The sequence below is a fragment of the Streptomyces sp. NPDC101191 genome, from assembly GCF_044767915.1.
Lineage (GTDB): Bacteria > Actinomycetota > Actinomycetes > Streptomycetales > Streptomycetaceae > Streptomyces.
In genome coordinates, this window is sequence record NZ_JBIWOU010000012.1 from 56,985 (window position 1) to 110,511 (window position 53,527).

Consider the following 53,527-nt stretch of genomic DNA (forward strand, 5'->3'; position numbering starts at 1 on the left):
GGCGGGCGGCCGACGGCGGCGATGTCGCCGGTGGTCGGGGCCGAGCCGCCGACCGGACCCTCGACGGCGTCGCGGCCCCAGAGCCACAGGCCGAGGATCAGGACCGCCCAGGCCGTCCCGGTCAGCGCCCGGCCGGACGTCACCCGGGTCAGTCCGTGCCCGTACCGCGGCGGCGGGCGCTGCGGAAGGCGACGGCCACCGCGGCGACCGCGGCCAGGCCGAGTCCCAGGAGGGTGTACGGGGTGCCGAGGCCCGCCGCGTCGGTCGTCTGCGCCACGCCGGGCGCCGCCGGGGCGGCGAAGGCGGCCGCGCCGCCGCCGCCCGCGTGGACGGGGGCGATCGGGGACGGGTGGTGGGTGGGCCGGTGGGTCGGCTCCTCATGGCGCCTGACCTGGACGCTGCCCGCGTCGTGATGGTCGTGCCCGTCACAGGTCACGGTGACCTTGTACGTGCCGTCCTCGAGACCGTGCTTGACCCTCGCGCCGCCGGACAGCGCGTTCTTCCCGCCCCGTCCGGTGAGCTCGGCGTCCGCGACGAACGCCTGCGACCTGGCGGCGCCGGTGGTGCCCTTGCAGCCGGTGACACGGATGTCGACGTCGGCGCCGGGCGCGGTGGTGGACGGGTCGACGGTGGCCCGCACTCCGTCATGGGCGAGGGCGGTGCCCGCCGTGGGCGCGAGCACCAGCACCAAGGCCGCTCCCGCGGCACGGAGAGCGATGGAACCTGAACGCATGGTGACCTCCTGGTACTGGCAGGTTCACCCGATTCGGTCCCGTTCGCATCCCCAGAGGGCCGACCGGGGCCCTCACCTGCGCCGATTAGACGCGGTCGACGAGGTCCGCGATCGACTTCACGATCTTCGACGGGCGGAACGGGAAGCGGTCGATCTCCGCCTGCGTGGTCAGACCGGTGAGCACCAGGAAGGTCTGCATGCCCGCCTCCAGACCGGCCAGGATGTCGGTGTCCATCCGGTCGCCGATCATGGCGCTGGACTCGGAGTGGGCGCCGATCGCGTTCAGGCCGGTGCGCATCATCAGCGGGTTCGGCTTGCCGGCGAAGTACGGCTCCTTGCCGGTCGCCTTGGTGATCAGCGCGGCGACCGACCCGGTGGCGGGCAGCGGACCCTCCAGCGAGGGGCCGGTCTCGTCCGGGTTGGTGCAGATGAAGCGGGCGCCGGCGTTGATGAGCCGGACCGCCTTGGTCATGGCCTCGAAGGAGTAGGTGCGGGTCTCGCCGAGGACCACGTAGTCGGGGTCGTGGTCGGTGAGGACGTAGCCGATGTCGTGCAGCGCGGTGGTGAGGCCGGCCTCGCCGATGACGTACGCGGTGCCGCCGGGGCGCTGGTCGTCGAGGAACTTGGCGGTGGCGAGCGCCGAGGTCCAGATGTTCTCGACGGGGACCTGGAGGCCCATGCGGGCCAGCCGGGCGTGCAGGTCGCGCGCGGTGTAGATCGAGTTGTTGGTGAGGACCAGGAACGGCTTCCCGGTGTCCCGCAGCTTCGTGATGAAGGCGTCGGCCCCGGGGATCGGCACGCCCTCGTGGATGAGGACGCCGTCCATGTCGGTGAGCCAGGATTCGATCGGCTTGCGCTCTGCCATGGGTGCGGGACTCCTGCCGTGCAAGTGCCGTGCGTGTACGACTGCCGTACACGACGTGCGGTGTGCTGGGGGCGACGCGACAGCGCTGTGGCGACGCCCCCAGCCTAGTCAGGAAGTACTGACCCTGACCCCGTCGATCACCCAGTACCAGTTGTTGGATCCGGTGTAACGGAAGCGGAAGCTGACGTTCGAGGCCCCGGCCGGCACGGGGACCGTGACGGACTGGGGCTGCGAGACGACGTCCGCCGTGTAGCTCCTGACCACGGTCGGCGTGCCGCCGTTGAACGAGGCGAGGATCTGGGCGCTCTGGGCGCCCTCCTGGCGGTAGAGGGTCGTGAAGTCCAGGGTGACCCGGGCCGCGCCGGTGACCGCGTACGCCGGGCTGACGAGCGTGGAGTCGTACGTCCCCGAGAAGCTCTTGTCGGCCCACTCGTCGGAGTCGGCGACGGCGAAGACGCCGCGGGCGCGCACGTTGAGCTCGCGCCACTGGTCGCGCTGGGAGCGGGACCAGAACTCGTCGGTGGCGAAGGCCCAGCCGCGCCACTCGGTCATACCGCCGGTGCCCATGGCGTTGTTGACGACGGACCAGCCGCTGGGCGCGGTGTGGGTGAAGCCGAGGACGCCGGCGGGGATGCCGGTCTCGTCGACGCGGCCGCCCAGGGAGGGGTGGAGGGTGTCGAAGGGGTCGGTGGAGCGGTCCTGGATCGGCTCGCCGTCGAGGCCCCAGGCGGGGTCGGGGGTGATGCCGAGCTGGCGGAAGACGGTGGCGGCGACGTCGACGAGCCGGGTGTCGACGGGTCGGGCACCGGCGGCGATGCCGGGGCCCTGGGCGAGCACGAAGGTGCGGCGCTCCTCGATGCTGGAGCCGCCGTGGCCGCCGGCGTCGGTGTGGCCGTGGTCGGTGGCGACGATGACGGTCCAGCGCTCGGTGGCGTAGGACGGGCGGGCCTGGATCGCCGCGAGGAGGCGGCCGAGGTAGGCGTCCTGGACGTCGATGGCGTCGGTGTACCTGGGGCTGGCGGCGCCGTAGGTGTGGCCGATCTCGTCGGTCTCGCCGAAGTAGACGAAGAGGACGTCGGGGTTCTGGTCGCGCAGGACCTCCTCGGTGATCCGGGTGATCGTGAGGTCGTTGACGGCGTAATCGTTGTCGTAGACGAGCTTGGCGTCGGCTCCGGGGGTGACCGTGCCGTAGGTGTCGAGCTCGGGCCAGTCGACGGCGGCGAAGAGGGAGAGCTCCGGGCGCACCTGGTGGAGGCGGGCGAGGAAGCCGGGGTAGGTGCCGTAGTCGCGGCCGGCGAAGGTGTTGTCCTTGACGCCGTGCTTGTCGGGCCAGACGCCGGTGGAGATGGTCGACCAGCCGGGGCCGGACGAGGTGGCGGCCATGGGGTTGGCGTAGAGCAGGGAGCGGCCGTAGGTGCCGTTCGCCATGAGCGACTTGAGGGTGGGCGCCTTGGCGGCGTCGATGCGGTCGTGGCGCAGGCCGTCCATGCCGACGACGAGCACCTTGTCCTTGCTGGTGCCCTGGGGGAGCGTCGGGGCCGCGGTGGCCGCCCGGGCGGTGGGAGCGGCGGCGAGTCCGGTGGCGGCGACGGCCGCGGTGGCACCGGCGGCGGCGAGCACGGTGCGGCGGGATATGCCGGTGAGCGACATCTCGGGGGTCCTCCGTAACGGGGGGATCGGGGGCCGGGGCACGCCAACGCCCCTGATTCCTCAGGGGCGTTGAGCTTTGGTCCGCACCCGTTATCCTTCCGCTACATTTCCGGGCGGCGAAAGGGTCGTGCGGTGAACTTTCAGCTGCCGGTCGCGGACTTCCACGCGTCCACGTAGGCCGTCAGGTTCGTGTCGATGTCCGACCAGTCCGGCTCGAAGACCTCGACGCCGGTCATCAGCTTGCCGAGCTCGACGGCGTTGGCGTCGGTGGGCTTGACGTCCTTGCGGACGGAGAAGCCGCCGCCGACCGAGCTGACCTCGCGCTGCGCCTGCTCGCCGAGCATGAAGTCGAGCAGCTTCTTGCCGTTCTCCCCGTGCGGGGCGTTGTTCACCAGGCCGGCGGCGTAGGGCAGGGCGAAGGTGGTGGGCCTGGCGCCCGCCTTCGCGGGGAACCAGATGGCGAGGTTCGGCATGGACCGGGCCTGCGCGAAGTTCATCTGGACGTCGCCGTTGGCGACGAGGATCTCCCCCTTGTCGACCTTGGGGGCCAGCTTGGAGGTGGAGGAGGACGGGCCGACGTTGTTGGCCTGGAGCTTCTTCAGGTACTCCATCGCCGGCTCCTTGCCGCCGAAGTCGTGCATGGCCTTGATGAGGACGGCGGTGCCGTCGCCCGCGACGCCGGGGGTGGAGTACTGCAGCTTGTCCTTGAACGTGCCGTCGAGCAGCTGCTCCCACGTGGTGGGCGCGGTCGGCAGCTCCTTCTTGTTGTGGACGAAGCCGAAGTAGTTGTTGACGACGGAGATCCACTTGCCGTTGTCGGCCTTGTCGGCACCGCTGACCATGGCGGCGTCCTTCGGCGTGTACGCCTGGAGCAGCCCCTTGGAGTCGGCCTGCTGGATGAACGGCGGCAGGGTGACGAGCAGGTCGGCCTGGGTGTTGCTCTTCTCGCGGGCGGCGCGCTGCACCATCTCTCCGGAGCCGCCCTCGACGTACTCGACCCTGATGCCGGTCTGCTTCTCGAAGTCCTCGAAGACCTTGTCGTACCAGCCGTCGCCCGCCTCGCCCTTGAGGCCGTCGGCGCTGTAGACGGTGACGACCTTCTCCTCGGAGGCGGCCGTGGAGCCGCCGCAGGCGGTGAGGGTGGCGGCGAGGGCGAGGCTGCCGGTGACGGCGGCGATCGGCTTGAGGTGACGGGGCTTGATGCGCATGACGTCGTTCTCTCCTGACGGTACGGGGGTGCTAGCGGTACGAGGCTTTGGTGCGGACACGGGAGACGGCGAGCAGGACGAGCAGTGTCGCCGCCATGAGGACCACGGCCAGGGCCGAGCCCGTGAAGAGCGAACCGCGGTCGGTGGCCGTGAAGACGAGCACGGGCAGCGGCAGCCAGTCCGGCGGGTAGAGCATCATCGTGGCGCTCAGCTCGCCCATGGACAGGGCGAAGCAGAGCCCCGCCGCCGCGTTCAGCGACGGCAGCAGGAGCGGCAGCCGCACCCGGAGCAGGACGTACGAGGGGCGGGCGCCGAGGCTCGCCGCCGCCTGCTCGTACATCGGGTCGAGACGCAGGACGGCGGCCGAGACCGACTGGTAGGCGAACGCCGTGACAAGGATGGTGTGCGCGAGGATCACGATCCAGCGCGTGCCGTTCAGGAGCAGCGGGGGCTGCGAGTAGGCGACCAGGACGGCGAGTCCGACGACCACCGACGGCACCGCCACCGGCAGCACGAACAGTCCGTCGATGACCTTGCGTGCGATGCTCCGCGCGCGCATCGCCGCGGCGGCGAGCGCGGCCCAGGTCCCGACGGTCAGCGCGAGCACGCTCGCGGTGAGCGCGGTGAGCAGGCTCGTCGTCAGCGCCCGCAGCGACTCGCCGCGCACGGCGGCGGCGTAGTGGGCGGTGGTCGGCCCGGAGGGGAAGGCGCCGGACCAGTGGGTGGAGAACGAGGCGGTGAGGATGACGAGGAGCGGCAGGGCGAAGAGCGGGACGAAGAGAACCGCGAACAGGGCCCAGGCGCAGCGGCGTCCGGCCCGGCTATGCACCAGCACGACGGCTCCCTTCCCGGGCCGCCCCGGCGCCGCCGGACCGGGCCACGAGCGTCCGGTAGAGGCCGTAGAGCCCCACGGAGATCAGCACGTTGACGACGGCGACGACGCAGGCCGCCGCGTAGTCGGACTCGAGGACGGCCTTGCCGTAGACGAGCATCGGCAGGGTCGTGACGCCCTTGGCACCGGTGAAGAGCACGATCCCGAACTCGTTCAGGCACATGACCAGGACGAGACCGCCGCCGGCGGCGAGCGCGGGCAGCGCCTCGGGCAGGATCACCCGGCGCACGATCCGCAGCGGCCGGGCGCCCAGCGAGGAGGCCACCTCCAGCTGTGCGGTGTCCAGCTGGGAGAAGGCGGCGAGCAGGGGCCGCATCACGAACGGGGTGAAGTACGTGATCTCGGCGAGCAGGACGCCCCAGGGGGTGGTGAGGAACCGGAAGGGTCCGCTGTCCGCGCCGGTGACGTCCGTCCACAGCCCGTTGGCCATGCCGACCGTCCCGTACAGGAACAGCAGGGCGAGCGTGATCAGGAAGGACGGGAAGGACAGGAACACGTCGATGGACTTCGACACCGCCCGGCCGCCGGGGAACGGCACGAACGCGACGACGAGCGCGAGCACGAAGCCGAGGACGAGACATCCGGCGGTGGCCGCGGCGGCCAGCCACACGGTGGTGACGAGCGCGTCGCGGAACGAGGCGGAAGCGAAGACCTGCGCGTACGCGCCGGGGGCGAGGGACTCCCGGACGACGAGGGCGAGGGGGTAGAGGAAGACGACGGCGAGGGCGAGGACGGGGGGCGCGGCCCAGAGCCGGCCGCGGAGGCCCCGCTCCCTCGCCGCCGCCGCGGGCGGGCGGGAGGGCGTGCTCCCGGGTGCCCCGCCGCCGGAGGGAGCCGCGGCGGGGCCGGGAACGGCTCTCCGTCCGGGCCGGGCCGTGACCAGGCCGCGGCTAGCCATCGTTCACCCCCGCGGCCAGCAGCACCGCGTCCTCCCGGGCGAAGTGCAGGGTGACCCGGTCCCCCAGGGCCGGCGTCTCGCGCAGCTCGCGGACGTCCGCCTTCACGCGGTGCCCGGAGCCGACGTCGACGTACAGCCGGTGCGTGGCGCCGCGCCACTGGACCTCGGCGATCCGGCCGGTGAGGGCGTTGGGGCCGGGGCCGAGGCCCACGAGGTGGGGGCGTAAGCACAGGGTGGCGCCGGCACCGGGTACCGCACCGTCGGCGACCGGCACGTCGAGGGCGACGCCGTCGAGGCTGACCCCGCCGGCGCCGACCGTCACCGGCAGCAGGTTGGCGTTGCCGACGAAGGAGGCGGTGAACTCGGTGCGCGGCCGCCGGTACAGCTCCTGCGGGGTGCCACAGTCCTGGAGGCGGGCCCGGTCCATGACCGCGATCCGGTCGGCGAGGGTGAGCGCCTCGACCTGGTCGTGGGTGACGTACAGCAGGGAGACGTCCGGCAACTCGCGGTGCAGGCGGGCGAGTTCGGCGAGCATCTCGGACCGCAGCCGGGCGTCGAGCGCGGACAGCGGCTCGTCCAGCAGGAGGACGTTCGGGCGGATGGCGAGCGCGCGGGCGATGGCGACGCGCTGCTGCTGACCGCCGGAGAGCTCACGGGGGTAGCGCTTGGCGTAGGCCGCCATCCCGGTCATCTCCAGGGCCTCGGCGACGCGCCCGGGGATCTCGGCCTTCGGCACCTTCTGCGCCTTGAGCCCGAAGGCCACGTTGCCCTCGACCGGCATGTGCGGAAAGAGGGCGTACTGCTGGACGACCATGCCGATCCCCCGCTTGTACGGGGGGAGTTCGGTGACATCGCGGTCGCCGATGAACACCCGGCCGGCGGCCGGGCGGACGAATCCGGCGACGGCCCGCAGAGCGGTGGTCTTGCCGGAGCCCGAGGGCCCGAGCAGGGCCATGACCTCCCCGGGCTCGACGGTCAGGTCGAGGGAATCGAGGACGGTGGTGCCGTCGTAGGCGACGGAGACGCCGTCGAAGCGGATGCCCCCGAGCGCGCCGCTCATCCCTCGCGCTCCTCGCACTCCCGCACGAGGGCGGGGAGTTCGGCGACCGAGGACAGCACGTGGGTGGCGCCGTGCTCCGTGAGCGCGGGCGCGGCGTGGGCACCGGTCAGGACGCCGGCCACGATCCCGGCGCCGGAACGGAGGCCGCTGAGCATGTCGTACGAGGTGTCACCGGCGACCACGGTCCGGCGGACGTCGTCGACGGCGCCGGTGCGCAGGAAGGCGGCGAGCACCATGTCGGGGTACGGGCGGCCGCGGCCGCCCGCGTCGGCCGGGCAGAGGGTGAGCTCGACGAGCTCGCGCCAGCCGAGGGCGTCGAGGATGGCGTCCTGGGTGATCCGGGCGAAGCCGGTGGTGAGGACGACCGTCCGGCCCTGGGCCGTCAGCTCGGCGATGGCCTCGGCGGCGCCGGGGACGGCGGCGATCCTGCCGTCGGCGACCAGCTCGCCGTAGGCCGCCTCGAAGGCCTGGTTGGCCTGCCGGGCACGGGCCTCGTCGCCGCCGAAGAGGTGCCGGAAGACGGAGATCTTGGACTCGCCCATGGTGGCGCGGACGTAGTCGATCATCGTCGACGGGTCCTCGCCGAGGCGCTCGGCGGCCGCGGTGAAGGCCTGCTCGACGAGACCGCCGTCGGCGACGGTGGTGCCGGCCATGTCCAGGACGATCAGGTTGTTCCGCTGCTTGCTCATGCCGTCACCAGCCCAGTTCGTTCGCGGTGGTCTCGGCCACGGCGGGCGAACAGGTCATGCCGCGTCCGCCGGGTCCGGTCACCAGCCACACGCCGTCCCGCACCTGCTGGCGGTGGACGACGCGGGTGGTGTCGGTGCACTGCGCGTACACGCCGGCCCAGCGGCGGCGGACGCGCGGCAGCGGGCGGCCGAGGAAGGACTCGACCACGCGCGTGAGGTGCTCGTAGGGGTCTTCGACGGTGTCGAAGGGGAAGGGGTGCTCGTACTCGTGGGTGTCGCCGATGGTCAGCCCGCCGTCCAGGCGCTGCACCATGAGGAGCTGCATCTTGTGGGCGGCGGCGGTCGGGTCCTGCGCCTGCCCGGCGTCGAGGGCGTCGAGGGCGGGCGACCGGTAGGCCGGGTAGTAGCGGAAGGAGTCGGCGTCGGCGACGGAGGTGGTGAGGGCTTCGCCGAGCGGGTCGGTCTGCATCATCTGGAGCCGGACCCGGCGGACCGGGACCTCGCCGGCGACCTCACGGACCAGCCCGGAGAGCCAGGCGCCGGTGCACAGGACGACCGCGTCGCCGGTGTGGATGTCACCGTGGTCGTCCCGGACGGCGTTCTCCCCCACGACCTCGCGCACCTCCCGCTGCGGCAGGAAGGTGTAGCGACCTGAGGCCAGAAGGGCCTCGCGCAGGGCGAGTTGGGCGGTACGGGGCTCGACGGCGGCGTCGCGCTCGCACCACAGAGCGGCGTCGAACGCGCCGCGCAGGGCCGGGTTGACCGCCCGGGCCTCGGTGGGCGTGAGCAGCTTGTAGCCGCGGGCGGCCGCGTCGGGACGGGCCAGGGCCGCCTCGGCGACGCCGAGTTCGAGCGGGCCGCGCACCGGGGTGAGCGACCCGATGGCCCGGAAGCCGAGCTTCGGGACGCGGGCGCCGATGCCCTCCCAGAGTTCGCGGGCGCGCAGGGCGGTGTCGAGCTCCTCCCCGCCCGCGCGTCCGCTGACCCATATCTGACCGAAGTTGCGGAGCGATGCCCCGCGCGCCTCGGCCTCGCGCTCGATGTGGACGACCTCATGGCCGCGTTCGACTGCCTGCCAGGCGTGCATGGTTCCCACCACGCCGGCTCCTACGACGATCACCTTCATGCCGTTCACGGTCGGGGCGACGGGTGACCCGGGCCGGTCGGAACGGCGACGGGAGGGTGAACGGACCGACAAGGTTGGACTAGACCCGTTATTTGTTTGTGATGTTCAGTGCAGGGGTGAGGGTGGGGCGGGGAGGGAGGGCGGGCGGGCGCTGAGGGTGAGTTGGTGGTCAGGGCGGGTGGGCGGTGGCCGGGGGGCGCGGGGAGCAAGGCCGGGGACCGGAGGGGCGCGGGGAGCAAGGCCGGGGACCGGAGGGCACGGGGAGCAGGGTGCGGGAGGTCAGTCCTGTGGTCCCAGGTGCGCGGTGAAGCTGAACCGGTCGCCGCGGTAGAGGGTGCGGACGCGCTCCAGGGGCCGGCCCGCTGTGTCCCGCGAGACACGGTGGATCAGCAGCATGGGCAGTGCGGGCGGGGTGCCGATGAGCAGCGCCTCGCGCGGGGTCGCGAGCACGGTCTCGATCCGCTCGTCGGCGTCGCCGAAGGAGATGCCGAGCCGGTCGTGGAGGTACGCGTAGAAGGACGAGTCCGGGTCGAAGTCGGCGTCCAGGCGCGGGGCGCGCGCCTCGGAGACGTACGTGCTCTCCAGGCCGACGCGCTCGTCGTCGGCGAGCAGCACGCGCTCCATGTGCCAGACGGGCGCGCCGCGTTCGACGCCGACCTCGGGCGCGAGGGCCTCCGGGCATGGGAAGCGGTCGAGCGAGATGAGCGCACGGCCGGGCCGGAGGCCCTGGCGCCGCACGCCCTCGGTGTAGCTGGCGAGCGAGAGCGGCTGCTCCAGCTTGGGCCCGGCGACAACGGTCCCCCGGCCCTGGCGCCGCAGCCGGCCCTCCAGGAGCAGCTCGCGCAGCGCCTGCCGGACGGTCTCCCGCGAGACCTCGTAACGGACGGCCAGATCCCGCTCGGTGGGCAGCAGACCGCCCTCGCCCAGCTCGTCGACGAGCGTGGCGACCTTCGCCTTCACGGCGTAGTACTTCGGGATGCGCCCGTGCTCGGGGATCCCGGAGCGGATCGGGGCGCCGGGCCCGTCGGGACCGCTCTGTCGGGGACTGCTGTGTCTCTCCACGTTCTGCACGCGTCGATCGTCGCAGAGCCGGGTGAACGGGAAGGTGTACGGAGCGTGGCCCGCGGGTTGTCCGGCGGACCAGGGGCGGACGGAACGTAGCTGCGCGCTGCTCCGCTGCGGGACGGGGCGGGGAGTGCGTTGGGCGGCGGCTCGCTTCGGTGCCGTGATCCGCGGGGGCGGGGTGGGGTGGGACGGGGTGGGACGGGGTGGGGTGGGACGGGGTGGGGTGGGACGGGGTGGGGTTGGGTGCAGGGCCGGGGACGGGTGTCGTGGTGCGCCGGCCTAGGCGGGCCGGCGGCGGCGACGGGCCCGGAAGCGGAGGACGAGGACGACGCCGGTCGTGAGCAGCGCCGCGGCGGTGGCGGCGTAACGGAGGGCGGAGTCCTGCCCCGTACGCGCGAGTTCGGGGAAGACGGGGGTGGGCGCCGTGCCGGGGACGGTGGGGCGGGCCGGGACGGAGAGGCGCGGACTCGGGCCCACGGGGTCGGGGGAGGGGTCCGGGTCGGCGTCCGGGTCGGCGGGGACGATCGTCAGGCGGTAGTCGCCGGACTCGCCGATCCAGTCTCCGTCGTCGCCCCTGCGCTGGACCACGGCGGCGTTGACGACGACCTCGTCGGGCGTGGCGTCGGCTCGGAAGGCGAGCCGCACCGGAACGGTGAGCGTCCCGCCGGCGGGAACGGCGAAGCCGGGGAAGTCGGGGACGGGAGGCGACGTGACGTCGGGGACGGTGGTGAGACCGGGGGTGGGGGTGGGGTCGAGGCGATCCTTGATTCCGGTGGTGCTGGTGGGACTGGGAGGGCTGGCAGGGCGGGCAGGGCTGGAGGGAACGGCCGGCCTGACAGGTCTCGTGGGGCTCACCGGGCTCGCCGGGCTCACGGGACTCAGGGATCCACTGGCGAACACGCCCACGCTCTCGGCCTGGTCCGTGCCCTCGAAGACGACCGGCCGCCAGACCCGCGCGGCGGCGTCGTAGAACTCGGCCCGGATCTGCGCGGGGCTCAGCACCCGCTCGCGGTCGGTGAAGACGAGAACCGGATGGATGTCCCGGCACGGCTCGGTGGTGGTGTTGACGAGGTCGAGCTGCCAGGTTCGGAAGCCCCCGCCGGCCGGGTACTCGACGGGGCCGCCGTGGATCCGGGTCGCAAGGGGGAAGGCGGGCGCGCCGACGGCACCGCAGGCGGGTGCGGGAGCCTGGGCAGGCGCTGCCGCCTGGGCCGCCGGGGCTGCGTCGGGAACCACGGGCACGGTGGTCGTCGCGGCCGTGACGAGGGCGGCGAGGGCGAGGGCGTTGCGCGGTCGCATAGGGGCGGGTGCCTTTGCTGCTCGCGGGCGTACGGGGCGCCCGCGACGTTGCCAGGCGAGGCGGGGCGGGCCCGGGAGCGACGCGGCCGGGCGGCCGAACGCGCCGCACGTTCCGCCCGATCAGCCTATTTTCCGAAGATCGGAGCGAGGATCAGCTGGGCCGCGCCCTCGGTGACGGCGTAGGGCGCCACGGCGACCCCGACGTCCGCCGACAGTCCGAGGCCGGCCAGGACCTCGCGGGCCCCGCGCGCGTACGCCTCCGGGTCGGCGAGCACGGCCCGGCCGCCCAGCAGCACACGGTCGATGTCGAGCAGGCGCACCAGGTTCGCCGCGCCGGTGCCGAGGATCCGGGCGGCCTCCGCGCGGTCGCCGTGCGCGAGGGCCGTCAGGCACAGCACCTCCAGGCAGCCGCGGCCGCCGCAGTCGCAGGGCGGCCCGTCCAGCTGCACGGTCTGGTGCCCGAGTTCTCCGGCCCCCGTCCTGCCGCCGCGCAGCACCGCGCCGCCTAGGACGAGGCCGGCGCCCAGGCCCGTACCGAGGTGGACGTAGGCGAAGGAGTCCGGCGCGTCGGGGCGCAGGGCGAGGCCGAGGGCTGCGGCGTTGGTGTCCTTGTCGAGCACGACCGGCAGCCCGAGCCGCCGCGCCAGCTCCTCGCGCAGCGGGAACCCGTCCCACTCGGGGAAGCCCGTGACCCGGCCGGGCGTCCCGGTCCGGTGGTCCAGCGGCCCGGGCATGGCCACACCGACACCGAGCACGGCGCCGGGGACGGAGGCGGAGGCGGGGTCGGCAGCTGGGGCGGAGGCGGGGCCGACGGCTGGGGCGGAAACAGAGACGGAGGCGGGGGCAGCCTCAGAGGTCGCCGCGGAAGCAGCGATGGAGGCGGGGGCAGCTACGGAGGCGGGGGAAGCGGCAGCGATAGAGGCGGGGGCAGCTACGGAGGCGGGGGAAGCGGCAGCGATAGAGGCGGGGGCAGCGTCGGAGGCGGAAGCAGGCGCGGAAGTGGAGGCACGGGGCGAGGCCGGGGCGGGGTACGCGCCGGTCGGCGCCCCCCGGCCCGTCGTCAGGGTCGTCATGGCCGTCAGGGCCGTCAGGGCCGCCACCTCCTCCGCCACCACCGCGAGGACCGCGTCCGCGCCCGCGCCCAGGTCCAGCGGGACGCGGTGGGCGGCCACCCGGGTGCCGGCGAGGTCGAGGAGGACGGCGGTGAGTTCGTCGCGGTCGAGGTGGAGGCCGATCGCGTGCGCGGCCGCCGGGACGAGCCGGAGGACGGTCGCCGGCTTGCCGCCCGTGGAGGCGCGCCGGCCCGCCTCGGCGGCCAGGCCCTCGGCCCGCAGCCGCGCGGTGATCTTGCTGACCGCCTGCGGGGTGAGGCCGGTGCGCTCAGCCAGTTCGAGGCGGCTGATCCCGCCCTCCCCCGCCGTGCGCAGCAGGTCGAGCACCAGTGCCGCGTTGTGGCTGCGCAGCGCCGGCAGGTTGGCCCCGCTCGCGACTCCTCCGTTGTCCCTGTTCACCCACCTATTGTGCCCGTCGCTTGCGCTTTGGCAACAGCGTTGCCAAAGTGGTGAGCATGAGCTCCTCCACCTCCCCGCTCCGCGTCGGGCTCGTCGGCTACGGCCTCGCCGGCTCCGTCTTCCACGCCCCGCTGATCGCCGCCTCCCCCGACCTCGTCCTCGACACGGTCTCCACCGGCAACCCCGAGCGCGCCGCGCAGGCCCGCGCCGAGCACCCCGGGGTACGCGTGGCCGCCTCCCCTGAGGAACTGCTCGCGCGGGCCGACGAGCTCGACCTGGTCGTGATCGCCTCGCCCAACAAGACCCACGTCCCGGTCGCCACCGCCGCCCTGCGGGCCGGCCTCCCCGTCGTCGTCGACAAGCCGCTGGCTGGCACCGCCGCCGAGGCCCGGGCGCTCGCCGCCCTCGCCGCCGAGCGCGGCCTGCTGCTCTCCGTCTTCCAGAACCGCCGCTGGGACAACGACTTCCGCACCCTCCGCGCCCTCGTCGCCGAAGGCGCCCTCGGCGAGGTCCAGCGCTTCGAGTCCCGCTTCGAGCGCTGGCGCCCGCAGCTCAAGGGCGGCTGGCGCGAGTCCGGCGCGCCCGAGGAGATCGGCGGCCTCCTCTACGACCTCGGGAGCCACGTCGTCGACCAGGCCCTGGTCCTCTTCGGCCCGGCCGTCCGCGTGTACGCCGAGTCCGACGTGCGCCGCCCGGGCGCCGAGGCCGACGACGACACCTTCGTCGCGATCACCCACGCCGGCGGCGTGCGCTCCCACCTCTGGATGAGCGCCACCACCGCCCAGCTCGGCCCCCGCTTCCGGGTCCTGGGACAGCGCGCGGGGTACGTGAAGTACGGCCTCGACCCCCAGGAGGCCGCGCTCCGCGAGGGCCTGCGACCGGAGTCCGGCACCGTCTGGGGCGTCGAGCCCGAGGAGCTGTGGGGCCGGCTCGGCGCCGGCGAGTCCCCGCTCACCGGCGGCGGAACCCCCGTGGAGACCCTTCCGGGCGCCTACCCCGCCTACTACGCGGCCGTCGCCGCCGCCCTCCGGGGCACCGGCGAGAACCCGGTGACCGCGCTCGAGGCGGCCGCGGCGCTCGACGTCCTGGAGGCGGCGAAGAAGTCCGCCCGCGAGGGCGTGGTGGTGACGCTGTGAGCACCACGAATTCCGCGAGCGCGGCCCCTTCCGCCGGGTCCGCGCCTTCCGCCGGGTCCGCGCCTTCCGCCGGGTCCGCGTCCTCCGCCGGGCCCGCGCCTTCCGCCGGGCCCGCGTCCTTCGCCGCCGGTTCCGTCGAGGAGCTGACGGCCCAGGAGGCGCGCCTGGTGCTGCCTCGCTTCACCTACGAGGACGCCTGGACGCTCGGCACGATCCTCGTCGGACTCGCGCGCGAGCGGCGGGCCCCCGTCGCGATCGACGTCCGGCGCGGCGCCCAGCAGCTGTTCCACTGCGCCCTGCCCGGGTCGAGCGCGGACAACGACGCCTGGATCGACCGGAAGCGGCGGGTGGTGGAGCGGTACGGCGTGAGCTCCTTCCTGGTCGGCGCCCGCTGCCGGGCCAAGGCCACGACCTTCGAGGCCTCCTCGCGCCTCGACCCTGACGTCTTCGCCGCGCACGGCGGCGCGTTCCCGATCGCGGTCGAGGGCGCCGGGGTCATCGGCTCGGTCACCGTCTCGGGCCTCCCCCAGGCCGAGGACCACGCGCTGGTCGTCCTCGGCCTGGAGCGCCTGCTCGACTCGTACGCGCCGGGCTCGCCCGCGTAGGGGCCGGGGCCGAGGCGCGCAGTGGTCGGGGCGAGGCGCGCAGGGCTCCGGCTGTACGCGTCTCGGTCCCGCCCGTACGCACCTCGGCCCCGCCCGTACGCACCTCGGCCCCGCCCGTACGCACCTCGGCCCCGCCCGTACGCACCTCGGTACGACCCCTACGCGCAGGAGCCCGGCCCGTACGCGAGGAGCCCGGCTCCTACGCGAGGAGCCCGGCTCGTACGCGAACGGGCCCCGGACGCGCTGTCGGCACATCAGCGGCCCGTCCGGCGTCAGCGGCCCCTACGGCGCGCGACCGCCACGAGAACGGCGCCGGCGGCGGTGAGGGCGAGGGCCAGGGCGCCCATCACGGCCTTGGTAGTTGCGGATCCGGATCCAGTGTCGGGGAGTTCGCCGCCGCCGGTGGTGTCACCGCCGGTGGTCTCGCCGGTGGTCTCGCCGGTGATGGCGCCGCCCCCGGCGTCGCGGCCACCGGAGTCTCCGCCACCGGCCGTCGCGCCACCGACCGTCGCACCACCTTCGGTCGCGCTTCCGTCGGTGAGCCCACCGTCCGCGCTCCCCCCGCCGCCCGCACCGCCCTCGGTACCGCCCTCGGTGGCGCCGTTGGTGGCGCCTCCGTCGGAGTGGCCGCCGGTCGTCGTCGCCGACTTCCCGTCGCTCCCCCTGTCCATCGGGCTCGGCGTCGGGGTGCGTCTGGGTGCGGGCGCCGGGCCGGACCCGTCCTCGTCGCATTCGGGCAGGTCTCCGTCGAACGGGTAGCTGTGGATCTCCTGCCCGCCGCCCCCGCCCACCGCCGATCCGTGGGTGAGCGAACCGCTCGTGTAGAAACGCCCGTTCATGCCGGGCATCGCCACCTCGGCCGTGCTCTCCGGGTCGGCGACGAGCACGCTGCCCTCGAACTGTGCGCCGCCTTCGAAGAGCACGTCCGTCGCGTCCGGGAAGTTCCACAGCAGGCGCTCGCGCAGCCCGCCCCGGAAGCCGTTGACGTACGTGTCGACGGTCCGCTTCGCGCCGACGACGTTGACGAGGACGGTCGCGTCGGCCGGAACGCCGACGAACCTCAGGCCCTGCGCGCCGCCGTTCGCCGACTCCAGGTCGAAGTCGACCGTGAACACCTGGAGCGCCGACTTCCCGTCGCCGGTGAACACGGTCTCGTAGCCGCGGTTCACGGCCGTGCCGGTCGCCTCGCGCGGCCTGCCCTGCGGATAGGCGTAGCAGCGGCCGGCGGCGGTCAGCTTCTCCCGCAGGCCCTTGAACGGCTCGGCCGCCCTGGTGTCGGCCACGCCCGCCGGGCTCACGCTGCCACCGAGCGTGCCTCCGTACCGAACGGCCCCGTGGACGGCCCCCTCCTCGGCGAGCAGGCGCCGGCCGTCGGCGACGGTGACGTTCCCGCCGACGGTGAGGAAGTCGGAGCCGCTGTCGGGCGGGACGCGCGAACCGACGCCCGCGACGCCGACGTGGTAGACCTGCGCGGCGCCCACGGGCTTGCTCATGTCGACGTTCCCGAGGACCACGACCTTGCCCTCGGCCTCGGAGGCCGCCTCGCGCACGAGGAGGTCGCCGCCGACGAAGACGTTGACGTTGTTGTCGCGTCCGGCGGCGGAGCTGGTGTGGACGTCGGGGTACGGGGACGGGCAACTGCCCGGCAGGCAGGGACCGAGACCGCCGGGGAGCGGGGCGGCGAAGGCGGAGGTGGCGAGGGCGCCGACGAGGACGGCGGCACCGGCGGCACCGCCGGCCACCACCCCGACGCCCGTCCGATGGTGATGATTCCTTACATGTGCGCGCATATGCGGCAATATGCAGAACGCCAGTCCTCAAGGCGACGCCCCACGCGCGAGGGCACGTGGGGCGTCGCCCGAACGACTCACGTCAGGGCCTGGTCGCGTGTCGAAGCCCGTGGATCACGTACGTGATCGGCTCACGCAGCGGACCGGCTCACGGACGCGACCGGCTCACCGACCCGAGCGCCCGGTTCGCCGACCCGCGCGCCCGGCTCACGCGCTCTTGAGCTCCTGGCGCTGGCGGCCCAGGCCTTCGACCTCCAGCTCGACGACGTCGCCCGGGCGCAGGTACGGCTTGGGCTCCGGCTGCCCCATGGCAACGCCCGCGGGCGTGCCGGTGTTGATGACGTCGCCGGGGTAGAGCGTCATGAACCGGCTGACGTACCGGACGACCTCCGCGACCTTGAAGATCTGGTCGGAGGTGTGGCCGTCCTGCTTCAGCTCGCCGTTGACCCACAGCTTCAGGCCGAGGTCCTGCGGGTCCGGCACCTCGTCGGCGGTGACGAGCCACGGGCCCAGCGGGTTGAAGGTCTCGCAGTTCTTGCCCTTGTCCCAGGTGCCGCCGCGCTCGATCTGGAACTCGCGCTCGGAGACGTCGTGGGCGAGGGCGTAGCCGGCGACGTGGGCGAGGGCCTGCTCGTCGGTCTCCAGGTAACGGGCGGTGCGGCCGATGACGATGGCGAGCTCGACCTCCCAGTCGGTCTTCACGGAGCCGCGGGGGACGAGCACGGTGTCGTCAGGGCCGATGACGGTGTCGGCGGCCTTGAGGAAGACGACGGGCTCCTCCGGGATCGCCGCTCCGACCTCGGCGGCGTGGCCGTGGTAGTTCAGCCCGATGCACACGACCTTGCCGATCCGGCCGACGGGCGGGCCGATCCGCAGCCCGGCCGGGTCGAGCGCGGGCAGCACGCCCGCGCCGAGCGCGGCGCGTACGCGGTCGAGCGCGGCACCGTCGGCGAGCAGGGCGCCGTCGATGTCGTCGACCACGGCGGACAGGTCGCGCAGGGTTCCGTCCTCGTCGAGGAGGGCAGGCCGCTCGGCCCCCGCCGGGCCGACACGCAGCAGCTTCATGGTCTTCTCCTAGTGGTCGAGGTGGCCCGGGAGCGGGCCGTGACGAGCCCCGGCCGATGGAGTGCGGCCATCGGAGGATTGGTCGATCCTCCAAGAGAACGGGTCACTCTGCAAGACCCCGTTCACACCCTGGACCCTTACGCCCGGGTAACAAGCCGGGCGCCGCACCACCCGGCGGCCGGGGGGCGCCGTAGCGCCGTAGCCCCGTAGCGCCGGATCCCCAGACCGCTCTAGACGCTCGGCGCAAGGGCTCCGGCGGCGGGCATGTCCCGGTAGAGGAAGGCGCGCTCGACGGCGCTCCAGGTGGTGCTGGTGACGATGTAGAGCGCGGCGGCCAGCGGCACGACGGCGACCGAGATCAGGGTCGCGAAGGAGAGCAGCGGGAGGTAGCGGGCCATGCCCGCGGCGAGCGCGGCGCCCGGCTGACCCGGGTCGGCGGCCGGGGTCAGGGCCTGCTGCCGCTTCGCGCGGACGAAGTTGTACGTGGCGACGGCGGCGACGATCGCGAAGAGCGCGAGGTAGACCAGGCCGGCGGGGCCGAGGACGCCGCCGTGGGAGAGGGCGTCGGCGTAGTGGTCACCGAGGGGCGCGGCGAAGAGGCTGTGCCCGGCCATCCGCCCGCTGGAGAAGAGGTGGAACATCAGGAAGAACGCGGGCGCCTGGAGCAGGCTGGGCAGGCAGCCGGCGAACGGCGAGACCTTCTCCTCCGCGTGCAGCTCCATGACCGCCTTCTGCAGCCGCTCCGGGTTCTTGGCGTGCTTCTTGCGCAGCTCGGCGAGCTGGGGAGCGAGCCGCGTGCGGGCCTTCTGACCACGGGCGGCGGCGCGGGAGAGGGGGTGGACCGCGAGCCGTACGCCCATCGTGAAGAGGACGATCGCGGCGGCGGTGGAGGCGGTGGCGAAGAGCGGGTGGAGCAGGTCGGCGAGCTGCTCGACCAGGGACGCGAAGACGGACATGGGAGCCCTCCGTGGGGTCTCGTCGTGCCGGAAAAATGGGGATGTCGGCAGGACGGAACCGCGCAGGGGCGAGCGGATACGTGCTCGTACGGCGGGCTTCGCGCGCGCTGTCGCGGCGAGTCGGCGAGATACCCCACGACGAGCAGGTGCGCGCCGGTACGGCGAGCTGGTGCGTGCCCCTACGCGGCCGTCAGGAGGAGACGGCCGGGCGCTCGCGGCCTGCGGCGACCCGGGGCGTCGGGGTCGCGTTGCGGCAGGAAGGCGGTACGTCGGGCGCGGTCGCGCAGGGCGGTGCGCACGCGGGTGGGCGGCACGGGCGGGGCCGTACGGGCGCCGATGAGGGCGCAGAAGACGCCGGCCGCGGCGACGGCGAAGGCGGCGGAGAGACCGGCGCCGCTCGAACCGTCGGAGAGCAGCAGATCGGCGAGGGCGAGGAGGACGAGCAGCGGCGCGAGGACGCGCAGCACCAGGTCCTTGACCATCTCATCCTCCTTTCACGGATCTCATCCGTTATACACGACGGCATTCGGGCGGAAGGAGTTCCGTATCCGGCCGGAACAGTTCCGCGTTCGGTCGAAACAGGTCCGCGTCCGGTCCCGCGTCCGGTCGGAGCAGGTCCGCGTTTCGGTCGGAAGCAGTTCCGCGTTCGTCGTTCACTTGGTCAAGAGAGGTCCAGGGGCACGAGGAGTCGGCGCGGGGCGAGCAGGGCGCGGCTGACCGGGTCGGCGGGGGCCGGGTCGAGCCCGGCGCCGGGCCGCATCTCGATGTCGGCGGGGTGCACGGCGATCCGGCAGGCCGGGCACTCGCCGTACGGGCCGACCTCGGTGCCGCAGTCGACGTGGTGGAAGTGGCGCATCGGTACGGCCCCGGGCAGGGCCTCGCGCCCCCACAGCCCGAGCGAGCGCAGGACGGGCCACAGGCCGATGCCGCGCTCGGTGAGCACGTACTCGTCGCGCGGCGGTGATTCCTGGTAGCGCCGCTTGTCGAGGACCCCGATGCCGACGAGGGCCTGGAGGCGGGCCGCGAGCACGGCGCGGGGGGCGCCGAGGTGGGCGAGGAAGTCGCTGTAGCGGCGCACGCCGTAGAAGGCGTCGCGCACGACGAGAAGGGTCCAGCGCTCGCCGACGACCTCGAGCGCGCGGGCGATGGAGCACTGCTGGGTGGCGTAGTCCTTGCCGAGGGCCATGGGACGAGTATAGCGAACAAGGTTCAATGAATGAACCTAGGGTGCTACGGTGGGGATCGAAGCAGAAGGTTCATTCACCGAACCCACCCAGAGGACGTGTCATGTCCGAACCCACTCCCCGAGGACCTGCCGTGTCCGAAGCCACCCGCCAAGGACCGGCCACGTCCGCGGCCGAACCCACCCGAAGAGGACCTGCCGTGTCCGAACCCACCGCCACAACTCTTGGCACCACTGGCGCTGGCACCGGCGCAGGCCCCGGCACCGACACCGGCACCGGCACCGGCACCGGCACCGGCACCAGCACCAGGGTTGCCGCCACCACCGTCCCCACGAGCGCAGGCACAGCCGCCACCAGGGCCGACGCCGAGTCCCCGCCCCCCGGCCTCTCCGGCGGGAGCCGCCGCCCTCGCCCCGGCGCCACGCTCGCCGTCACCAGCGCCGCCACCGCGCTCACGCTGATGAACTACACGGCCCCGATGCTCACCCTGCCCGCGACGGCCGCCGCCTTCGGGACGGCGCCGTCCGCGCAGGCCTGGCTGCTGAACGGCACCCCGCTGGGCCTCGCCGTCGTCCTCCTGGTGGCCGGCAGCCTCGCCGACCAGCACGGGCGACGGCGGGTCTTCCTCCTCGGCGCCCTGGGTCTCGGACTCACCACCGCCCTCGGCGGCCTCGCGACCACCACCCTCACGTTCACGCTCGCCCGGGTCGCGCAGGGCGCCGCGAGCGCCGCCGTGCTCGCCGCGAGCCTCGGGCTGCTGGCCCACGCGTACCCGACCGGTGCCGCGCGGATCCGGGCGACCGGGGTGTGGGGCGCGTTCGTCACGGCGGGCATCGCACTCGGCCCACTGCTCGCGGGCACGCTCAGCGGATCGGCCGGCTGGCGGTGGACGTACGAGGTCCTCGGGGCGGCCACCCTGCTCGTGGCCGCGCTCGGCACCCGTCCCCTCGCCGAGTCCCGCGCGCCGCGCGAGGGCCGCCCGGACATCGCCGGCGCGCTCGCGCTCGGCCTGGCCCTGGCCGCTCTGCTCACGGCGCTGACCTTGGGCAGGGACGGCTGGCTGCGTCCTCCGGTGGGCCTGCTGCTGCTCGCCGCGGTGGTGCTGGCGGCGGCGTTCGTACGGATCGAGCGGCGCAGCCGTACGCCGATGATCGACCTGGCGCTGTTCCGGCGCCCGGCCTTCCGGGCGGCCACGGCGGGGGCGCTCTTCACGGGCCTGGCCGTGATCGGCTTCTTCAGCGTGCTGCCGGCGCTGCTGCAGCGGGGCGCCGGGATGGCCCCGCTGAGCACGGCGTGGCTGTTCCTGCTGTGGTCGGGCACGGCGTTCGTGGTGGCGCTGCAGACCCGCCGCCTGGCGGGCCGGCTCGCGGCCCCGTACCAACTGGCGGTCGGCTTCGCGCTGTCGACGGCGGGAGTGCTGGCCCTGTTCGGCGCCCTGGGCGGCGGCGGGCACGGACCCCAGTGGCCCCGCCTCCTGCCGGGCCTGCTGGTGGCGGGCGCGGGCAGCGGCCTGCTGAACGCGGCGCTGCCGCGCCTGGCCGTGGACTCCGTACCACCGGAGCGGGTGGCGATGGGCTCGGGCGCGAACAACACCGCCCGCTACATCGGCTCCTCGGCGGGCGTGGCGCTCGCCCTGGCCGTCGCGACGGCTGGTCCGGACGCGGCGGTGGTGGCGTCGGCGGCCCTGGGCGCTGTGGGAGCGGCGGTCACGCTCGCGGCGGCACGGCGACGGTGACGACGGCCGCGGCTCCCTCGAATGCGAACTAGCCCGAGACGAGCTTGGCCCAGACGACGAGCCGGTAGCGCGAGGTGAACTCGGGCGTACAGGTGGTGAGGGTGAGATAGGCGCCGGGCCGGTCGTACCCGTAGGACGGGTGGACGAGGGAGCGGGGGACGGGCTGGACGACCCCGGTGTCGCGGGCGGAGGTCTGCGGCAGGACGCGGTCGACGCGATAGGTGAAGGTCCCGTCGCGGGTCCGGACGGTGAGGGTGTCACCGGGCTGCAGCCGGTTGATGTAGCGGAAGGGCTCGCCGTGGGTGTTGCGGTGCCCGGCGAGGGCGAAGTTCCCGGTGCGGCCGGGCGCGGCGGTCCCGGGGTAGTGCCCGACGTAGCCGCGGTCGAGGACGGTGCGCTTGCCGACACCGGCGGCGACGGGCACGGTGAGCCCGATCCGGGGGATACGGAGAACGGCATAGGCGGAGCCGGCCCCAGGCAGGGCTGCACGTGAGGTTCCGTCCCGGTCCCCTCCCCCGCCGCCCTGACCGCCACCGCCCTGCCCCGTACTGGAGGACGCCCCGACAGGCACCTCGCCGGCACCGGGCACACCGGGCGTCTCAGGCATCTCGTTCGTCTCGTTCGTCTCGGAAGGTGACACGACGGGAGGTGAGGCGTCCCACTCCCGCTCGAGTGCGCGTACCGAGCGGCCGGCCTCGGCGCGGGCCTGTTCGTTGGTCCACCACAGCTGGTGGGCGACGAGGAGCACGAGGAGAACGCCGCAGGTGACAAGCCCTTCGGCACAGGAGAACAGCGCGCGCCCGACGGGCCCGCGCCCCCTGCGGGCCGGGCCGCGCGCCTGCACGACAACCGGAATTCGTCCTCGCACGGCGGGCACGATAAGTGCTGAGGCGCCAACTCTCCAGGGCCGTACAGCAGTACGGTGGTCGACATGCGCCCCGACACGCCTGCCGACGACACCACCGAAGCCGAGCGCCTGCTCCGCACCGCGGGGCAGTACCCGGAGGACCGGGAACCGCTGCTGCTGCGCGCGGCGGCCCACCTGGAACTGGCAGGCGAGCGCGAGCGAGCCACCCTCTTGTACGACGACCTGCTCGCGTCCTCCCCGGCCGACCCGCTCCTGATCAGGTCCCTCAAGGCGGCCAACCTGTGGGAGTACGGCCACGAGGCCGAGGCGCGGGCGATCATCGACGGTGTCCGCACGGCCCGCCCGGAGCAGCCGGCACCGTGGCAGATCATCGCGGAGACGCTGGAGGCGCACGACGAGCTGGAGAACGCGGAGGCGACGCTGACGGAAGCGGCGCGTCTGCTCGCCCCCGCGGAGGCGGAGGACATCTCGTACGCCCTCCAGTCCCTCCTGACCGCCCGGCACCGGGTCCGCCGCCTGCTGGCCCTCCCCCACGACGCGCCCGACACCCTGGCGGACGGCCTGCACACGGCGGACGTACCGCTGGACGAGCTGCACGACCCGAAGCGCCTGTGGGCCCTGGGCTCGTCGGACCCGGCGGAGCTCCAGGCCGAGATCGTCCGCCTGCGCTCGGAACTCGGCTCCTACCGCACCGCCCTGTCCCGCCCCTTCCCGGTGGCGGTCCTGCACTGGCCGGAGCGGGAACTGGACGAGCTCCTGGCGGCGTACCCGGAACTGGAGGCCGAGTACCCGACGTACCGGGCCCACCTCACGGACATCGAGGCCTCGCTCCGCGAGCTCGCCCAGTCCGGCACCCCGAACCTGGGCATCGTCCCGGCCACGGTCCCCTCCTACGAAGCCTTCGCCGCCTCGGAATCCTCCACCCCGGCCAACCCGGACCTCCTCCCCCAGTACGCCACCACCCTGGCCGCCCGCGGCCGAGCGACGACCTGGCCGCCGCTCCGGGGGGCGGCTTGCTGGTGCGGGTCGGGACGGGCTTACGGGGAGTGCCACGGGGGCGAAGAAGCCTGAGTCAGCGCTAAGAGGTCATGCCCCACTCCTGCGCCCTGGCGGAGCCGCCCCACCCGGAACCGTCGCGCCAGACCGAGGCGATTCCTTGGTCTTCCAAGTACGGCGCGTAGGCGCCGATCTCCTCCGAAAAGAGCCCTATCAGGAAGGGATCAGGTCGCTTCAGGTAGAGGAAGTGGCGGTATTCGTAGAGCTGTCCGATCGCCTCGCGAACCGCCTGAGTGGGGTTCCCATTGCGGACGACCTTCGCCTCAACCAGCCACTCCTCGCTCGACTCCTCAGAGGCGCCCTGAGGGCGTAGCACAAGGTCCTTGGGGTGCTGAAGGTCTGTGATGGGGACGTAGCCACGCTCGCATATATGGAGACCAAAGTCCCCGATCAGAGTTTCGTGGCTCCGCCGCTTGACCTGCTGCCGAGCGCGGATCTGCGCCACGTAATCACTACTGTCCTTCGGCCGGAAGTTGGCGAGCGGATTGGCGACCGGCTGGGGGGCGTGATGGCCCGGTTCGTAGGACATCTCCAACGCCTCAGGGGCATCGCTCCCCCACCACACGCGGTCAGCCTCTTCAGCAAGCCGCAGAGACTCGATCCCAAGCAGCAGGTCTTCCATGAGCGTGACATCAGTGGGCAGAGCGGCCGTGTCGTACGTCTTGGCAATGACACTGGCCGCCTCGTACGCCCGGGGTCGCGCCGCCCCGTCCCGCAGCCGCGGCTCGTCAACCCAACCGTGGCGTTCCTGCCGTCGCACGGCTCGGCGAAGTCGAGCCGCGTGGCGTCGGAGGTGGTCTTCGCGTGCCTGTCCTCTGCCGAGTCGGTCTTCCAGCCAGGTGATCCCCTGCTGCAAGGTCAACGACACGTCCGCCAGATCCTGACTGAAGATGTAGGCCAGGTACAGCCCCTTCTTGGGATCACGCTGGCCGCTCTCCTCGAAGACACCGATCCAGGGGGTCGCGGCTGGCGTTGTCTGCCCTCCGTGACCCTTCGCCTTGAAACCAGGCGGAAGGGCGAGGTCAGTACGCCCTGCCACCTTCCGCAGGACCTGCTGCCCCTTCACATCGCGCCCCGAACCGGCAGTACGGTCGTAAGTGCTGGCGACCTCGCTGAGCAAGTCTCGAATCCCCATGAGGGGAATCTAGATCAGAGGGTCCCGCGATACACCGGAGTTCGTTTCACCTCGTCAGGTACGGGCTCATCACAGGCCAGCCTCGAATCGAGTCTGCGCCATATCCAGCACGTCATCGACGTCATAGCCATGGGCCCCCATCCAATGCAAGAGGTCCACCATCACGTCGATCGCGGCATCCTTGGCCACTGCGGCACTCAGCCGACTCGCGTTGACCGCGCGTGGGGAAGCCACGGCGCCATAGAGCGAGATCATGGCCTCGGCACGCGTGACGCGCACCCCGCCCCCATGACCGTTCGGACTGATGAGGTCAGTCGTGATCTCGCACCACGTCACCTTTCGGTCCGACCCGAGCAGTACACCCCAGCGGTCAGCCACCGCGTCCACAAGCACCAGCCCTCGACCCGCCTCGGTGTCCGGACTCGTGGCAAGTAACGTCGGCAGCGCCCGGCAATCCGGGTCACTGACTTCGATCCGAAGATGCGTTCCGTTCATAGACAGCCGTAGTGACGTCGGCGTCCCCGGACCCACGTGCCGAATCACGTTCGCGACGAGTTCACTCACGCAGAGTTGAGCCGCCCCTGTCTGCCGTTGCAGGCCCCAAGCCTTGAGGTGTAGCCGCACGATGCGCCGAAGCGCGGCCACTTCCCGCGCCTCAGCAAGGAACGGGAGTTCCCAGGGCTTCCTCTGCATGCACCCGTCATCATTCATTCCTTCTCCCCTTCAGTGGCGGAACGTGATGGGTGACTAGCATTGCGTTGCACATCCCAGCATGCAATGTGCACGGCGGGATTCCCACCTTCGAGTGATTGGCCGGCGGTCCCTCTGGTGCGCAAACTGAACATCCGCTAGAAGAGAGGGGATTGAGATGGCCGGTTCACCCACCGCTCGCCGCCGACGCCTGTCGATCGAACTAAAGAAGCTCCGCGAGTCGAGAAGGATGACGTGCGCACAGGTCGGCGCGGCCCTCGACTGGAGCGGTTCCAAGGTGAACCGCATGGAAACGGGCACGGGAAGAGTCCAGCCGTCTGACGTCGAAGCGCTCTGCCGCTTCTACGAGGTGGATGACGAGCTACGCGAGTTCCTCAAATCGCTGGCGCGGCAGGCGAAGACGAAGGGCTGGTGGCAGGCCCACGGTAACGGCGTTCCCACATGGTTTTCGATCTACATCGGCCTGGAACAGGACGCTTCCACGTTCCGCCAGTACCAGAACGAGTTCGTGCCCGGTCTCATGCAGACCCCCGCGTATGCCGCCGAACTGCATCGGGCGACCAATCAGATGGCCGATGAGGACATCAACCGCGCGGTGAGCGTCCGGATGGAACGCCAGGCGCGCCTCCAATCACCCGGCGCGCCAGACACTTGGTTCGTGGTGCACGAGAGCGCTCTACGGTCCGTCATCGGCGACCAGACCGTCATGCGTGAGCAGCTTGAGAAGGTACTGGAGACGTCCGAACTGCCCAGCGTCACCCTGCAAGTCCTGACTTTCGACGCTGGCCCGTACCCCGCCACAGGCACCTTCAGCATGCTGGGCTTCCCCGATCCCGAGGATCCAGACATCGTGTACCGGGACGGCATCACAGATGCCGTCTACCTGGAAGGAGCTGACGAGGTACGTGCGTACACCAGGGCCTTCGACAATCTGCGCGCGGCTGCGGCAAGCCCCCACCGCTCGACCCACATCATCACCACGCTACTGAAGGACTACACGATATGAGCAGCTCCACACCGGCAACGCACGACCGCGGCGAGTGGTTCAAGTCCACCTACAGCAACGGCTCTGGGGGTGAGTGCGTCGAGTGCTACCGCACCAAGGACAGGACCTTGATACGGGATTCAAAGCAACTGGGTGGGCCCGTGCTGGCCGTACGTGGGGACGCCTGGAGCGCCTTCATCGAAGCAGTCTCCTCGCCTCGGGAGACAGAGGCGGCTGCGCCATAAGGCCCTCAGATGGCACAAAACCCATAGTACGATCAACGATCGTTGAAACTGAGCACTCATCAGCTTCTCGGGAGACGCGACCGTGTCCACTGCCGCCTCAAGCCGCACCTGGCTCTTCGCGCCACGCCTCGGAGCCGCGCGTTCGTCGCGTGCCTCCCTCCGCGACTGACACCGCCCGGAACTCGAAGACCACGAAAGCAGGTTGGGCATGCCCTCGGTCAACCACACCGTTACCTACGGCGTCCGGATACCGGTGGAGAATCTGTTTGTTGACCACGATGTGCAGCGCGAACCCGACAAGGCGCGCGCGAAGAAGATGGCTGACGCCTTCGACGAGAACAAGCTCGGCTCCATCATTGTCTCCGACCGAGGTAATGGCACCTTCCACATCATCGACGGGCAGCACCGGTGGCTCGCCGCGAGGGAAGCTCAGCACCTGTATCTGCATGCGGACGTGCACACCGGTTTGGCACGAGCTCAGGAAGCCGACATGTTCCTGGCTAAGAACCGGGACAGCAAGAAGCCCAGCGCTTTCGATGAGCACAAGAATGGGGTCGCCGCTGGGCACAGCCCCTATGTCGAGGTCGAAGCCGTTCTGAAGAAGCACCACCTGACTGCTGGCAGCAGCTCCGCCAACCAGTTCGGCGCGATCACCAAGGCGCACGCACTGGTCAAGCAGTTCGGAGCGGACGCTCTCGACCGTGCCCTGACCGTGGCCGAGAACGCCTGGGGACGCTCTCGGTTCACCTGGGAAGGGGTCATCATCCACGGCCTTGGACTCATCATCGGACGTCACCCTGAGCTGATCGATGACAAGCGGATGGCCCAGCGGCTCGCCTCCACGAGCACCGCGGAAGGCATGAAGGGCAGGATCACTACAGCGGCCACCGGGGGCGGCACCCGACATGACGGCACGGGCGGGCGAGCGAAGGCCGCCTACTGGGTCATGGTCGGCATTTGGGACACGGGCCTCCCGAAGAACTCCGCGAAGCGGATTCGCAAGGCTGACGAATCCTGGTAGACGCGGCAGCCGGAACAGCTCGTGGCAAATGAGCCCCTCGGCCCCGAGTAGCTGACCATTAGGCTCGATGCCGTAGCTCCCACGTGCGACCGAAAGGCCCCGTCATGCCCCGCATCCCCTCCCCCGTCATCGCCGCCGCCGGACTCGTCGGTGGTTACGCCGTGGCCCGGTGGACCAAGAAGCGGCCGCTGGGTGGGGTCGTGCTCGCGGTAGCCGGTGGAGTGGCGGCGCGGGAGTGGCAGCAGGTGGGTGGGGCGAAGGTGGCCGGCGGGCTGACGGCCGCCTACGTCGCCGCCTTCGCCGGGTCGCATCCGCTCGCCAAGAAGATCGGCGCCTGGCCCTCCGTGTTCTCCGTGGCCGGGGCCATGGCCGCCACCTCGTACGCCGTCACCCGCAAGGCAGGCTGACCGCAGCCGGTCGTCCGTCACGCGCCGCGGCGCTGCCCCCGCCGCCCGGCGCCGCCGGTCGCCGGGCGCCGGTGACCGAGGCTGAGCCGCGCGGCGGGGCGCGGCGGGCCGAGGCGAGGCGGGTGTCAGCCGCCCAGCGCGTGGCTGATCGTGTAGATCACGAGGCCCGCCAGCGCACCGACCACCGTGCCGTTGATGCGGATGAACTGGAGGTCGCGGCCGATGTTGGCCTCGATCTTTCTGGAGGTCTGGGTGGCGTCCCAGCCCGCCACCGTGTCCGTGATCAGGGACGTGATCTCGGTGCGGTAGGTCGTCACCACGTACGCCGCCGCGTCCTCGGCCCAGCCTTCGACCTTGGCCTGCAGGCGGGTGTCCGAGGCCAGGCGCTTGCCCAGGGCGATCAGGGAGGCGCGGGCGCGGCGGCGCAGCTGGCTCTGGTCGTCCTCCGCCGCGGCCAGGAGCAGGGCGCGGACCGATGACCACGCCGAGGCGATGATGTCCTGGACCTCCGGGCGGGCCAGGATGTCGGACTTCAGGCGCTCGACGCGCGCCCTCGTGTCCGTGTCGGCCTGGAGGTCCGCCGCGAAGTCCGTGAGGAAGCGGTCGATGGAGGCGCGCGCCGGGTGGCCCGGCATGTCCCGCATCTCCGTCACGAAGCGGAGCAGCTCGCGGTAGACGCGGTCGCCCACCTTGCGGTCCACGAAGCGCGGCGTCCAGCCCGGGGCGCCGCCCTCGATCGCCTCCATCACCGAGCCCCGGTGCGTCACCAGCCAGTCGTGGCCCCGCGCGCAGATCAGGTCCACCGCCCTGTGGTGGGCGCCGTCCGCCACCATCTTGCCCAGGGTCTTGCCCAGCGGCGGGCCCACCTCCGCGGCCTCCGCCCTCCGCGTGATCGCCTCCCCGACCACCGCCTGTACGTCCGCGTCCCGCAGCACCGTCAGCGCCCCGCGCAGGGCCGCGGCCAGTTCCGAGGTGACGCGGTCCGCGTGCGCCGGGTCGGCCAGCCAGGTGCCCAGGCGGCTCGCGATGGCGAAGCCGCGCAGCCTGCCCCGTACGACGTCCGCGGACAGGAAGTTCTCCCCCACGAACGACCCCAGCGACGCGCCCAGCTGGTCCTTCTTCGTCGGGATGATCGCCGTGTGCGGGATCGGCAGCCCCAGCGGGCGCCGGAACAGCGCCGTCACCGCGAACCAGTCCGCCAGCGCGCCGACCATGCCGGCCTCCGCCGCGGCCGCCACATAGCCCGCCCAGGCGCCCGCGTCCGAGGCCTTCGCCCACGTGGCCAGGGCGTAGATCCCCGCGACCAGCGCGAGCAGGCCCGTCGCCAGGGCCTTCATGCGGCGGACTCCTCGGCTCTTCTCCGCGTCCGCCGCCGTGTACGTGAAGCTGACCATCACCTCACCTCCCTATCTCAGGGACTCCTCAGCCGCATCCGGAGTTCCCCGCACCGCCGCCGCCCCGCCCCCGTACATCTTCGCGATCACCGCCTCGATGTCCGGTTCCCGCACCGAGAGGTCGACGAGCGGGTACGCCGCGGCCACCGCCGCCACGACCGGGGCGGCCGACGCGGAGGCCGGCAGGGACAGCCACTGCCGTGGCCCCTCGGCGCGGACGAAGCGGGCGCCCGGTACGTCGATCGGGGGCGTCTCGCGCGCCAGGTCGACCACCAGCAGGCGCTCGCTCTCCCCGACCGCGTGGAGGCCCGCCAGCTCCCCGTCGTACATCAGGCGCCCGTGGTCGATGACCATCACCCGCCGGCACAGCTGCTCGATGTCGGTCAGGTCGTGCGTCGTCAGCAGGACCGTGGTGCCGCGGGTCGCGTTCAGTTCCCTCAGGAACTCCCGCACCTTCGCCTTGGACACCACGTCCAGGCCGATCGTCGGCTCGTCCAGGTACAGCACCTCCGGGTCGTGCAGCAGCGCCGCCGCGATGTCCCCGCGCATGCGCTGGCCGAGGGACAGCTGCCGTACGGGGACGTCGAGGAGCTCGCCCAGCTCCAGGAGGTCCACACAGCGCGCCAGGTTCTCCCGGAACCGGGCGTCCGGGATCCGGTACATGCGGTGGACGAGTGCGTACGAGTCCCGGAGCGGAAGGTCCCACCACAGGGTCGTGCGCTGGCCGAAGACCACCCCGATCCGCTCGGCCAGCCTCGTCCGCTCCCGCGACGGGTCGATGCCGGCCACCCGCAGCCGGCCGCCGCTCGGGGTGAGGATGCCCGTGAGCATCTTGATGGTGGTGGACTTCCCGGCGCCGTTCGGGCCGATGTAGCCGACCATCTCCCCCCGCTCCACGGTGAAGGAGATGCCGTCGACCGCTCTGACCTCCCGTTTCTCGCGGCGCAGCAGGCCCGCCCGCCGCCGTACCGTGAAGGTCTTCTCCAGGCCGTCGAGTTCGATGAAGGACATCTCAGCTTCCCGTCGATCGGTATGCCCGCAGGCCCGTCCGCCACGCCCATCCCGCCACCGCACAGCACGCGACCGCCACCAGCGGTGACGCGAACGCCGTCCACCCCGGCACCCCGGCCGGCGCCGGCCGCCCGAGGACGTACAGGGCGGGCAGCCAGTTCACGAACGCGAGCGGTACGACGTACACGACGCCCCGCACGAGGTCCTGCGCGAAGATCGTCGGCGGGTACTGGAGCATGGTGTTGCCGCCGTACGTGAACGAATTGGTCACCTCCGCGGCGTCCTGCAGCCAGAACAGCGCGGACGCCCCGACCACCATCAGCGCCGCGAAGATCAGCGCTCCACTCAGCAGCATCACCGGTACCAGCAGCACCTTCAGCGGTGTCCAGGCCACGCCGTCGAGCAGGACCAGGCCCCAGATCAGGACCAGCAGGCCCTGTGTCACCCGTCCCAGTCTCCGCAGCGCGAAACGGTCGGCCGCGACCTGCGCCAGGACCGGCGCCGGCCGCAGCAGGAACGTGTCCAGGGAGCCGTCCCGTACCCGCTTGCCCATCCTCGGCAGCGAGCCCGCCACCAGGTCCGCGAGGCCGAAGGACACCCCCGTCGTCCCGTACAGGAAGGCGACCTCGGCGAAGGAGAAGCCGCCGAGGCCTTCGACCTGACCGAACATCAGGAGGATGACGACGAAGTCGAAGATGGTGACCGTGAAGGAGGAGAGGACGGTCAGGGCGAAGGAGGAGCGGTACGTCATCGTCGAGCGGATCCACATCGCCGCGATCATCCGGTACGTCCGCCACGACTCGGCCGCCGCCCGGACCAGCGGCACCTGCGCCGCACGCGCGTCCCCGGCCGTCCGGGCCGCCGGCACCCGCCCGGAGCGCACGTCCCCCGCCGCCCCGGCCGCGGACGCCTCGGCGGTCCGCGCGTCCCCGGCCGCCCGGCCCCCGGACACCCCGGCCCCGGGCACCCCGGCCCCGGGCACGTCTCCCGCCCGGGCACCCCCCGTCGCCCCGGCCGCCGGCACCTGCGCGGAGCCCGCGTCCCCGGCCTTCCCCGTCCCGGACACCTCCGCGGATCGCTCAGCCACCCTGCACCACCACCTTCCGCGTCGCCGCCGCCTGTGCCGCCCGGCCCGCCGCCAGCAGTGCCACCGCCCAGCCGCCCTGGAACGCGTACGCCCGCACCAGGCCCCAGCCCTCGTACCGCTCCAGGTAGACGTCCGCCGGCACCTGGAGCATCGACGCCCAGGGGAGCGTCCGGGCCACCTCGCCCAGGGCGCCCGGGAAGACGCCGAGCGGGAGCAGCATGCCGGAGAAGAACAGGCCGCCGAGCCAGGCGACCTGGGCCACGCCCTGTCCGTCGAGCAGCCAGAACGCGCTCATCGCGACCAGGTACCAGATGGCGAAGCTGACGATCGAGCCGAGCGTCACGGCGAGCAGGAAGGCGGGCCAGGTCCAGGGGCTCGACGGCAGGGTGATGCCGAAGACGAGGGCGCCGAAGACCATCGGCAGGACGCCGCGGCCGAGGAGCTGGTAGGCGGAGCGGCCCAGGTTGGCCGAGAACCACCAGGTCTGGAGGTCGGCGGGCCGGTAGAGGTCGACCGCGATGTCGCCGGTGCGGATCCGCTCCATCAGCTCGTCCTCGAAGCCGCCGCCCATGAGTCCGCACACGGTGAGGAGCCCCTGGCCGATCCACACATAGGCGAGCGCGTCCTCCATGGCGTATCCGCCGAGCGAGGGACGCGCGTTCCAGAGGGCGATATAGGTGTACGACAGGATGAAGCCGAAGACGGTGTTGGTGAACACGCCTGCCGCGGTGGCCACCCGGTAGGTGGCATGGCGTCGGAAGCCACCCGCGGCCACCGTGGCATAGAGCCGGAGCATGCTTCCGATCCCTTCTTTTCGGCACGATCGGTGCCGTCCGCGCCAAAGCGCCCGACCTTAGTGGGATTTCCCGTGTCGTCGCGAGCGGATTTCCGGCCCAGCGGCCCCTCACGGGGGCAGGATGTATGGCTATGTCCCCTTCATCCGGTATGCCGTCAGGTGCGGCGCGCGAGGTCCTCCCACCCGAACCGCCCGATGCCGACTTCGTCTGGGACCCGCGGGACCCCACCGTCCCCGCCCCACCGCCGAAGCGCCCGGGCCACCGCACCCGCCGCCCCCGCAGCCGCCCGCGCCGCATCCTCCGGCGGCTGCTCGGCCTCGTCGTGTTCGGCGCCCTGCTGCTGCTCGGCGCCTTCGTCGCCGGCTACCTGCTCGTGGACATCCCGCCGGCCAACGCCACCGCGGTCGCCCAGTCCAACCTCTTCCTCTACCGCGACGGCACCCAACTCGCCCGCGACGGGGAGGTCGACCGCGAGAACGTGAGCCTGGAGCGCATCCCGGTCGCCGTCCAGCACGCCGTCCTCGCCGCCGAGGACCGCGACTTCCACACCTCGCAGGCCGTCGACCCGCGCGCGATGGTCCGCGCCACCTGGAACACCCTCACCGGCAAGGGCCGCCAGTCCGGCTCCACCATCACCCAGCAGTACGTCAAGAACTACTACCTGGGCCAGGAGCAGACCCTCACCCGCAAGGCGAAGGAGTTCTTCATCGCGCTCAAGCTCGGCCGCGAGAAGAGCAAGGAGGAGATCCTCGAGGGCTACCTGAACACCAGCTACTTCGGCCGCAACGCCTACGGCGTGCAGGCCGCCGCCCGCGCCTACTACGGCAAGGACGCCAAGGACCTCGACACCGCCGAGGGCGCGTACCTCGCCTCCCTGCTCAACGCCCCCAACGCGTACGACGTCGCCACCCACCCGGAGAACCGGGACCGGGCCCTCGCCCGCTGGTACTACGTCCTCGACGGCATGGTCAAGGAGGGCTGGCTCTCCCCCGCCGCCCGCACCGCCGCCGTCTTCCCCGCCCCGCAGCCGATGCACGCCTCGTCCGGGCTCTCCGGGCAGCGCGGCTATCTCGTGCAGGCCGTCGAGCAGTACCTGACGGAGCACGGCATCGTCGACGAGAAGACCCTGGCCGCCGGAGGCTTCCGGATCACCACCACCCTGGAACGGGGCAAGCAGGACGCCTTCGTGAAGGCCGTCGAGGAGAACGTGACCTCGAAGCTCGACCCGGAACGCCACCCCGCCGACCGCTGGGTGCGGGTCGGCGGCGCGGCCGTCGACCCGGCGAGCGGCAAGGTCGTCGCCCTCTACGGCGGCATCGACTACACCCGCCAGTTCGTCAACAACGCGACCCGCCGCGACTACCAGGTCGGCTCCACCTTCAAGCCCTTCGTCCTCGCCGCCGCGTTCCAGCACGGCGCCCAGACGCAGGACGGCGAGCGGATCACCCCGAACACCTTCTACGACGGCGACAACCGGCGCCCCGTGCAGGGCTGGAGCGGCGCGCCGTACGACCCGGCCAACGAGGACGACACCAGCTACGGCTCCCTCACCGTGCGGTCCGCCACCGACTACTCGGTGAACGCCGTCTACGCCCAGATGGCGGTCGACGTCGGCCCGGCCCGGGTCCGCGACACCGCCGTCGCGCTCGGCCTGCCGCGCCGGACGCCCGACCTCACCGCCTCGCCCTCCATCGCGCTCGGCCCGGCCACCGCCAGCGTCCTGGACCTCGCCCAGGCCTACGCGACGCTGGCGAACCACGGCCGGCACGGCTCGTACACCCTGGTCGAGAAGGTCGTCAGGGACGGCGAGGAGTTCGCGCTGCCGGGCACCGGCGACCGCCAGGTCATCGGGCGCGAGGCCGCCGACACCACGACCTCCGTGCTCAGGAGCGTGGTCGAGGGCGGCACGGGCACGGCGGCGCTCGCGGCCGGGCGGCCGGCCGTGGGCAAGACGGGCACGGCGGAGGACGACAAGGCGGCCTGGTTCGCCGGCTACACCCCCGAACTCGCCACCGTGGTCGCCATGATGGGCCAGGACCCGGACACGGGCCGGCAGCTCTCTCTGTACGGGGCGCTCGGACTGCCCCGGATGAACGGCGGCGGGGCACCGGCCGAGATCTGGGCCCAGTTCACCCGCGACGCGCTCGCGGGAGTGCCCGCGAAGGACTTCGACCTCCGACTGATGGAGGGCGCCGAGGAACATCCCCTGGCGCCCCTGCCCGACTTCCCCGGAGCGGCGGAGGGCTACGAGGGCCCCGGCGCGAACCACCGCCCCGCCCGCCCCCGCCCCGCGGCCCCCAAGGCGTCCGCACGGCAGGACGCGGTACGGGAGGGGGCCGGCGGCGTACGGGTGCCGCCGGGTCCGGAGGCCGGACCTGCCGAGCCCCGGCGGCCGGAACCGGCCCAGGACCTCGTACGGATGCCGCAATCGGCCCCGGGCGCCGGCGCCGACCCGGCGGGGGTCCCCGCCCTGGCGGAGGAGGCCCCCCAGCCGGACCGGGCCGCGCCGGCCCCGCCGACCGGACCGCAGGTCAGTGGCCCGATGTCGCCTTGAGGCCGACCACGGCCACGAGCAGCAGACAGACGAAGAAGATGCGGGCGGCGGTCGCCGGCTCACCCAGCACCACCATGCCGAGCACCGCCGCACCGGCCGCACCGATGCCGACCCACACGCCGTAGGCGGTACCGATCGGCAGGGTCTTGGCGGCCTGCGAGAGCAGCATCATCGAGGCGACGATCCCGGCGGCGGTGAAGACGCTGGGCCAGAGACGGGTGAAGCCCTCGGTGTACTTCATGCCGATCGACCAGCCGACTTCCAGCAGGCCGGCGACGAGGAGAAGAACCCAGGCCATGACGACGAACACCTCCGCGAGACGGATCAACAGGGGTGCGTCGTCTTGTCGTGAAACCCGGTACGGCGCGTCTCGTCGGGTACCTCGAGCGTAGCAAGAAACAGACAAAGGGCCTGGTGACACCGGTCACCAGACCCTTCGCCGACAGCCTGCGCAGCCGTGACCCGAACCGATCCGGAACCTTCGCCCGAACGGCTCCGGGCCCTTCACCCGACCGGATCAGAAGCCCTCGCCCGACCTGATCCGAGGTCTCGGCCCGACCGGGTCCAGAGCTCCCGACCGCGGATCTAGAGGTAAAGGCCCGTCGAGTCGGTCGCGCCCTGGAAACGGTCCGCGGCGACCGCGTGCAGGTCGCGCTCGCGCATCAGGACGTACGCCACGCCCCGCACCTCGACCTCGGCGCGGTCCTCGGGGTCGTACAGGACCCGGTCGCCGATCTCGACCGTACGGACGTTCTGCCCGACGGCGACGACCTCGGCCCAGGCGAGGCGGCGGCCGACGGCCGCGGTCGCCGGGATCAGGATGCCGCCGCCCGAGCGGCGCTCCCCCTCGGGAGAGTCGGTCCGTACCAGGACGCGGTCGTGGAGCATCCGGATGGGCAGCTTGTCGTGCGTGTTGTCGCTCACGGTTCGAACCTACCTGCCCGGGCGTGTCGCCCGTACCCGGGACGGGCGACGAGCGGGCGGGGAAGGGTCACCCCTTGTCCCGGCGGGACGACGCGGCGATCAGCCCGATCACGGCCACGACGACCAGGGCCGCAGGCACCACGCGCTCCAGCCGCGGCGCGCCGTCGTCGTGCGTGAACCGGGCCTTCACGTCGGAGACCAACCGGTTCACGGCGACGAACGCCCGCCCGGCGGTGTGGTCGACCTGGGCCGCCACCTTCGCCTTGGCGTCCCCGATGATCGTCTTCGGGTGCACCCGAATGCCGATCTCGTCGAGAGTGACGGCGAGCTGCTCGCGCCGGCGGACGATGTCCGCCTCGATCTGCGCAGGGGTCCTGGCGTCCGACACCGCTGCCTCCGTGGTCGTGTTCCGGTCGTTGTGGACAGTCTGTCAGCTCATGACGGCAAGGGTTGGCACAGACCCCCATTAGGCTGGGTCGGCGTACGCGTACGACCCCGAGGAGAGCCATGAGCGAGCGACTGCAGCCCGGCGACACCGCCCCCGCCTTCACCCTTCCCGACGCGGACGGCAACGAGGTCTCCCTCGCGGACCACAAGGGCCGCAAGGTCATCGTCTACTTCTACCCGGCCGCCCTGACCCCCGGCTGCACGAAGCAGGCCTGCGACTTCACGGACAACCTGGACCTGCTGGCCGGCGCCGGGTACGACGTCATCGGCGTGTCCCCGGACAAGCCGGAGAAGCTCGCGAAGTTCCGCGAGCAGGAGCACCTGAAGGTCACGCTGGTCGGCGACCCGGACAAGAAGGTCCTGGAGGCGTACGGCGCCTTCGGCGAGAAGAAGCTGTACGGCAAGACGGTGACGGGCGTGATCCGCTCGACCGTCGTCGTCGACGAAGAGGGCAGGATCGAGCGCGCCCTCTACAACGTGAAGGCCACCGGCCACGTCGCCAAGATCCTCAAGGACCTGAAGATCGAGGCGTGACCTGGGTCGCATAACCGGCCGGAATCGGTTTGCGGACGGCATGACCGAACAGACGCCCTTCCTGGAGTGCCCCCAGCGAAAGGACGTACGGCCATGCCGGCCCCCGACCTCGACACCTCCGCCGATCCCGGAGCCCTGAGGCGCCACCCGCGCCTCTTCCGGGCCGTCACCCGACGGCAGCAGCCCCGGCTGCGCCGGACGGACATCACGGTGACCGACGAGGCGGCGGTCAGGCGGGCCGTGAAGGCCGCCTCGCTCGGCAATGCCATGGAGTGGTTCGACTTCGGCATCTACGCCTATCTGGCCGTGACCCTCGGCCACGTCTTCTTCCCCCCGGGGAACGACACCGTCCAGCTGCTCTCGTCGTTCGCGACCTTCGCGGTGGCCTTCCTGGTCCGCCCGCTGGGCGGCCTGGTGTTCGGCCCGATGGGTGACCGGCTGGGCCGCAAGAGGGTCCTCGCGCTGACCATGATCCTCATGGCGGTCGGCACCTTCGCGATCGGCCTGATCCCCTCGTACGCCTCCATCGGCTTCTGGGCGCCGGTCCTGCTGGTCTTCTTCCGCATGCTGCAGGGCTTCTCGACCGGCGGCGAGTACGGCGGCGCGTCCACCTTCATCGCCGAGTACGCGCCCGACCGCCGGCGCGGCTACTTCGGCAGCTTCCTGGAGTTCGGCACCCTCGCGGGCTACGTCGGCGCGGCGGGCCTCGTCACGGCGCTCGGCGCGTGGCTGGGCACCGACACGATGGAGGCCTGGGGCTGGCGCGTGCCGTTCCTGGTGGCCGGTCCGCTCGGCCTGGTCGGCCTCTACCTGCGGATGCGACTCGACGAGACGCCCGCCTTCCGGAAGCTGGAGTCGGACTCCGCGCACGCCTCGGAGGCCGCCGACACGGTGGAGACCACGACCAAGGGCGACCTGGGCAGGATCTTCCGGGAGCAGTGGCCGACGCTGATCCTGTGCATCGCGCTGGTCGGCGCGTACAACATCTGCGACTACATGCTGCTCTCGTACATGCCGACGTACCTGTCCGACGAGCTCGGCTACAGCGAGACGCACGGCCTGCTGATCCTGCTGCTCGTGATGGTGCTGCTGATGCTGGTCATCGCCCGGGTCGGCCGGCTCAACGACCGGTACGGGCGCAAGCCGGTGCTGATGGCGGGCATGCTGGGCTTCCTCTTCCTGTCGCTGCCGTCGTTCCTGCTGATCGGCCAGGGCGGGGTGCCGGCGATCACCGCCGGCATGCTGATGCTCGGCCTGTCGCTGGTCTGCCTGCTCGGCACGATGTCGGCGGCCCTGCCGGCCCTCTTCCCGACCCAGGTGCGCTACGGCTCCCTGTCGGTGGGCTACAACCTCTCGGCATCCCTGTTCGGCGGGACGACCCCGCTGGTGATCACGGCCTTGATCGGCGCGACCGGCAGCAACCTGATGCCCGCGTACTACGCGATGGGCGCGGCGCTGGTCGGCGTCGTCGCGGTCGCCTGCATGAAGGAGACGGCGCAGCGTCCCCTGGACGGCTCCCCGCCGGCGGTGGAGACCCCGGAGGAGGCGGCGGAGATGGTGATGTCCCGGGCCCCCGAACCGAAGTTCTGACGCCCGCCGCCCCTGACGCCCCGCCACCCCTCTGCCGCTCCAGCCCTGAACGGCCCGCACCGGCCCCCGTCGGCGCGGGCCGTTCGGCGCGCCCGCCGATGGCGCCATGGATACGCGCCATCGGTCGGTTCGGTTACACCTGCCCCGAGCTGCCGCTCGCCCGCTACGATGTCAGGCGACCAGCGGCCTTGGCGGAACGGCAGACGCCTCGCGTTTAGGTCGCGATGGGAGAAATCCCGTGAGGGTTCGAATCCCTCAGGCCGCACCAGCCGGTACACCGAAGGCCTCACCCAAGACTTCTCCGGGTGAGGCCTTCGCTGCATCCTCAGCCCAACAGCTCCCGCACCACCGGCACCAGTGCCCGGAACGCCTTCCCCCGGTGGCTGATCGCGTTCTTCTCGGCCGGGGTGAGCTGGGCGCAGGTGACCTCGTAGCCCTCCGGCTGGAGGATCGGGTCGTAGCCGAAACCGTTGGTGCCGACCGGCTCGTGGCGCAGGGTGCCGGGCATGTGGCCCTCGACCACGCGTTCCGTGCCGTCGGGCAGGGCGAGGGCGGCCGCGCAGGCGAAGTGGGCGCCGCGGTGGGCCGCGTCGATGTCGGAGAGCTGGGCGAGCAGCAGGTTCAGGTTGGCCTTGTCGTCGCCGTGGGTGCCGGCCCAGCGGGCGGAGAAGATGCCGGGGGCGCCGTTCAGGACGTCGACGCAGAGGCCGGAGTCGTCGGCGACGGCGGGGAGGCCGGTGGCCCGGGCGAGCGCGTGGGCCTTGAGCAGGGCGTTCTCGGCGAAGGTGACGCCGGTTTCCTTGACGTCGGGGATCTCGGGGTACGCGTCCGCGCCGACGAGTTCGAGGTCGAGGCCTGCGTCGGCGAGGATCGCGTGGAGTTCGGTGATCTTGCCCGCGTTGCGGGTGGCGAGGATCAGACGGGTCATGCCCCGATTATCCGAGTCCGGGTGGGCGGGTCGGTACGGCTGGGGGCTGTCGGGTCGTGATCCGCCGGCGGGCGCTCACCGTCTAGCCCGGGGTGCAGACCTTGCCGACCTCGGCAGCCGCGTCGGTGATGGGCTTGATGTCCGGCGTGGTGTCGCCGTTCTTCACCGCGGTGCGGACGGAGTCGACGCCCTTGTTGAGGTCGTCGACGGCCTTGGCGAGGTCCGCGTTGTCGGTGGTGTTCTTGAGGTTGCCCAGCTCGGTGTCGATGCTGTTGAGGGCTTCCTCGATCTGGGTGGGGTCGTTGGACGCGTTGCTGACGGCCTGCGAGAGCTTGTCGACCGAGGTGGCTATGGCGTCGGCGGTCTTGACGCAGTCCATGGCCTTGTCGAGCGCCCCGCAGCCGGTCAGGCCGGTGACGGTGACGGCGGCCGTGGCGACGGCGAGTGCTATGGAACGGCGGCGCTTCAAGGGTCGGGTCCTCCCCCTCGTATGACGGACTCGTGGACGGGGCGCACGGTTCGACCCGTGCGCCCGTATGCCGAAAGACGCCGCAGTCTGTCAGAGAGTTCCCTCGAGCGCCTTGCGCTGGATCTCGGCGAGGTCGGCGCAGCCGCCGGAGGCGAGGTCGAGGAGGGCGTTGAGCTCCTTGCGGTCGAAGGGCTCGGCCTCGGCGGTGCCCTGGACCTCGACGAAGCGTCCGTCACCGGTGCAGACGACGTTCATGTCGGTGTCGGCGCGCACGTCCTCCTCGTAGCAGAGGTCGAGGAGGGGGGTGCCGTCGACGATGCCGACGGAGACGGCGGCGACGGTGCCGGTGAGGGGCTTGCGGCCGGCCTTGACGAGCTTCTTGTTCTGGGCCCAGGCGACGGCGTCGGCGAGGGCGACGTAGGCGCCGGTGATGGCGGCGGTGCGGGTGCCGCCGTCGGCCTGGAGGACGTCGCAGTCGAGGACGATGGTGTTCTCGCCGAGGGCCTTGTAGTCGATGACGGCGCGCAGGGAGCGTCCGATGAGGCGGGAGATCTCGTGGGTGCGGCCGCCGATCTTGCCGCGGACGGATTCGCGGTCGCCGCGGGTGTTGGTGGAGCGGGGCAGCATGGAGTACTCGCCGGTGACCCAGCCCTCGCCGCTGCCCTTGCGCCAGCGCGGGACGCCTTCGGTGACGGAGGCGGTGCAGAAGACCTTGGTGTCGCCGAAGGAGATGAGGACGGAGCCCTCGGCGTGCTTGCTCCAGCCGCGTTCGATGGTGACGGGGCGGAGCTGTTCGGGGGTACGGCCGTCGATTCGAGACATGTCACGAGCGTAGCCGTATGACGGAGGGGCCCGTTCCCCTGCCGGAACGGGCCCCTCGTGGCTGGTGTCAGCCGCTCACATCATGTCTTCGATCTCGGCGGCGATGGGGTCGGCGTCGGTGCCGATGACGACCTGGATCGCGGTGCCCATCTTGACGACGCCGTGGGCGCCGGCGGCCTTGAGCGCGGCCTCGTCGACCAGGGCGGCGTCGTTGACCTCGGTGCGGAGGCGGGTGATGCAGCCCTCGACCTCTTCGATGTTGTCGATGCCACCGAGCCCGGCGACGATCTTCTCAGCCTTGCTGGCCATGTGTTTCTCCCTGTCCGTTCCGTCCGAAGACGCGTGAAGAACGTGAGTCGCGGCGCACCGATGGTCCGCTTTGTCACGGTAGCCCACGGTTGGCCCAACCTCGCGAGCGAATGCCGCCGTTCTGTCGAATGATGACGATCACCGGCGGCCTGCCCCGAGCGACCTCCGGGAGCCTATCTCAACTGGTCTACACCAGTATGCATCCGCAGTACCCAGGGAGGACGCCGATGAGTGACGCGAGCGCCGCAGCCGCGGCCCCACCGAAGAAGTCGCCCTGGGGGACCTTCTTCCAGGGGCTGCAGAAGATGGGCCGCAGCCTCCAGTTGCCCATCGCCGTCCTGCCCGCGGCGGGCATCATCGGCCGGCTCGGCCAGCCGGACGTGTTCGGCGCCGACGGGCTGGGGTGGGACACCGTCGCGAAGGTGATGGCGGCGGCGGGAGGCGCGCTGCTCGACGGCAGTCTCGGTCTGCCGCTGCTGTTCTGCATCGGCGTGTCGATCGGCATGGCGAAGAAGGCGGACGGTTCGACGGCGCTGGCCGCGGTGGCCGGCTTCCTCGTCTACTACACGGTGCTGCGCGCGTTCCCCAAGCCCTGCCCGGCCGGCACCAAGGACATCGGCGGCGGCTGCCTGGGCACGGACGACTCCTTCGCCGGGTACACGTACCAAAACCCGGGCGTCTTCGGCGGCATCATCATGGGTCTGCTGGCGGCGTACCTGTGGCAGCGCTTCCACCGCACGAAGCTGGTGGACTGGCTGGGCTTCTTCAACGGACGCCGGCTGGTGCCGATCATCATGGCGTTCGTCGGCATCCTCTTCGCCTCGTTGTGCCTGTGGGTCTGGCCGCCCATCGGTGACGCCCTGGAGAGCTTCAGCGACTGGCTGGTGGGGCTCGGCTCGTGGGGCTCGGGCATCTTCGGGGTCGCGAACCGTGCGCTGCTGGTGGTCGGCCTGCACCAGTTCCTGAACGTGCCGGTCTGGTTCCAGTTCGGCTCGTACACGAAGCCGGACGGCTCGGTGGTGCACGGCGACATCAGCATGTTCCTCGCGGGCGACCCGAACGCCGGTCAGTTCCTCACCGGCTTCTTCCCGATCATGATGTTCGCCCTGCCGGCGGCGGCCCTGGCGATGACCCACTGCGCGCACCCGCACCGGCGCAAGGAGGTCGGCGGCCTGATGCTCTCGGTCGCGCTGACCTCGTTCGTCACGGGCATCACCGAGCCGCTGGAGTACTCGTTCCTGTTCATCGCGCCCGCGCTGTACGCGGTCCACGCCGTGCTGACCGGGGTGTCGATGGCGGTCTCGTGGGCACTCGGCGTGAAGGACGGCTTCAGCTTCTCGGCCGGGCTGATCGACTACGTGATCAACTGGAACCTGGCGACCAAACCATGGCTGATCATTCCGATCGGCCTCGCGTTCGCCCTCGTCTATTACGTGATCTTCCGCTTCGCGATCACCAAGTTCGATCTTCCGACCCCCGGGCGCGAGCCGGAGGAGCTGGAGAAGGAGATGGAGGGGGACGTCACCAAGGCGTAGGCCCCGCCCGCGAAGGCCCTCGGACCCCCCGGTCCGGGGGCCTTTTGTCGTCCCCTGTCCGGCTATGGCTCAGCGCACAGAATTCACAGGTTCCTTATCTAAGTCTCACGTGCTACAACAGGTCTACACCACTCATTGGTGTAGACCACGCGGTCCAGACCACCGCGTTCCCCCGAGACGTCGCCGTCACCCCCTTTCACTGTCCTCTGGCGGCGCCTTGTCCAACTGGAGGAAGTTGATGAGTACGGCCACCGCCCAGGCCGCCGCTCCCGCGAAGAAGCGCGGATCCGGCCTGTTCCAGGGCCTGCAGAAGGTCGGTCGCAGCCTGCAGCTGCCGATCGCCGTGCTGCCGGCCGCGGGTATCTTGCTCCGTCTCGGCCAGCCCGACGTGTTCGGTGCCGACGGCCTCGGATGGGACAAGGTCGCCTCCGTGTTCGCCACCGCCGGTGGCGCCGTCTTCGACAACCTGCCGCTGCTCTTCTGCATCGGCGTGGCCATCGGCTTCGCCAAGAAGTCCGACGGCTCCACGGCCCTCGCCGCCCTCGTCGGCTTCCTGGTCTACAGCAACGTGCTGAAGGCCTTCCCGGTCACCGAGGCCGTCGTCAACACGACCGCCAACAAGGGCGTCGACGTCGCCGCGACGTACAACAACCCGGGCGTCCTCGGCGGCATCCTGATGGGTCTGCTCTCCGCGGTCCTGTGGCAGAAGTTCCACCGCACCAAGCTGGTCGACTGGCTCGGCTTCTTCAACGGCCGCCGTCTCGTCCCGATCATCATGGCCTTCGTCGGCACCGCTGTCGGTGTCTTCTTCGGCCTGGTCTGGGAGCCGATCGGTGAGGGCATCTCCAGCTTCGGCGAGTGGATGACCGGCCTCGGCGCTGGTGGCGCCGGCCTCTTCGGTCTGATCAACCGCGCGCTGATCCCCGTCGGCATGCACCAGTTCGTGAACTCCGTCGCCTGGTTCCAGATCGGCGACTTCACCAACGCCGCCGGCGACGTCGTCCACGGTGACCTCAGCCGCTTCTTCGCCGGTGACGCGACCGCCGGCCAGTTCATGTCGGGCTTCTTCCCCATCATGATGTTCGGCCTCCCGGCCGCCGCCCTGGCCATCGCGCACGCCGCCCGCCCCGAGCGCCGCAAGGCCGTCCTCGGCATGATGCTCTCGCTCGCGCTGACTTCCTTCGTCACCGGTATCACCGAGCCGATCGAGTTCACCTTCATGTTCATCGCGCCGGTCCTCTACGCGATCCACGCGGTGCTGACCGCCGTGTCGATGGCCGTCACCTGGGCGCTCGGTGTCCACGCCGGCTTCACCTTCTCCGCCGGCGGCATCGACTACCTGCTCAACTGGAACCTGGCGACGAAGCCGTGGCTGATCATCCCGCTCGGCCTGGTGTTCGCGGCGATCTACTACGTGGTCTTCCGCTTCGCGATCGTCAAGTTCGACCTCCCGACGCCGGGCCGCGAGCCCGACGAGGAGATCGAGGACCTCACCAAGGCGTGAGCCTCACCCCGCACGCACCGGGGGCCCGGAACCGTACGGTTCCGGGCCCCCGGCCGTTCGCCCGGTCCGCCGTGCGGACGGCCCTTCCCGGGGTGGCGCTCGGCCGGGCCCGTGCCCGGTCCGGCGCTCAGACCTCGTAGACCGCGCCGGCCCGCGCCAGCTCCGCCGGGCCCCGGAACACCTCGCGGGCGTCGGCCAGGTTCCGCTCGCCGTCCGTCCACGGCGGGATGTGGGTCAGCACGAGACGCCCCACCCCGGCCCGGGCGGCGTGCGCGCCGGCCTCGCGGCCGTTGAGGTGGAGGGCCGGGATGTCCTCCTTGCCGTGGGTGAAGGAGGCCTCGCACAGGAACAGGTCGGCCCCCCGCGCCAGCTCGTGGAGCGAGTCGCAGACGCCGGTGTCGCCCGAATAGGTCAGGGTGCGGCCGCCGTGCTCGATCCGGATGGCGTACGCCTCGACCGGGTGGCACACCTTCTCCGTGCGGACGGTGAAGGGGCCCACCTCGAAGGTCCCGGACGACAGCGTCTGGAAGCCGAAGACCTCGCCCATCGCAGTCGCCGACGGCGTGTCCGCGTACGCCGTGGTCAGCCGCTGCTCGGCGCCCTCCGGGGCGAAGACCGGGATCGCGTCGCAGCGGCCGCCCTCGTGGCGGTAGTAGCGGGCGACGAAGTAGCCGCACATGTCGATGCAGTGGTCGGCGTGCAGATGGCTGAGGAAGATCGCGTCGAGGTCGTACAGACCGATGTGGCGCTGCAGCTCGCCGAGGGCGCCGTTGCCCATGTCGAGGAGCAGCCGGAAGCCGTCGGCCTCTACGAGGTAGCTCGAGCAGGCCGATTCCGCGGACGGGAACGACCCTGAGCAGCCGACGACGGTGAGCTTCATGGAGCGTGAACCTCCGAAGACGGGTGCGGAAAGCGCGGCGAGAGGGGAGGTCGTGCGATCTGTCGAGCGTACGGCGCGTCGCCGTCCGTCGCTCCTCCGTGGCGGCCCGTTGTGGGCGAACTCACGGGCTCTGTCACCGGTTCGGATGGATGGCGGGCCCTCGCGGCACGGTCGCGGGCGCGCGGGTACCTTCTTGAGGTATGGACACGTCGTCGGACACCTCGTGGTGGCCCGCGCTCGTCGCGGTCGTGCTGATCGCGCTCGTCGTGGCGGTCGCCGACGGACGGCGGCGGTCGGCCCGCCGCCCCGCCGGCCGGACCCGGCCGCCCGCCCGGCCGGCCCCGCGCGGCAAGGCGCCGGAGCGGTTGCCGAGGGCCGGCGAGATCTGGTGGGCGGACGTGCCGTACGAGGACGGGCCGGGCTCGAAGGACCGCCCGTGTCTGGTGCTGGCGCTGCGAGGTGACAGCGCGCTGGTCGCCAAGATCACCAGCAAGTACCACGACGAGCGGCCGGGGGTGATCGCCCTGCCGCCGGGTTCGGTGGGCGACGCACAGGGCCGGCCGAGCTTCCTGGAGACGGACGAGCTGCGGGACGTGCCGGTATGGGAGTTCCGCCGCAGAGTGGGAACGGCGGACCCGGTGGTCTGGGACCAGGTCCGCCATCTGGCGCACTGACGATCGGGAACTCCGGGCCTTGGGGGCGCGCGGCCCTTCGGGGCACGCGGCCCTTCAGGACGGCCCTTCGGAGCTCGGGCCGGAGCGGGTCCCGCGAGGTGCGGGAGCTCAGGCCCGCAGCCGGTCCCGCGAGGTGCGGGAGCTCGGGCCCGGAGCGGGTCCCGCGAGGTGCGGGGGCTCAGAGCCCGGAGCCGGTGCCGCGGGTGCGGGGGCTCAGGCCCAGAGCTGGTCCTGCAGGGTCGCGATCGCCTCTTCCGTGGTGGCCGCCGTGTAGACGCCCGTCGACAGGTACTTCCAGCCGCCGTCCGCGACGAGGAAGACGATGTCGGCGCTCTCGCCGGCCTTGACCGCCTTCTTGCCGACGCCGATGGCCGCGTGCAGGGACGCGCCCGTGGAGACGCCGGCGAAGATGCCCTCCTGCTGGAGGAGTTCGCGGGTGCGGGTGACCGCGTCGGCGGAGCCGACGGAGAAGCGGGTGGTGAGGACGGAGGCGTCGTACAGCTCGGGGACGAAGCCCTCGTCCAGGTTGCGCAGGCCGTAGACCAGGTCGTCGTAGCGGGGCTCCGCGGCGACGATCTGGACGTCGGGCTTGTGCTCGCGCAGATAGCGCCCGACGCCCATGAGGGTGCCGGTGGTGCCGAGGCCCGCCACGAAGTGCGTGACGGAGGGCAGGTCGGCGAGGATCTCGGGCCCGGTGGTGGCGTAGTGGGCGCCGGCGTTGTCCGGGTTGCCGTACTGGTAGAGCATCACCCAGTCGGGGTTCTGCTCGGAGAGCTCCTTGGCGACGCGTACGGCCGTGTTCGAGCCGCCGGCGGCCGGCGAGGAGATGATCTCCGCGCCCCACATGGCGAGCAGCTGGCGGCGCTCGTCGCTGGTGTTCTCGGGCATGACGCACACGATGCGGTAGCCCTTGAGGCGGGCCGCCATGGCGAGCGAGATGCCGGTGTTGCCGCTGGTCGGCTCCAGGATGGTGCAGCCGGGGGTGAGCCGGCCGCCCTTCTCGGCCTGCTCGATCATGTGGAGCGCGGGGCGGTCCTTGACCGAGCCGGTGGGGTTGCGGTCCTCCAGCTTGGCCCAGATGCGGACGTCGTCCGACGGGGAGAGCCGGGGCAGTCGGACCAGCGGCGTGTTGCCGACCGCCGCGAGCGGGGAGTCGTAACGCATGGGGACCGGTCCGCTCAGACCATGCCGCCGGCGACGGCCGGCAGGATGGTGACGTTGTCGCCGTCGGCGAGCTTGGTCTCGATGCCGTCGAGGAAGCGCACGTCCTCGTCGTTCAGGTAGACGTTGACGAAGCGGCGCAGCTTGCCGCCGTCGACGATGCGGGCCTCGATCCCGGTGTGGCGGGACTCCAGGTCGGCGAAGAGCTCGGCGAGGGTCTCGCCCTTGCCCTCGACGGCCTTGGCGCCGTCGGTGTAGGTGCGGAGGATGGTCGGGATGCGGACCTCGATGGCCATGACGTGGGCTCCTGTCGGAAGGGACGGAATGGGCGCGCGGCTCTCTGGCCCCCGCGCGAGGGGGGTCGTGCTGGGAATGCGCTCGGGCCGGTGGTTCAGAGCGCAGCGCGCGGCGGACACATCGCGCTGGCGAGGCGGCACAGGTCGACGTGCAGGCGCGCCGTGAGCAGGGGTGTGCCCGGCGTCTCTTCGCTCACGTCGTGGGAAACCATGCGGTCATCGTATCGATTCCCGGTCCGGGTTCCGGAATGTGATCTCACATGACGGACAGATCGCGTTCGACTGCCGGACGGGGTGCCGGAGGGGTGAGGTAGACGACGAGCGGACTGCCGGTCCGCGGATGCGGGATGACCTCGGCTTCGACCCCGTAGACCTCGTGCAGCAGGGCCGGGGTCAGCACCTCGGCCGGTGTGCCCTCGGCGAGGATCCGGCCGCCCTTGAGGACGTAGAGGCGGTCGCAGTAGGCGCCGGCGAGGGTGAGGTCGTGCAGCGCGAGGAGGTTGCCGGTGCCCAAGTGGCGCACGAGGGAGAGGATTTCCAGCTGGTAGCGGATGTCCAGGTGGTTGGTGGGCTCGTCGAGGACGAGCAGCTCGGGTTCCTGGACGAGGGCGCGGGCGACCAGGGCGCGCTGCCGTTCGCCGCCGGAGAGCCCGGGGTACGGGCGCTCGGCGAGGTCCGCGATGCCGACCCGGGTCAGCGCCGCGTCGGCCCGGGCGAGGTCCGCCGCGCTGTCGCCCTCCCAGAAGCGCTTGTGCGGGGAGCGGCCGAGGGCGACCAGCTCGCGGACGGTCAGCTCGAACTCGGCGGAGCTCTCCTGTGGCACGGTCGCCACCCGGCGGGCCCGCTCCCGCGGCCCCATCGCGCGCAGGTCGGCGCCGTCGAGGAGGGCGTGGCCGCCGGTGGGCGCGAGGGTGCCGTAGACGCAGCGCAGCAGGGTGGTCTTGCCGCTGCCGTTGGGGCCGACGAGGCCGACGGTCTCGCCGGGGCGGACGACCAGGTCGGCGGCGTGCAGCCGGTCCTCGTACGACATCCCCCGCACGCGCAGTCCGGTCATGCGGGCACTCCTTCCGCGCGGCGGCGCATCAGCCAGAGGAAGAACGGGCCGCCGGTGAGGGCGGTGAGGACGCCGACGGGGATGTCCTGGGGCGCGGCGAGGGTACGGGCGGCGAGGTCGGCGAGGACCAGGGCGACGGCCCCGCCGAGGGCGGCGACCGGCAGGAGCCGGCGGTGCGGTGCGCCGACGGCCAGCCGGGCGGCGTGCGGGACCATCAGGCCGACGAAGCCGACGGCGCCGCTGGCCGCGACCATGACGGCGGTGACCAGGGAGGCGAGGACGAAGACGGCGGCGCGGAAGCGGGCGGTGTCCAGGCCGAGGACGGTGGCGCCCTCCTCGCCGACGAGCAGCAGGTCGAGCGGCCGGGCGAGGGTGAGCAGGAGGCCGATGCCGACGGCGAGGACGGCGGCGGGCAGCACGAGGCTGTCCCAGCGGGCGCTGCCGAGGCCGCCGAGGGACCAGAACAGCGCCTCCTGGAACTGTTCGGGCCGGCCCGCGACGACCAGGAGCAGGGTGGTGAGCGCGGACAGGATGTAGGAGACGGCCACGCCCGCGAGCACGAGCCGGGCGCCGGTGAGGGTGCCGCCGCGCCGGGCGAGGGCGTAGACGAGGACGAGCGAGAGCAGGGCGCCGGCGAAGGCCCCGGCGGGCAGGGCGACGCTCGTGGTGAGGCCGCCGGCCACGCCGAGGACGAGGACGCCCACGGCGCCCGCGGAGGCTCCGGAGGAGATCCCGAGCAGGAAGGGGTCGGCGAGCCGGTTGCGGACGAGGGCCTGGAGGACGGCACCGACGACGGCGAGTCCGGCGCCCACGATCGCGCCGAGCAGCACCCGGGGCAGGCGTACGTCGAGCACGATCGTGCGGTACGGGGAGGGCCCGGCCCGCCCGGTCAGGGCGTCGAGCACCTGGCCGGGCGGGACGCGGACGGAGCCGAGCGCGAGCGAGGCGACGACGGCCGCGGCGAGCGCCACGAGCAGCCCGGCGACGACGGCCGGGTACCGCTGCGCGGGGCTCATCGGGCGGGGTGCAGCTGGGCGGCGAGCTTGTCGACGGCGGCGGGGGCCCGCACGCCGAGGACCGTGTCGGAGAGCGGCATGACGGCGAAGCGGCGGTTCCTGATCGCGGGGACCTCACGCAGGGCGGGGTCGTCGAGCAGGCGCTTCTTCTTCTGCTCGACGGTGGTGGTCCCGTAGTCGTAGATGACGACGACCTCGGGCCGGCGGGCCACGACCTGTTCCCAGGTGGCGTCGCCGAAGGTCTTGTCGAGGTCGGCGAAGACGTTGCGGCCGCCGGCACGGGTGATGATCTCGTTGCCGATGCCCTTGCCGCCGGCGGTGAACGCGGTCTTGTCGCCGCTGTCGTAGACGAAGACGGAGACGGGGGCGACTCCCCCGAGGCGCTTCTCGGCGCCGGCGACGGTGTCCTTCGCCGTGCGGACCCAGGCCTCGGCCCGGTCGGCGGCGCCGAAGGTGCGTCCGACCTCGTCGACCTCGCGGTAGAGGTCGGCGAAGGAGCTCCTGCCGGTCGGGCAGGACTCGGTGTTGAGGCGGGTGGCGATCCCGGAGCGCTCCAGGTCGGGGCGGGCGCGGCCGGCGGTGGCGTCGAAGGCGGAGGCGTACCCCCCGTAGACGAAGTCCGGGTCCGCGGCGAGCAGCGCCTCCTTGGAGGGGTACTCCTTCGCGAGCACGGGGACGGAGTCGTAGGCCTTCCGGTAGGCCGGGAGGACCGCGTCGTCGAGGTAGGCGGTGCCGGCCAGGGACTTCTCCAGGCCGAGGGCGAGCATGACCTCGGTGACGTGCTGGTTCATGGTCACCGCGCGGTGCGGCGGCGCCTGGTAGGTGGTCGTCACACCGCAGTTGGTGACGGTGTACGGGAAGCCGGGCGCGGGCCGGGCCGAGGGCGTGCCGGCGGGGGCCGAGCAGGCGGCGAGAAGGGATATCAGCGCGGCGGCGGGCAGCAGCGGCGTACGGCGCCAGGACATGACGGAACGGGCCTCCTGACGGGGATCTCCGCGTCCCCGGTCGGTGGTGGGAAGGCGGCAGGTCAGTTCCTGGCTTCCACCCCGGGAGGGTGGTCACAGTGGCGGGACCGTGCCGGATTCGCACCGGCTTCCTGGTTCCTGCCGCCCGTTGGTCGCGCTCAGTCTCGCATGATCATCGGGCGGTCACCCGTACGCCTCGACGACCTTGACCTCTTCCTCCGTCACGACGCCGTCGACGATCGTGTAGGAGCGGAACTGGAAGGGGCCCGCGCCGTCGGTGTCGGCCGTGGAGACGAGGACGTAGTGGGCGTTCGGCTCGTTGGCGTAGGAGATGTCCGTGCGCGACGGGTAGGCCTCGGTCGCGGTGTGCGAGTGGTAGACGATCACGGGCTCCTCGTCCCGGTCGTCCATGTCGCGGTAGAGCTTCAGCAGGTCCCCGGAGTCGAACTCGTAGAAGGTGGGCGAGCGCGCGGCGTTCAGCATGGGGATGAAGCGCTCGGGGCGGCCGCTGCCGACCGGACCCGCGACCACGCCGCAGGCCTCGTCGGGGTGGTCCGCACGGGAGTGTTCCACGATCTGGTCGAACAGGGCTCGGGTGATGGTCAGCATGCCGACAGGATAAGCAGACGGGCCGCCCCGTACCGAGGAGTGGTACGAGACGGCCCGAATGCCGAGACGATGCAGGTCAGGACCGCTTGGCGAAGGCGACGCCCTCGGGGTTGCGGGCCTTGAGCACCAGGTAGGAGACGGCCAGGAGCAGACCCCAGACCGGCGCGCCGTACAGCGCGACCCGGTTGTCCTGGTCCATGCCCATGGTGACGATGACCATGCCGATGAAGGCGAGCGAGAAGACGCTGAACCAGATGCCGCCCGGCGCCTTGAACGAGGACTGCGGCAGCTCGCCCCGGTCGGCCTTGAGCCGGTAGCGGATCTGGCAGATCAGGATGACGATCCAGGCCCACATGCCGGAGATGGTGGCGAAGGAGACGACGTAGTTGAACGCCTCGCCGGGCCACTGGTAGTTGATCCAGACGCCGACCATCATCAGCGCGGCCGAGACGGTGGTGCCGACCAGCGGGGTGCCGGACTTCGTGAGCTTCGTGAAGACCTTCGGGCCCTGGCCGTTGAGCGCGAGGTCGCGCAGCATGCGGCCGGTCGAGTACATGCCCGAGTTGCAGGAGGACAGGGCCGCCGTCAGGACGACGAAGTTGACGATCGCGGCGCCGATGCCGAGGCCCATCTTCTCGAAGGCCGCGACGAACGGGCTGACGCCCGGCTTGAACGCGGTCCACGGGACGACGGAGAGGATCATGATCAGCGCGCCGACGTAGAAGACGGCGATGCGCCACGGCACGGTGTTGATGGCCTTCGGCAGGACCGTCTTCGGGTCCTTCGACTCGCCCGCGGTGACGCCGACCAGCTCGACGGCGAGGAAGGCGAACATGACCATCTGAAGGGTCATCAGGGTCGAGAAGATGCCGTCCTTGCCGGCGAAGAAGCCGCCGTCGTTCCACAGGTGGGTGACCGAGGCGGTGTCGCCGGCGTCGGAGAAGCCGAGGGTGAGGATGCCGGCACAGATGAGGATCATGCCGACGATCGCGGTGACCTTGACCATCGAGAACCAGAACTCCAGCTCACCGAAGAGCTTCACGGAGATCAGGTTGGCGCCGTAGAGGATCACGGTGAAGACGAGGGCGGACAGCCACTGCGGGATGTCCCACCAGTACGTCATATAGGTGGCGGCGGCGGTGACTTCGGTGATGCCGGTGACGACCCAGAAGAGCCAGTAGGTCCAGCCGGTCACGAAGCCCGCGAAGGGGCCGATGAACTCTCGCGCGTACTCCGAGAAGGAGCCCGACACGGGGCGGTACATGAGGAGTTCACCGAGCGCCCGCATGATGAAGAAGATGACGAGGCCCGCGATGGCGTACGCGAGGATCAGGCTCGGTCCCGCGATCGAGATGCCCTTGCCCGCGCCGAGGAAGAGGCCGGTGCCGATGGCGCCGCCGATCGCGATCATCTGGATCTGACGTGCACCGAGTGCCCGGTGGTAGCCCTCGCCCGCCGCGGTGTCCGCGGCCCCGTTGCCGTCGTGCTGCTGGTCGACCTGCGCAGAGGTCATGGTGGTGCGCCTTTCTCCATGCTGATCCGCGCACCGGCCGGCTCGGCCGTCTGTGCTGCGGACCAGGTCCTGATCCCCCCGGATGTGGAATGGAGTGCCACCGGCGGTCAGCCGGTCGAAGCGCCCCCGGGAACAGGGGTGGCGTCCCCGGGTGGTCGTGAAGATTTATCACGCGCTTAACCGTGATCGAGGACCCCATACGTGAGCTGCGCCACACGAAAAGAGGGTGGAAAGGGACTCAACGGAGCAAAGCGGGGCTCTTTGATAACGCATTCGTTATCCGGATTTGAGCGTCCGCTGAGCGAACACCCTCCGTGGGCGGGTGTCCAGCCGTGCCGGTGTCCGCCCGCGCGACCGGGGTCGCGCCTTCCGGACCAGGCCGGGCCGGGCACCGTGGGCCCGGCCCGATCCCGGAGGACACGCGCTACGGCATCAGCGTCTCGACGAGCGACTCCTGGAGCCCGCCGAGCCACAGGTACGCCATCACCATCGGCTTGCGCGGATCGGAGTCGGGCAGCCGGTACAACTGCTCGCTCTCGTCGTCCTCGGTGACGTCCAGGCGGGTGCCGATGGTCAGCCGCAGGTCGTTGAGCGCGCCGAGCCACGCACGGGACTCGTCGGGGGTGAGCTTGAGGACCCCGCCGCCCTCGCCGGCCGCCGCGGAGGCGAGCGCGTCGAGACTGCGGACCACCATGAGCGCGTCCTGGCGCTTGCGCGCCCGCAGGTCGTTCTCGGTGAAGCGGCGGAAGTCGGCCGCCGCCTGGCGCAGCTCGTCGGTGTCGTCCCCGTACGCGTCGGGGAAGAGCCGGCGCAGCGCGGGGTCGGCGGGCGGCTCGCTCGGGCCCTCGGCGAAGAGAGCGGCCAGCGGGTCCTCGCCCTCGACGGGCTCGTCCCCGGGGCCGATCAGCTCCATGAGCTGGACGGCGAGGGAGCGCAGGATGGAGATCTCGACCTCGTCGAGCGCGACGGCCGCGCCGCCGCCCGGGAGGGACTCGAAGTGGCCCGCCATCAGCCGCGGTCCTGGGAGAGGGTCGCCCACAGCCCGTAACCGTGCATCGCCTGCACGTCCCGTTCCATCTCCTCGCGGGTGCCGCTGGAGACCACCGCGCGGCCCTTGTTGTGCACGTCGAGCATCAGCTTGTGCGCCTTGTCCTTGGAGTAGCCGAAGTACGCCTGGAAGACGTAGGTGACATAGCTCATCAGGTTGACCGGGTCGTTGTGCACGAGGGTCACCCAGGGCACGTCGGGTTCGACGACGGCGGAGACCTCCTCGGCCGATTCGGTCCGTTCGATCTCGATAGGCGCAACGCTCACTTACCCCATGCTGCCACCCCGACCCACAGGTCGCACAAACGGGTCACCCTTGGCACGCCGCACGTTTCCCCAGTATTCGTCAGAGTGACGAATAGTGCGGTAGCATCCTCACATGAACGCTGCGGACCTTGGGCTGCCGGTGGACGTGCCGTCGACCGCGCTCTTCACCGACCAGTACGAGCTGACCATGCTCCAGGCGGCCCTCAGGGCCGGCACGGCGGACCGCCGGTCCGTCTTCGAGGTCT

General features: G+C 71.8%; 58 protein-coding genes, 1 tRNA gene and 2 riboswitches (2 of these 61 only partly in view). Of the genes, 16 read left to right on the top strand and 43 right to left on the bottom strand.

Translation table 11 applies throughout. From position 1 onward, the window contains the following. The 13 genes from ACIRQF_RS34120 to ACIRQF_RS34180 all read right to left on the bottom strand — a co-directional run. Positions 1 to 143, bottom strand: partial view of a class F sortase gene (locus tag ACIRQF_RS34120; protein ID WP_404098381.1) — the 5' end (the start) only. It extends 502 nt beyond the left edge of the window; only the first 143 of its 645 coding nucleotides appear in the window; its start codon is at positions 141 to 143; its stop codon lies off the left edge, out of view. A 5-nt stretch (positions 144 to 148) separates the two neighbouring features. Continuing rightward, positions 149 to 733 carry a hypothetical protein gene (locus tag ACIRQF_RS34125; protein WP_404098384.1) on the bottom strand — a complete coding sequence of 195 codons (585 nt, stop codon included), beginning with the start codon at positions 731 to 733 and terminating at the stop codon, positions 149 to 151. Between the two features lie 85 nt (positions 734 to 818). After that, positions 819 to 1,598, bottom strand: a complete 780-nt coding sequence (locus ACIRQF_RS34130) for an HAD-IIA family hydrolase (protein ID WP_365339714.1) — start codon at positions 1,596 to 1,598, stop codon at positions 819 to 821. A 108-nt stretch (positions 1,599 to 1,706) separates the two neighbouring features. Beyond that, a complete protein-coding gene (locus tag ACIRQF_RS34135) occupies positions 1,707 to 3,248 on the bottom strand; it encodes an alkaline phosphatase family protein (protein WP_404098388.1) in 1,542 nt (513 codons plus the stop codon). Between the two features lie 140 nt (positions 3,249 to 3,388). Beyond that, on the bottom strand, positions 3,389 to 4,456 hold the full coding sequence (locus ACIRQF_RS34140; protein ID WP_404098391.1) for a 2-aminoethylphosphonate ABC transporter substrate-binding protein: 1,068 nt from the start codon (positions 4,454 to 4,456) through the stop codon (positions 3,389 to 3,391). A gap of 31 nt (positions 4,457 to 4,487) precedes the next feature. Beyond that, the gene (locus ACIRQF_RS34145; RefSeq protein WP_404098394.1) at positions 4,488 to 5,291 is read right to left on the bottom strand and encodes an ABC transporter permease; all 804 of its coding nucleotides are present in this window, start codon (positions 5,289 to 5,291) and stop codon (positions 4,488 to 4,490) included. Continuing rightward, complete coding sequence (locus tag ACIRQF_RS34150; RefSeq protein WP_404098396.1) at positions 5,278 to 6,246, bottom strand: 2-aminoethylphosphonate ABC transporter permease subunit; 969 nt, start codon at positions 6,244 to 6,246, stop codon at positions 5,278 to 5,280. Before ACIRQF_RS34150 ends, ACIRQF_RS34145 begins: the two co-directional genes overlap by 14 nt. Next, the gene (locus ACIRQF_RS34155) at positions 6,239 to 7,306 is read right to left on the bottom strand and encodes an ABC transporter ATP-binding protein (RefSeq protein WP_404098399.1); all 1,068 of its coding nucleotides are present in this window, start codon (positions 7,304 to 7,306) and stop codon (positions 6,239 to 6,241) included. Before ACIRQF_RS34155 ends, ACIRQF_RS34150 begins: the two co-directional genes overlap by 8 nt. Then, positions 7,303 to 7,995 carry a phosphonatase-like hydrolase gene (locus tag ACIRQF_RS34160; protein WP_404098402.1) on the bottom strand — a complete coding sequence of 231 codons (693 nt, stop codon included), beginning with the start codon at positions 7,993 to 7,995 and terminating at the stop codon, positions 7,303 to 7,305. Before ACIRQF_RS34160 ends, ACIRQF_RS34155 begins: the two co-directional genes overlap by 4 nt. A 4-nt stretch (positions 7,996 to 7,999) precedes the next feature. Beyond that, the gene (locus tag ACIRQF_RS34165; protein ID WP_404098405.1) at positions 8,000 to 9,121 is read right to left on the bottom strand and encodes a TIGR03364 family FAD-dependent oxidoreductase; all 1,122 of its coding nucleotides are present in this window, start codon (positions 9,119 to 9,121) and stop codon (positions 8,000 to 8,002) included. Between the two features lie 279 nt (positions 9,122 to 9,400). After that, the gene (locus tag ACIRQF_RS34170; RefSeq protein WP_404098408.1) at positions 9,401 to 10,192 is read right to left on the bottom strand and encodes a GntR family transcriptional regulator; all 792 of its coding nucleotides are present in this window, start codon (positions 10,190 to 10,192) and stop codon (positions 9,401 to 9,403) included. 273 nt (positions 10,193 to 10,465) lie between these two features. Then, positions 10,466 to 11,485 (bottom strand): hypothetical protein, encoded by a 1,020-nt coding sequence (locus ACIRQF_RS34175; protein WP_404098411.1) that lies wholly within the window; start codon positions 11,483 to 11,485, stop codon positions 10,466 to 10,468. Positions 11,486 to 11,610: 125 nt separating this feature from the next. After that, complete coding sequence (locus ACIRQF_RS34180) at positions 11,611 to 12,996, bottom strand: ROK family protein (protein ID WP_404098414.1); 1,386 nt, start codon at positions 12,994 to 12,996, stop codon at positions 11,611 to 11,613. Between the two features lie 56 nt (positions 12,997 to 13,052). Here ACIRQF_RS34180 and ACIRQF_RS34185 point away from each other — a divergent pair, with 56 nt between their 5' ends. Together ACIRQF_RS34185 and ACIRQF_RS34190 are read left to right on the top strand one after the other, a co-directional pair. Beyond that, positions 13,053 to 14,132, top strand: coding sequence for a Gfo/Idh/MocA family oxidoreductase (locus ACIRQF_RS34185; protein WP_404098417.1), 1,080 nt, complete (start codon positions 13,053 to 13,055; stop codon positions 14,130 to 14,132). 143 nt (positions 14,133 to 14,275) lie between these two features. Further along, complete coding sequence (locus tag ACIRQF_RS34190) at positions 14,276 to 14,737, top strand: heme-degrading domain-containing protein (protein WP_404098617.1); 462 nt, start codon at positions 14,276 to 14,278, stop codon at positions 14,735 to 14,737. A gap of 272 nt (positions 14,738 to 15,009) precedes the next feature. On the opposite strand, the gene ACIRQF_RS34195 is transcribed toward ACIRQF_RS34190, so the two are convergent. The 5 genes from ACIRQF_RS34195 to ACIRQF_RS34215 form a co-directional block, all read right to left on the bottom strand. Further along, a complete protein-coding gene (locus ACIRQF_RS34195; protein WP_404098420.1) occupies positions 15,010 to 16,527 on the bottom strand; it encodes a choice-of-anchor A family protein in 1,518 nt (505 codons plus the stop codon). Between the two features lie 207 nt (positions 16,528 to 16,734). Next, complete coding sequence (locus ACIRQF_RS34200; protein ID WP_404098422.1) at positions 16,735 to 17,592, bottom strand: fumarylacetoacetate hydrolase family protein; 858 nt, start codon at positions 17,590 to 17,592, stop codon at positions 16,735 to 16,737. 230 nt (positions 17,593 to 17,822) lie between these two features. Then, entirely contained in the window at positions 17,823 to 18,548 is a 726-nt protein-coding gene (locus ACIRQF_RS34205; RefSeq protein ID WP_376637462.1) for a YidC/Oxa1 family membrane protein insertase, read from the bottom strand. 179 nt (positions 18,549 to 18,727) lie between these two features. After that, positions 18,728 to 19,030 carry a DUF6412 domain-containing protein gene (locus ACIRQF_RS34210; protein ID WP_376637463.1) on the bottom strand — a complete coding sequence of 101 codons (303 nt, stop codon included), beginning with the start codon at positions 19,028 to 19,030 and terminating at the stop codon, positions 18,728 to 18,730. Between the two features lie 179 nt (positions 19,031 to 19,209). Then, positions 19,210 to 19,734 carry a winged helix-turn-helix transcriptional regulator gene (locus tag ACIRQF_RS34215; RefSeq protein WP_404098425.1) on the bottom strand — a complete coding sequence of 175 codons (525 nt, stop codon included), beginning with the start codon at positions 19,732 to 19,734 and terminating at the stop codon, positions 19,210 to 19,212. Between the two features lie 197 nt (positions 19,735 to 19,931). On the opposite strand from ACIRQF_RS34215, the gene ACIRQF_RS34220 reads away from it, so the two are divergent. Continuing rightward, a complete protein-coding gene (locus tag ACIRQF_RS34220; RefSeq protein ID WP_404098427.1) occupies positions 19,932 to 21,467 on the top strand; it encodes an MFS transporter in 1,536 nt (511 codons plus the stop codon). Between the two features lie 28 nt (positions 21,468 to 21,495). Here the strand turns inward: ACIRQF_RS34220 and ACIRQF_RS34225 are convergent, their stop codons facing one another. Continuing rightward, entirely contained in the window at positions 21,496 to 22,335 is an 840-nt protein-coding gene (locus tag ACIRQF_RS34225; RefSeq protein WP_404098430.1) for a class E sortase, read from the bottom strand. Between the two features lie 63 nt (positions 22,336 to 22,398). Between ACIRQF_RS34225 and ACIRQF_RS34230 the strand changes: the two genes are divergently transcribed. Further along, entirely contained in the window at positions 22,399 to 23,406 is a 1,008-nt protein-coding gene (locus tag ACIRQF_RS34230) for an SEC-C metal-binding domain-containing protein (protein ID WP_404098433.1), read from the top strand. Positions 23,407 to 23,413: 7 nt separating this feature from the next. On the opposite strand, the gene ACIRQF_RS34235 is transcribed toward ACIRQF_RS34230, so the two are convergent. Beyond that, positions 23,414 to 24,526 carry an MrcB family domain-containing protein gene (locus ACIRQF_RS34235; RefSeq protein ID WP_404098436.1) on the bottom strand — a complete coding sequence of 371 codons (1,113 nt, stop codon included), beginning with the start codon at positions 24,524 to 24,526 and terminating at the stop codon, positions 23,414 to 23,416. A 69-nt stretch (positions 24,527 to 24,595) separates the two neighbouring features. Then, entirely contained in the window at positions 24,596 to 25,237 is a 642-nt protein-coding gene (locus ACIRQF_RS34240; RefSeq protein WP_376637467.1) for an ATP-binding protein, read from the bottom strand. Between the two features lie 157 nt (positions 25,238 to 25,394). On the opposite strand from ACIRQF_RS34240, the gene ACIRQF_RS34245 reads away from it, so the two are divergent. The 4 genes from ACIRQF_RS34245 (at position 25,395) to ACIRQF_RS34260 (ending at position 27,895) form a co-directional block, all read left to right on the top strand. Continuing rightward, positions 25,395 to 26,243 carry a helix-turn-helix domain-containing protein gene (locus ACIRQF_RS34245; RefSeq protein WP_404098441.1) on the top strand — a complete coding sequence of 283 codons (849 nt, stop codon included), beginning with the start codon at positions 25,395 to 25,397 and terminating at the stop codon, positions 26,241 to 26,243. Continuing rightward, complete coding sequence (locus tag ACIRQF_RS34250; RefSeq protein ID WP_404098444.1) at positions 26,240 to 26,467, top strand: DUF397 domain-containing protein; 228 nt, start codon at positions 26,240 to 26,242, stop codon at positions 26,465 to 26,467. Before ACIRQF_RS34245 ends, ACIRQF_RS34250 begins: the two co-directional genes overlap by 4 nt. 208 nt (positions 26,468 to 26,675) lie before the next feature. Continuing rightward, positions 26,676 to 27,488 (top strand): DUF6551 family protein, encoded by an 813-nt coding sequence (locus tag ACIRQF_RS34255; protein ID WP_404098447.1) that lies wholly within the window; start codon positions 26,676 to 26,678, stop codon positions 27,486 to 27,488. A gap of 104 nt (positions 27,489 to 27,592) precedes the next feature. Further along, positions 27,593 to 27,895 carry a hypothetical protein gene (locus ACIRQF_RS34260; RefSeq protein ID WP_376637471.1) on the top strand — a complete coding sequence of 101 codons (303 nt, stop codon included), beginning with the start codon at positions 27,593 to 27,595 and terminating at the stop codon, positions 27,893 to 27,895. A gap of 125 nt (positions 27,896 to 28,020) precedes the next feature. Here ACIRQF_RS34260 and ACIRQF_RS34265 read toward each other — a convergent pair whose 3' ends face one another. The 4 genes from ACIRQF_RS34265 to ACIRQF_RS34280 form a co-directional block, all read right to left on the bottom strand. Beyond that, positions 28,021 to 29,289 (bottom strand): DUF445 domain-containing protein, encoded by a 1,269-nt coding sequence (locus ACIRQF_RS34265; protein ID WP_376637472.1) that lies wholly within the window; start codon positions 29,287 to 29,289, stop codon positions 28,021 to 28,023. 12 nt (positions 29,290 to 29,301) lie between these two features. Continuing rightward, the gene (locus ACIRQF_RS34270; protein ID WP_376637473.1) at positions 29,302 to 30,300 is read right to left on the bottom strand and encodes an ATP-binding cassette domain-containing protein; all 999 of its coding nucleotides are present in this window, start codon (positions 30,298 to 30,300) and stop codon (positions 29,302 to 29,304) included. 1 nt (position 30,301) lies between these two features. Further along, positions 30,302 to 31,081 (bottom strand): ABC transporter permease, encoded by a 780-nt coding sequence (locus ACIRQF_RS34275; protein WP_404098619.1) that lies wholly within the window; start codon positions 31,079 to 31,081, stop codon positions 30,302 to 30,304. Between the two features lie 298 nt (positions 31,082 to 31,379). After that, positions 31,380 to 32,183: an ABC transporter permease gene (locus ACIRQF_RS34280; protein WP_404098451.1), complete on the bottom strand. Its 804-nt coding sequence runs from the start codon at positions 32,181 to 32,183 to the stop codon at positions 31,380 to 31,382. A gap of 149 nt (positions 32,184 to 32,332) precedes the next feature. Between ACIRQF_RS34280 and ACIRQF_RS34285 the strand changes: the two genes are divergently transcribed. Continuing rightward, the gene (locus ACIRQF_RS34285; protein ID WP_404098622.1) at positions 32,333 to 34,738 is read left to right on the top strand and encodes a transglycosylase domain-containing protein; all 2,406 of its coding nucleotides are present in this window, start codon (positions 32,333 to 32,335) and stop codon (positions 34,736 to 34,738) included. Here ACIRQF_RS34285 and ACIRQF_RS34290 read toward each other — a convergent pair. The 3 genes from ACIRQF_RS34290 to ACIRQF_RS34300 form a co-directional block, all read right to left on the bottom strand. Continuing rightward, on the bottom strand, positions 34,716 to 35,036 hold the full coding sequence (locus ACIRQF_RS34290; protein WP_376637475.1) for a DMT family transporter: 321 nt from the start codon (positions 35,034 to 35,036) through the stop codon (positions 34,716 to 34,718). The two genes, ACIRQF_RS34285 and ACIRQF_RS34290, sit on opposite strands and share 23 nt — an antisense overlap. Before the next feature lie 34 nt (positions 35,037 to 35,070). Next, positions 35,071 to 35,140: riboswitch (guanidine-III (ykkC-III) riboswitch) on the bottom strand. Between the two features lie 183 nt (positions 35,141 to 35,323). Continuing rightward, on the bottom strand, positions 35,324 to 35,662 hold the full coding sequence (locus tag ACIRQF_RS34295) for a GroES family chaperonin (RefSeq protein WP_376637476.1): 339 nt from the start codon (positions 35,660 to 35,662) through the stop codon (positions 35,324 to 35,326). 67 nt (positions 35,663 to 35,729) lie between these two features. Further along, entirely contained in the window at positions 35,730 to 36,050 is a 321-nt protein-coding gene (locus ACIRQF_RS34300) for a DUF3618 domain-containing protein (protein ID WP_404098453.1), read from the bottom strand. A gap of 119 nt (positions 36,051 to 36,169) precedes the next feature. Between ACIRQF_RS34300 and bcp the strand changes: the two genes are divergently transcribed. From bcp to ACIRQF_RS34315, 3 genes are all read left to right on the top strand, one after another. Then, positions 36,170 to 36,643: a thioredoxin-dependent thiol peroxidase gene (gene bcp, locus ACIRQF_RS34305; RefSeq protein WP_376637478.1), complete on the top strand. Its 474-nt coding sequence runs from the start codon at positions 36,170 to 36,172 to the stop codon at positions 36,641 to 36,643. A gap of 93 nt (positions 36,644 to 36,736) precedes the next feature. Further along, positions 36,737 to 38,233, top strand: a complete 1,497-nt coding sequence (gene proP / locus ACIRQF_RS34310; protein WP_404098456.1) for a glycine betaine/L-proline transporter ProP — start codon at positions 36,737 to 36,739, stop codon at positions 38,231 to 38,233. A gap of 182 nt (positions 38,234 to 38,415) precedes the next feature. Then, positions 38,416 to 38,501: transfer RNA gene (locus tag ACIRQF_RS34315), tRNA-Leu, on the top strand. Between the two features lie 57 nt (positions 38,502 to 38,558). Here the strand turns inward: ACIRQF_RS34315 and rdgB are convergent. From rdgB to ACIRQF_RS34335, 4 genes are all read right to left on the bottom strand, one after another. Then, entirely contained in the window at positions 38,559 to 39,161 is a 603-nt protein-coding gene (gene rdgB, locus ACIRQF_RS34320) for an RdgB/HAM1 family non-canonical purine NTP pyrophosphatase (RefSeq protein WP_376637480.1), read from the bottom strand. A gap of 82 nt (positions 39,162 to 39,243) precedes the next feature. Continuing rightward, positions 39,244 to 39,630, bottom strand: coding sequence for a hypothetical protein (locus ACIRQF_RS34325; RefSeq protein ID WP_382483655.1), 387 nt, complete (start codon positions 39,628 to 39,630; stop codon positions 39,244 to 39,246). A 90-nt stretch (positions 39,631 to 39,720) separates the two neighbouring features. Beyond that, a complete protein-coding gene (rph, locus tag ACIRQF_RS34330) occupies positions 39,721 to 40,452 on the bottom strand; it encodes a ribonuclease PH (protein WP_376637482.1) in 732 nt (243 codons plus the stop codon). Positions 40,453 to 40,527: 75 nt separating this feature from the next. Next, positions 40,528 to 40,761 (bottom strand): glucose PTS transporter subunit EIIB, encoded by a 234-nt coding sequence (locus tag ACIRQF_RS34335; protein ID WP_376637483.1) that lies wholly within the window; start codon positions 40,759 to 40,761, stop codon positions 40,528 to 40,530. A gap of 227 nt (positions 40,762 to 40,988) precedes the next feature. Between ACIRQF_RS34335 and ACIRQF_RS34340 the strand changes: the two genes are divergently transcribed. Next, positions 40,989 to 42,296 (top strand): PTS transporter subunit EIIC, encoded by a 1,308-nt coding sequence (locus ACIRQF_RS34340; protein ID WP_376637484.1) that lies wholly within the window; start codon positions 40,989 to 40,991, stop codon positions 42,294 to 42,296. 238 nt (positions 42,297 to 42,534) lie between these two features. Next, complete coding sequence (locus tag ACIRQF_RS34345; RefSeq protein ID WP_382483660.1) at positions 42,535 to 43,800, top strand: PTS transporter subunit EIIC; 1,266 nt, start codon at positions 42,535 to 42,537, stop codon at positions 43,798 to 43,800. Positions 43,801 to 43,927: 127 nt separating this feature from the next. Here ACIRQF_RS34345 and ACIRQF_RS34350 read toward each other — a convergent pair whose 3' ends face one another. Beyond that, positions 43,928 to 44,680 carry an MBL fold metallo-hydrolase gene (locus tag ACIRQF_RS34350; protein ID WP_376637486.1) on the bottom strand — a complete coding sequence of 251 codons (753 nt, stop codon included), beginning with the start codon at positions 44,678 to 44,680 and terminating at the stop codon, positions 43,928 to 43,930. 200 nt (positions 44,681 to 44,880) lie between these two features. Between ACIRQF_RS34350 and ACIRQF_RS34355 the strand changes: the two genes are divergently transcribed. Continuing rightward, positions 44,881 to 45,354, top strand: coding sequence for a type II toxin-antitoxin system PemK/MazF family toxin (locus tag ACIRQF_RS34355; protein WP_376637487.1), 474 nt, complete (start codon positions 44,881 to 44,883; stop codon positions 45,352 to 45,354). 213 nt (positions 45,355 to 45,567) lie between these two features. On the opposite strand, the gene ACIRQF_RS34360 is transcribed toward ACIRQF_RS34355, so the two are convergent. The 10 genes from ACIRQF_RS34360 to clpS form a co-directional block, all read right to left on the bottom strand. Then, positions 45,568 to 46,518 (bottom strand): PLP-dependent cysteine synthase family protein, encoded by a 951-nt coding sequence (locus ACIRQF_RS34360; RefSeq protein ID WP_404098463.1) that lies wholly within the window; start codon positions 46,516 to 46,518, stop codon positions 45,568 to 45,570. A 14-nt stretch (positions 46,519 to 46,532) separates the two neighbouring features. Then, positions 46,533 to 46,811: a MoaD/ThiS family protein gene (locus tag ACIRQF_RS34365; protein WP_376637489.1), complete on the bottom strand. Its 279-nt coding sequence runs from the start codon at positions 46,809 to 46,811 to the stop codon at positions 46,533 to 46,535. A 95-nt stretch (positions 46,812 to 46,906) separates the two neighbouring features. After that, on the bottom strand, positions 46,907 to 47,023 hold the full coding sequence (locus ACIRQF_RS34370) for a putative leader peptide (protein WP_376637490.1): 117 nt from the start codon (positions 47,021 to 47,023) through the stop codon (positions 46,907 to 46,909). Between the two features lie 44 nt (positions 47,024 to 47,067). After that, positions 47,068 to 47,865, bottom strand: coding sequence for an ABC transporter ATP-binding protein (locus ACIRQF_RS34375; protein WP_382483665.1), 798 nt, complete (start codon positions 47,863 to 47,865; stop codon positions 47,068 to 47,070). Next, complete coding sequence (locus ACIRQF_RS34380) at positions 47,862 to 48,881, bottom strand: FecCD family ABC transporter permease (RefSeq protein ID WP_382483667.1); 1,020 nt, start codon at positions 48,879 to 48,881, stop codon at positions 47,862 to 47,864. Before ACIRQF_RS34380 ends, ACIRQF_RS34375 begins: the two co-directional genes overlap by 4 nt. Beyond that, entirely contained in the window at positions 48,878 to 49,846 is a 969-nt protein-coding gene (locus ACIRQF_RS34385; RefSeq protein WP_404098468.1) for an ABC transporter substrate-binding protein, read from the bottom strand. The genes ACIRQF_RS34380 and ACIRQF_RS34385 overlap by 4 nt, the downstream gene beginning before the upstream one ends. A 42-nt stretch (positions 49,847 to 49,888) precedes the next feature. Next, positions 49,889 to 50,019, bottom strand: a riboswitch (cobalamin riboswitch). 10 nt (positions 50,020 to 50,029) lie between these two features. Next, positions 50,030 to 50,455 carry a Mov34/MPN/PAD-1 family protein gene (locus ACIRQF_RS34390; RefSeq protein WP_376637494.1) on the bottom strand — a complete coding sequence of 142 codons (426 nt, stop codon included), beginning with the start codon at positions 50,453 to 50,455 and terminating at the stop codon, positions 50,030 to 50,032. Between the two features lie 76 nt (positions 50,456 to 50,531). Next, entirely contained in the window at positions 50,532 to 51,968 is a 1,437-nt protein-coding gene (locus tag ACIRQF_RS34395; protein ID WP_382483671.1) for an amino acid permease, read from the bottom strand. A 424-nt stretch (positions 51,969 to 52,392) separates the two neighbouring features. Then, entirely contained in the window at positions 52,393 to 52,977 is a 585-nt protein-coding gene (locus ACIRQF_RS34400) for a DUF2017 domain-containing protein (protein ID WP_376637496.1), read from the bottom strand. Then, positions 52,977 to 53,282, bottom strand: a complete 306-nt coding sequence (gene clpS, locus ACIRQF_RS34405; RefSeq protein WP_352080754.1) for an ATP-dependent Clp protease adapter ClpS — start codon at positions 53,280 to 53,282, stop codon at positions 52,977 to 52,979. The genes ACIRQF_RS34400 and clpS overlap by 1 nt, the downstream gene beginning before the upstream one ends. Positions 53,283 to 53,394: 112 nt before the next feature. Here clpS and ACIRQF_RS34410 point away from each other — a divergent pair, with 112 nt between their 5' ends. Continuing rightward, positions 53,395 to 53,527: the beginning of a nicotinate phosphoribosyltransferase gene (locus ACIRQF_RS34410; RefSeq protein WP_404098473.1), read on the top strand. It continues 1,196 nt past the right edge of the window; only the first 133 of its 1,329 coding nucleotides appear in the window; the start codon lies at positions 53,395 to 53,397; its stop codon lies off the right edge, out of view.

Bases quoted from the DNA above. Each gene is read 5' to 3' on its own strand.
- ACIRQF_RS34125 (WP_404098384.1), bottom strand. From the start codon at position 733: ATGCGTTCAGGTTCCATCGCTCTCCGTGCCGCGGGAGCGGCCTTGGTG.
- ACIRQF_RS34130 (WP_365339714.1), bottom strand. From the start codon at position 1,598: ATGGCAGAGCGCAAGCCGATCGAATCCTGGCTCACCGACATGGACGGC.
- ACIRQF_RS34135 (WP_404098388.1), bottom strand. From the start codon at position 3,248: ATGTCGCTCACCGGCATATCCCGCCGCACCGTGCTCGCCGCCGCCGGT.
- ACIRQF_RS34140 (WP_404098391.1), bottom strand. From the start codon at position 4,456: ATGCGCATCAAGCCCCGTCACCTCAAGCCGATCGCCGCCGTCACCGGC.
- ACIRQF_RS34150 (WP_404098396.1), bottom strand. From the start codon at position 6,246: ATGGCTAGCCGCGGCCTGGTCACGGCCCGGCCCGGACGGAGAGCCGTT.
- ACIRQF_RS34155 (WP_404098399.1), bottom strand. From the start codon at position 7,306: ATGAGCGGCGCGCTCGGGGGCATCCGCTTCGACGGCGTCTCCGTCGCC.
- ACIRQF_RS34160 (WP_404098402.1), bottom strand. From the start codon at position 7,995: ATGAGCAAGCAGCGGAACAACCTGATCGTCCTGGACATGGCCGGCACC.
- ACIRQF_RS34165 (WP_404098405.1), bottom strand. From the start codon at position 9,121: ATGAAGGTGATCGTCGTAGGAGCCGGCGTGGTGGGAACCATGCACGCC.
- ACIRQF_RS34175 (WP_404098411.1), bottom strand. From the start codon at position 11,485: ATGCGACCGCGCAACGCCCTCGCCCTCGCCGCCCTCGTCACGGCCGCG.
- ACIRQF_RS34185 (WP_404098417.1), top strand. From the start codon at position 13,053: ATGAGCTCCTCCACCTCCCCGCTCCGCGTCGGGCTCGTCGGCTACGGC.
- ACIRQF_RS34195 (WP_404098420.1), bottom strand. From the start codon at position 16,527: ATGCGCGCACATGTAAGGAATCATCACCATCGGACGGGCGTCGGGGTG.
- ACIRQF_RS34200 (WP_404098422.1), bottom strand. From the start codon at position 17,592: ATGAAGCTGCTGCGTGTCGGCCCGGCGGGGGCCGAGCGGCCTGCCCTC.
- ACIRQF_RS34205 (WP_376637462.1), bottom strand. From the start codon at position 18,548: ATGTCCGTCTTCGCGTCCCTGGTCGAGCAGCTCGCCGACCTGCTCCAC.
- ACIRQF_RS34210 (WP_376637463.1), bottom strand. From the start codon at position 19,030: ATGGTCAAGGACCTGGTGCTGCGCGTCCTCGCGCCGCTGCTCGTCCTC.
- ACIRQF_RS34215 (WP_404098425.1), bottom strand. From the start codon at position 19,734: ATGGCCCTCGGCAAGGACTACGCCACCCAGCAGTGCTCCATCGCCCGC.
- ACIRQF_RS34230 (WP_404098433.1), top strand. From the start codon at position 22,399: ATGCGCCCCGACACGCCTGCCGACGACACCACCGAAGCCGAGCGCCTG.
- ACIRQF_RS34235 (WP_404098436.1), bottom strand. From the start codon at position 24,526: ATGGGGATTCGAGACTTGCTCAGCGAGGTCGCCAGCACTTACGACCGT.
- ACIRQF_RS34240 (WP_376637467.1), bottom strand. From the start codon at position 25,237: ATGAATGATGACGGGTGCATGCAGAGGAAGCCCTGGGAACTCCCGTTC.
- ACIRQF_RS34245 (WP_404098441.1), top strand. From the start codon at position 25,395: ATGGCCGGTTCACCCACCGCTCGCCGCCGACGCCTGTCGATCGAACTA.
- ACIRQF_RS34250 (WP_404098444.1), top strand. From the start codon at position 26,240: ATGAGCAGCTCCACACCGGCAACGCACGACCGCGGCGAGTGGTTCAAG.
- ACIRQF_RS34255 (WP_404098447.1), top strand. From the start codon at position 26,676: ATGCCCTCGGTCAACCACACCGTTACCTACGGCGTCCGGATACCGGTG.
- ACIRQF_RS34260 (WP_376637471.1), top strand. From the start codon at position 27,593: ATGCCCCGCATCCCCTCCCCCGTCATCGCCGCCGCCGGACTCGTCGGT.
- ACIRQF_RS34265 (WP_376637472.1), bottom strand. From the start codon at position 29,289: ATGGTCAGCTTCACGTACACGGCGGCGGACGCGGAGAAGAGCCGAGGA.
- ACIRQF_RS34270 (WP_376637473.1), bottom strand. From the start codon at position 30,300: ATGTCCTTCATCGAACTCGACGGCCTGGAGAAGACCTTCACGGTACGG.
- ACIRQF_RS34275 (WP_404098619.1), bottom strand. From the start codon at position 31,081: ATGATCGCGGCGATGTGGATCCGCTCGACGATGACGTACCGCTCCTCC.
- ACIRQF_RS34280 (WP_404098451.1), bottom strand. From the start codon at position 32,183: ATGCTCCGGCTCTATGCCACGGTGGCCGCGGGTGGCTTCCGACGCCAT.
- ACIRQF_RS34285 (WP_404098622.1), top strand. From the start codon at position 32,333: ATGCCGTCAGGTGCGGCGCGCGAGGTCCTCCCACCCGAACCGCCCGAT.
- ACIRQF_RS34290 (WP_376637475.1), bottom strand. From the start codon at position 35,036: ATGGCCTGGGTTCTTCTCCTCGTCGCCGGCCTGCTGGAAGTCGGCTGG.
- bcp (WP_376637478.1), top strand. From the start codon at position 36,170: ATGAGCGAGCGACTGCAGCCCGGCGACACCGCCCCCGCCTTCACCCTT.
- proP (WP_404098456.1), top strand. From the start codon at position 36,737: ATGCCGGCCCCCGACCTCGACACCTCCGCCGATCCCGGAGCCCTGAGG.
- rdgB (WP_376637480.1), bottom strand. From the start codon at position 39,161: ATGACCCGTCTGATCCTCGCCACCCGCAACGCGGGCAAGATCACCGAA.
- rph (WP_376637482.1), bottom strand. From the start codon at position 40,452: ATGTCTCGAATCGACGGCCGTACCCCCGAACAGCTCCGCCCCGTCACC.
- ACIRQF_RS34335 (WP_376637483.1), bottom strand. From the start codon at position 40,761: ATGGCCAGCAAGGCTGAGAAGATCGTCGCCGGGCTCGGTGGCATCGAC.
- ACIRQF_RS34340 (WP_376637484.1), top strand. From the start codon at position 40,989: ATGAGTGACGCGAGCGCCGCAGCCGCGGCCCCACCGAAGAAGTCGCCC.
- ACIRQF_RS34345 (WP_382483660.1), top strand. From the start codon at position 42,535: ATGAGTACGGCCACCGCCCAGGCCGCCGCTCCCGCGAAGAAGCGCGGA.
- ACIRQF_RS34350 (WP_376637486.1), bottom strand. From the start codon at position 44,680: ATGAAGCTCACCGTCGTCGGCTGCTCAGGGTCGTTCCCGTCCGCGGAA.
- ACIRQF_RS34355 (WP_376637487.1), top strand. From the start codon at position 44,881: ATGGACACGTCGTCGGACACCTCGTGGTGGCCCGCGCTCGTCGCGGTC.
- ACIRQF_RS34360 (WP_404098463.1), bottom strand. From the start codon at position 46,518: ATGCGTTACGACTCCCCGCTCGCGGCGGTCGGCAACACGCCGCTGGTC.
- ACIRQF_RS34365 (WP_376637489.1), bottom strand. From the start codon at position 46,811: ATGGCCATCGAGGTCCGCATCCCGACCATCCTCCGCACCTACACCGAC.
- ACIRQF_RS34370 (WP_376637490.1), bottom strand. From the start codon at position 47,023: ATGGTTTCCCACGACGTGAGCGAAGAGACGCCGGGCACACCCCTGCTC.
- ACIRQF_RS34375 (WP_382483665.1), bottom strand. From the start codon at position 47,865: ATGACCGGACTGCGCGTGCGGGGGATGTCGTACGAGGACCGGCTGCAC.
- ACIRQF_RS34380 (WP_382483667.1), bottom strand. From the start codon at position 48,881: ATGAGCCCCGCGCAGCGGTACCCGGCCGTCGTCGCCGGGCTGCTCGTG.
- ACIRQF_RS34385 (WP_404098468.1), bottom strand. From the start codon at position 49,846: ATGTCCTGGCGCCGTACGCCGCTGCTGCCCGCCGCCGCGCTGATATCC.
- ACIRQF_RS34390 (WP_376637494.1), bottom strand. From the start codon at position 50,455: ATGCTGACCATCACCCGAGCCCTGTTCGACCAGATCGTGGAACACTCC.
- ACIRQF_RS34395 (WP_382483671.1), bottom strand. From the start codon at position 51,968: ATGACCTCTGCGCAGGTCGACCAGCAGCACGACGGCAACGGGGCCGCG.
- ACIRQF_RS34400 (WP_376637496.1), bottom strand. From the start codon at position 52,977: ATGGCGGGCCACTTCGAGTCCCTCCCGGGCGGCGGCGCGGCCGTCGCG.